The 56,611-nt window shown below is 70.0% G+C and carries 54 protein-coding genes (1 of these 54 cut by a window edge); 29 read left to right on the top strand and 25 right to left on the bottom strand.

What is annotated here, in order from left to right; genetic code table 11:
* The 5 genes from LXM50_RS06485 to LXM50_RS06465 all read right to left on the bottom strand — a co-directional run.
* On the bottom strand, window positions 1-62 hold the 5' portion of the coding sequence (locus LXM50_RS06485; RefSeq protein ID WP_233310495.1) for a DedA family protein. 613 nt of this gene lie to the left of the window's left edge; only the first 62 of its 675 coding nucleotides appear in the window; it begins with the start codon at window positions 60-62; its stop codon lies beyond the left edge, outside the window.
* A gap of 108 nt (window positions 63-170) precedes the next feature.
* Window positions 171-1,991, bottom strand: coding sequence for a Na+/H+ antiporter (locus LXM50_RS06480; RefSeq protein WP_233310494.1), 1,821 nt, complete (start codon window positions 1,989-1,991; stop codon window positions 171-173).
* A gap of 210 nt (window positions 1,992-2,201) precedes the next feature.
* Complete coding sequence (locus LXM50_RS06475) at window positions 2,202-2,831, bottom strand: TetR/AcrR family transcriptional regulator (protein ID WP_233310493.1); 630 nt, start codon at window positions 2,829-2,831, stop codon at window positions 2,202-2,204.
* A 117-nt stretch (window positions 2,832-2,948) separates the two neighbouring features.
* The gene (locus LXM50_RS06470; protein ID WP_233310492.1) at window positions 2,949-3,845 is read right to left on the bottom strand and encodes a sugar kinase; all 897 of its coding nucleotides are present in this window, start codon (window positions 3,843-3,845) and stop codon (window positions 2,949-2,951) included.
* Between the two features lie 109 nt (window positions 3,846-3,954).
* On the bottom strand, window positions 3,955-5,772 hold the full coding sequence (locus LXM50_RS06465) for an ABC-F family ATP-binding cassette domain-containing protein (protein ID WP_233310491.1): 1,818 nt from the start codon (window positions 5,770-5,772) through the stop codon (window positions 3,955-3,957).
* Between the two features lie 44 nt (window positions 5,773-5,816).
* On the opposite strand from LXM50_RS06465, the gene zapE (LXM50_RS18510) reads away from it, so the two are divergent.
* Entirely contained in the window at window positions 5,817-6,479 is a 663-nt protein-coding gene (gene zapE / locus LXM50_RS18510; RefSeq protein ID WP_267920661.1) for a cell division protein ZapE, read from the top strand.
* Window positions 6,469-6,810, top strand: a complete 342-nt coding sequence (zapE, locus tag LXM50_RS18505; protein WP_308192510.1) for an AFG1/ZapE family ATPase — start codon at window positions 6,469-6,471, stop codon at window positions 6,808-6,810. The genes zapE (LXM50_RS18510) and zapE (LXM50_RS18505) overlap by 11 nt, the downstream gene beginning before the upstream one ends.
* 24 nt (window positions 6,811-6,834) lie before the next feature.
* On the opposite strand, the gene LXM50_RS06455 is transcribed toward zapE (LXM50_RS18505), so the two are convergent.
* Complete coding sequence (locus tag LXM50_RS06455; protein WP_233310490.1) at window positions 6,835-7,602, bottom strand: biotin--[acetyl-CoA-carboxylase] ligase; 768 nt, start codon at window positions 7,600-7,602, stop codon at window positions 6,835-6,837.
* A gap of 136 nt (window positions 7,603-7,738) precedes the next feature.
* On the opposite strand from LXM50_RS06455, the gene LXM50_RS06450 reads away from it, so the two are divergent.
* Both LXM50_RS06450 and LXM50_RS06445 read left to right on the top strand, forming a co-directional pair.
* Window positions 7,739-9,328 (top strand): acyl-CoA carboxylase subunit beta, encoded by a 1,590-nt coding sequence (locus LXM50_RS06450; RefSeq protein WP_233310489.1) that lies wholly within the window; start codon window positions 7,739-7,741, stop codon window positions 9,326-9,328.
* Window positions 9,325-9,549, top strand: coding sequence for an acyl-CoA carboxylase subunit epsilon (locus LXM50_RS06445; protein WP_233310488.1), 225 nt, complete (start codon window positions 9,325-9,327; stop codon window positions 9,547-9,549). The genes LXM50_RS06450 and LXM50_RS06445 overlap by 4 nt, the downstream gene beginning before the upstream one ends.
* A 389-nt stretch (window positions 9,550-9,938) precedes the next feature.
* Here LXM50_RS06445 and LXM50_RS06440 read toward each other — a convergent pair whose 3' ends face one another.
* From LXM50_RS06440 to LXM50_RS06425, 4 genes are all read right to left on the bottom strand, one after another.
* Complete coding sequence (locus LXM50_RS06440) at window positions 9,939-10,946, bottom strand: hypothetical protein (protein WP_233310487.1); 1,008 nt, start codon at window positions 10,944-10,946, stop codon at window positions 9,939-9,941.
* The gene (locus LXM50_RS06435) at window positions 10,943-12,169 is read right to left on the bottom strand and encodes a sensor histidine kinase (RefSeq protein WP_233310486.1); all 1,227 of its coding nucleotides are present in this window, start codon (window positions 12,167-12,169) and stop codon (window positions 10,943-10,945) included. The genes LXM50_RS06440 and LXM50_RS06435 overlap by 4 nt, the downstream gene beginning before the upstream one ends.
* Before the next feature lie 59 nt (window positions 12,170-12,228).
* Window positions 12,229-12,894 carry a response regulator transcription factor gene (locus tag LXM50_RS06430; protein ID WP_233310485.1) on the bottom strand — a complete coding sequence of 222 codons (666 nt, stop codon included), beginning with the start codon at window positions 12,892-12,894 and terminating at the stop codon, window positions 12,229-12,231.
* A 69-nt stretch (window positions 12,895-12,963) separates the two neighbouring features.
* Entirely contained in the window at window positions 12,964-14,223 is a 1,260-nt protein-coding gene (locus LXM50_RS06425; RefSeq protein ID WP_233310484.1) for a class I SAM-dependent RNA methyltransferase, read from the bottom strand.
* A gap of 73 nt (window positions 14,224-14,296) precedes the next feature.
* On the opposite strand from LXM50_RS06425, the gene LXM50_RS06420 reads away from it, so the two are divergent.
* Together LXM50_RS06420 and LXM50_RS06415 are read left to right on the top strand one after the other, a co-directional pair.
* Window positions 14,297-14,956 (top strand): nucleoside triphosphate pyrophosphatase, encoded by a 660-nt coding sequence (locus LXM50_RS06420; RefSeq protein WP_233310483.1) that lies wholly within the window; start codon window positions 14,297-14,299, stop codon window positions 14,954-14,956.
* A 106-nt stretch (window positions 14,957-15,062) separates the two neighbouring features.
* Window positions 15,063-16,832, top strand: a complete 1,770-nt coding sequence (locus tag LXM50_RS06415) for a biotin carboxylase N-terminal domain-containing protein (protein WP_233310482.1) — start codon at window positions 15,063-15,065, stop codon at window positions 16,830-16,832.
* 63 nt (window positions 16,833-16,895) lie between these two features.
* Here LXM50_RS06415 and LXM50_RS06410 read toward each other — a convergent pair whose 3' ends face one another.
* The gene (locus LXM50_RS06410) at window positions 16,896-18,344 is read right to left on the bottom strand and encodes an NAD(P)H-quinone dehydrogenase (protein WP_233310481.1); all 1,449 of its coding nucleotides are present in this window, start codon (window positions 18,342-18,344) and stop codon (window positions 16,896-16,898) included.
* A 175-nt stretch (window positions 18,345-18,519) separates the two neighbouring features.
* Between LXM50_RS06410 and LXM50_RS06405 the strand changes: the two genes are divergently transcribed.
* Complete coding sequence (locus LXM50_RS06405; RefSeq protein WP_233310480.1) at window positions 18,520-19,350, top strand: purine-nucleoside phosphorylase; 831 nt, start codon at window positions 18,520-18,522, stop codon at window positions 19,348-19,350.
* Window positions 19,347-21,071, top strand: coding sequence for a phospho-sugar mutase (locus tag LXM50_RS06400; protein WP_233310479.1), 1,725 nt, complete (start codon window positions 19,347-19,349; stop codon window positions 21,069-21,071). The genes LXM50_RS06405 and LXM50_RS06400 overlap by 4 nt, the downstream gene beginning before the upstream one ends.
* Window positions 21,072-21,216: 145 nt before the next feature.
* Here the strand turns inward: LXM50_RS06400 and LXM50_RS06395 are convergent, their stop codons facing one another.
* The gene (locus LXM50_RS06395) at window positions 21,217-22,173 is read right to left on the bottom strand and encodes a hypothetical protein (protein ID WP_233310478.1); all 957 of its coding nucleotides are present in this window, start codon (window positions 22,171-22,173) and stop codon (window positions 21,217-21,219) included.
* Window positions 22,174-22,459: 286 nt separating this feature from the next.
* Between LXM50_RS06395 and LXM50_RS06390 the strand changes: the two genes are divergently transcribed.
* The 4 genes from LXM50_RS06390 (at window position 22,460) to LXM50_RS06375 (ending at window position 26,427) form a co-directional block, all read left to right on the top strand.
* Complete coding sequence (locus LXM50_RS06390; protein WP_233310477.1) at window positions 22,460-23,047, top strand: GNAT family N-acetyltransferase; 588 nt, start codon at window positions 22,460-22,462, stop codon at window positions 23,045-23,047.
* Between the two features lie 136 nt (window positions 23,048-23,183).
* Window positions 23,184-24,527, top strand: coding sequence for an NAD(P)/FAD-dependent oxidoreductase (locus LXM50_RS06385; protein WP_233310476.1), 1,344 nt, complete (start codon window positions 23,184-23,186; stop codon window positions 24,525-24,527).
* Window positions 24,524-25,477 (top strand): bile acid:sodium symporter family protein, encoded by a 954-nt coding sequence (locus LXM50_RS06380; protein WP_233310475.1) that lies wholly within the window; start codon window positions 24,524-24,526, stop codon window positions 25,475-25,477. Before LXM50_RS06385 ends, LXM50_RS06380 begins: the two co-directional genes overlap by 4 nt.
* Window positions 25,474-26,427 carry an NAD-dependent epimerase/dehydratase family protein gene (locus tag LXM50_RS06375; protein ID WP_233310474.1) on the top strand — a complete coding sequence of 318 codons (954 nt, stop codon included), beginning with the start codon at window positions 25,474-25,476 and terminating at the stop codon, window positions 26,425-26,427. The genes LXM50_RS06380 and LXM50_RS06375 overlap by 4 nt, the downstream gene beginning before the upstream one ends.
* 21 nt (window positions 26,428-26,448) lie before the next feature.
* Here the strand turns inward: LXM50_RS06375 and LXM50_RS06370 are convergent, their stop codons facing one another.
* From LXM50_RS06370 to LXM50_RS06310, 13 genes are all read right to left on the bottom strand, one after another.
* Window positions 26,449-28,116 carry a serine hydrolase gene (locus tag LXM50_RS06370; protein WP_233310473.1) on the bottom strand — a complete coding sequence of 556 codons (1,668 nt, stop codon included), beginning with the start codon at window positions 28,114-28,116 and terminating at the stop codon, window positions 26,449-26,451.
* A gap of 183 nt (window positions 28,117-28,299) precedes the next feature.
* The gene (locus LXM50_RS06365; protein ID WP_233310472.1) at window positions 28,300-28,737 is read right to left on the bottom strand and encodes a VOC family protein; all 438 of its coding nucleotides are present in this window, start codon (window positions 28,735-28,737) and stop codon (window positions 28,300-28,302) included.
* 39 nt (window positions 28,738-28,776) lie between these two features.
* The gene (locus LXM50_RS06360; protein ID WP_233310471.1) at window positions 28,777-29,097 is read right to left on the bottom strand and encodes a multidrug efflux SMR transporter; all 321 of its coding nucleotides are present in this window, start codon (window positions 29,095-29,097) and stop codon (window positions 28,777-28,779) included.
* Window positions 29,094-29,507 carry a multidrug efflux SMR transporter gene (locus tag LXM50_RS06355; RefSeq protein WP_233310470.1) on the bottom strand — a complete coding sequence of 138 codons (414 nt, stop codon included), beginning with the start codon at window positions 29,505-29,507 and terminating at the stop codon, window positions 29,094-29,096. Before LXM50_RS06355 ends, LXM50_RS06360 begins: the two co-directional genes overlap by 4 nt.
* Window positions 29,494-30,372 (bottom strand): carbohydrate kinase family protein, encoded by an 879-nt coding sequence (locus LXM50_RS06350; RefSeq protein ID WP_233310469.1) that lies wholly within the window; start codon window positions 30,370-30,372, stop codon window positions 29,494-29,496. Before LXM50_RS06350 ends, LXM50_RS06355 begins: the two co-directional genes overlap by 14 nt.
* Entirely contained in the window at window positions 30,365-31,480 is a 1,116-nt protein-coding gene (locus LXM50_RS06345; RefSeq protein WP_233310468.1) for an adenosine deaminase, read from the bottom strand. The genes LXM50_RS06350 and LXM50_RS06345 overlap by 8 nt, the downstream gene beginning before the upstream one ends.
* A 98-nt stretch (window positions 31,481-31,578) precedes the next feature.
* The gene (locus tag LXM50_RS06340; RefSeq protein WP_233310467.1) at window positions 31,579-32,871 is read right to left on the bottom strand and encodes a thymidine phosphorylase; all 1,293 of its coding nucleotides are present in this window, start codon (window positions 32,869-32,871) and stop codon (window positions 31,579-31,581) included.
* A complete protein-coding gene (locus LXM50_RS06335) occupies window positions 32,868-33,263 on the bottom strand; it encodes a cytidine deaminase (protein ID WP_233310466.1) in 396 nt (131 codons plus the stop codon). The genes LXM50_RS06340 and LXM50_RS06335 overlap by 4 nt, the downstream gene beginning before the upstream one ends.
* Before the next feature lie 10 nt (window positions 33,264-33,273).
* Window positions 33,274-34,560, bottom strand: coding sequence for an ABC transporter permease (locus tag LXM50_RS06330; protein ID WP_233310465.1), 1,287 nt, complete (start codon window positions 34,558-34,560; stop codon window positions 33,274-33,276).
* On the bottom strand, window positions 34,557-35,864 hold the full coding sequence (locus LXM50_RS06325) for an ABC transporter permease (protein ID WP_374107809.1): 1,308 nt from the start codon (window positions 35,862-35,864) through the stop codon (window positions 34,557-34,559). Before LXM50_RS06325 ends, LXM50_RS06330 begins: the two co-directional genes overlap by 4 nt.
* A complete protein-coding gene (locus tag LXM50_RS06320; RefSeq protein WP_233310464.1) occupies window positions 35,861-37,375 on the bottom strand; it encodes an ABC transporter ATP-binding protein in 1,515 nt (504 codons plus the stop codon). The genes LXM50_RS06325 and LXM50_RS06320 overlap by 4 nt, the downstream gene beginning before the upstream one ends.
* A 114-nt stretch (window positions 37,376-37,489) precedes the next feature.
* Window positions 37,490-38,602 carry a BMP family protein gene (locus tag LXM50_RS06315; protein ID WP_233310463.1) on the bottom strand — a complete coding sequence of 371 codons (1,113 nt, stop codon included), beginning with the start codon at window positions 38,600-38,602 and terminating at the stop codon, window positions 37,490-37,492.
* 211 nt (window positions 38,603-38,813) lie between these two features.
* Complete coding sequence (locus LXM50_RS06310) at window positions 38,814-39,929, bottom strand: mannose-1-phosphate guanylyltransferase (protein ID WP_233310462.1); 1,116 nt, start codon at window positions 39,927-39,929, stop codon at window positions 38,814-38,816.
* A gap of 232 nt (window positions 39,930-40,161) precedes the next feature.
* Between LXM50_RS06310 and sdhC the strand changes: the two genes are divergently transcribed.
* The 17 genes from sdhC to LXM50_RS06225 all read left to right on the top strand — a co-directional run bounded on the left by sdhC (window position 40,162) and on the right by LXM50_RS06225 (window position 56,498).
* Window positions 40,162-40,596: a succinate dehydrogenase, cytochrome b556 subunit gene (gene sdhC, locus LXM50_RS06305; RefSeq protein ID WP_308192509.1), complete on the top strand. Its 435-nt coding sequence runs from the start codon at window positions 40,162-40,164 to the stop codon at window positions 40,594-40,596.
* On the top strand, window positions 40,596-41,051 hold the full coding sequence (locus LXM50_RS06300) for a succinate dehydrogenase hydrophobic membrane anchor subunit (protein WP_233310460.1): 456 nt from the start codon (window positions 40,596-40,598) through the stop codon (window positions 41,049-41,051). Before sdhC ends, LXM50_RS06300 begins: the two co-directional genes overlap by 1 nt.
* Window positions 41,052-41,127: 76 nt before the next feature.
* Complete coding sequence (gene sdhA / locus LXM50_RS06295; protein ID WP_233310459.1) at window positions 41,128-42,954, top strand: succinate dehydrogenase flavoprotein subunit; 1,827 nt, start codon at window positions 41,128-41,130, stop codon at window positions 42,952-42,954.
* Window positions 42,954-43,727: a succinate dehydrogenase iron-sulfur subunit gene (locus tag LXM50_RS06290; protein ID WP_233310458.1), complete on the top strand. Its 774-nt coding sequence runs from the start codon at window positions 42,954-42,956 to the stop codon at window positions 43,725-43,727. Before sdhA ends, LXM50_RS06290 begins: the two co-directional genes overlap by 1 nt.
* A gap of 155 nt (window positions 43,728-43,882) precedes the next feature.
* Window positions 43,883-45,100: a YihY/virulence factor BrkB family protein gene (locus LXM50_RS06285; protein ID WP_233310457.1), complete on the top strand. Its 1,218-nt coding sequence runs from the start codon at window positions 43,883-43,885 to the stop codon at window positions 45,098-45,100.
* A 10-nt stretch (window positions 45,101-45,110) separates the two neighbouring features.
* Window positions 45,111-46,004: an exodeoxyribonuclease III gene (locus LXM50_RS06280; protein WP_233310456.1), complete on the top strand. Its 894-nt coding sequence runs from the start codon at window positions 45,111-45,113 to the stop codon at window positions 46,002-46,004.
* A gap of 69 nt (window positions 46,005-46,073) precedes the next feature.
* Window positions 46,074-47,084, top strand: coding sequence for a tryptophan--tRNA ligase (gene trpS, locus LXM50_RS06275; protein ID WP_308192508.1), 1,011 nt, complete (start codon window positions 46,074-46,076; stop codon window positions 47,082-47,084).
* 10 nt (window positions 47,085-47,094) lie between these two features.
* Window positions 47,095-47,664, top strand: coding sequence for a GNAT family N-acetyltransferase (locus LXM50_RS06270; RefSeq protein WP_233310455.1), 570 nt, complete (start codon window positions 47,095-47,097; stop codon window positions 47,662-47,664).
* Window positions 47,665-47,760: 96 nt separating this feature from the next.
* Window positions 47,761-48,636: an Fpg/Nei family DNA glycosylase gene (locus LXM50_RS06265; protein WP_233310454.1), complete on the top strand. Its 876-nt coding sequence runs from the start codon at window positions 47,761-47,763 to the stop codon at window positions 48,634-48,636.
* 287 nt (window positions 48,637-48,923) lie between these two features.
* Window positions 48,924-50,006: a bifunctional diaminohydroxyphosphoribosylaminopyrimidine deaminase/5-amino-6-(5-phosphoribosylamino)uracil reductase RibD gene (gene ribD / locus LXM50_RS06260; RefSeq protein WP_233310453.1), complete on the top strand. Its 1,083-nt coding sequence runs from the start codon at window positions 48,924-48,926 to the stop codon at window positions 50,004-50,006.
* Complete coding sequence (locus LXM50_RS06255) at window positions 50,006-50,662, top strand: riboflavin synthase (protein ID WP_233310452.1); 657 nt, start codon at window positions 50,006-50,008, stop codon at window positions 50,660-50,662. The genes ribD and LXM50_RS06255 overlap by 1 nt, the downstream gene beginning before the upstream one ends.
* Window positions 50,659-51,948: a GTP cyclohydrolase II gene (gene ribA, locus LXM50_RS06250; RefSeq protein ID WP_233310451.1), complete on the top strand. Its 1,290-nt coding sequence runs from the start codon at window positions 50,659-50,661 to the stop codon at window positions 51,946-51,948. Before LXM50_RS06255 ends, ribA begins: the two co-directional genes overlap by 4 nt.
* Window positions 51,945-52,418 (top strand): 6,7-dimethyl-8-ribityllumazine synthase, encoded by a 474-nt coding sequence (ribH, locus tag LXM50_RS06245; protein WP_233310450.1) that lies wholly within the window; start codon window positions 51,945-51,947, stop codon window positions 52,416-52,418. The genes ribA and ribH overlap by 4 nt, the downstream gene beginning before the upstream one ends.
* Window positions 52,419-52,799: 381 nt before the next feature.
* Window positions 52,800-54,230, top strand: coding sequence for an HNH endonuclease signature motif containing protein (locus tag LXM50_RS06240; protein WP_233310449.1), 1,431 nt, complete (start codon window positions 52,800-52,802; stop codon window positions 54,228-54,230).
* Between the two features lie 100 nt (window positions 54,231-54,330).
* Window positions 54,331-54,687, top strand: a complete 357-nt coding sequence (locus tag LXM50_RS06235) for a Fe-S protein (protein WP_233310448.1) — start codon at window positions 54,331-54,333, stop codon at window positions 54,685-54,687.
* Between the two features lie 151 nt (window positions 54,688-54,838).
* Window positions 54,839-55,861 carry a hypothetical protein gene (locus LXM50_RS06230; RefSeq protein ID WP_233310447.1) on the top strand — a complete coding sequence of 341 codons (1,023 nt, stop codon included), beginning with the start codon at window positions 54,839-54,841 and terminating at the stop codon, window positions 55,859-55,861.
* Between the two features lie 25 nt (window positions 55,862-55,886).
* Window positions 55,887-56,498 (top strand): RNA polymerase sigma factor, encoded by a 612-nt coding sequence (locus LXM50_RS06225; RefSeq protein WP_267920658.1) that lies wholly within the window; start codon window positions 55,887-55,889, stop codon window positions 56,496-56,498.
* Window positions 56,499-56,611 lie beyond the last annotated feature (113 nt).

Below are 56,611 nucleotides of genomic sequence, written 5' to 3'. Positions count from 1 at the left end.
AACAGCAGAATCAGCAGCGGCGCCCACGGCGTGAGGAGGAACGAGCTCAGGAGGTCGGCCATGCCCTCACGGTAGGTCGCGACCGGATCCGATCGCGTCCTTCTGCGGAGTGATCCTCGTCGCCTGTCGTACTACCGGAGTACGAGACGGCCGACGAGCAGCACCTCCCGTCAGTCGAACTCCTCGAGCCCCTGCAGACGGAGCTGCTCGAGGTCGAGCCGCGCGGAGATCCGTCTCACGACGAGGTCGTCGACCGTCCCGGAACGGCGCAGACCCAGCAGCACCTCCCGTTTGCGATCCAGCAGCGCCAGCTTGAGTCGCATGAACTCGTCGTGGCGGACCAGCGGCGAGCGCTGCATCAGGTCGACGTCCTCGGACGTCGCGATCATCTGCAGCGTCGCACCCTCGATGAGCGTGCGGTGCGGCGCGGATCCGCCGACCGGACCCGGATCACCGGCGTCGATCGGCTCGCCGCCGATGCCGTCGGACCCGATGTCGTCGGACCCGCCCGCCACCTCTTCCGGCTCCGTCCCCGCGGCGAGCGGGTCTGGCTGGCCGAGCATCTCATCCAGCGCCTTGACCTCGGCGTCCACGAGGGCCTGCTCCCGGGCGAGGGTGCGCGCGTTCGTGTACTCGAGCATCTGGTAGCCCTCGAACCGGATCCGGTCGCGCACCTCGTCGCTGACCTCGTGTCGCACCGCGAGGTCGTCCAGCGCGGAGAGCGCCGCGCCCGAGATCGTGCGTTCGGCGAGCTCGTACTCCTCCACCTCGCCCTGATCGGCCGAGATGCGCGCCCACCGCACGATCGCCGGCAGCAGAGTGCCCTGCACCAGCAGGCTCAGCAGGATGACACCGGCCGTCACGAACACGATCTCGTCGCGGCCGTCCAGCTCTCCCCCGGCGACGGCGCCCGCAGGCACCGACAGCGCGATCGCGAGCGACACCGCCCCGCGCATGCCCGCGAACGTGCTCAGCACGCGCGAGCGTGCCCGGACGCCACGGGGCGGGCGCGGTCCGGTGCGCTGGTAGAACGGCACGCTGAGCAGCTGGAACAGATAGCGCACGACCAGCAGCGCGACCCAGACCACGAGCGTGACGAGGACAAGGCGCCCGATCGCGCCGGCCGAGATCTGGTGCACGACGTACTGCACCTCGAGCCCGATGAGGACGAACAGCGCGCCGTTGAGCAGGAACACCCCGAACGGCCACGCGGACTCGGCCTGCCGCCGCGACTGCGCCGTGGTCACGGTCGGCGACACGTACGCGATGATCACCCCGGCGACGACCACGGCGAGGACCCCGGAGGCGCCGATCAGCTCCGCCAGGAGGAACGCGACGAACGGGATCAGCAGCAGCGTGGTGTTGATCACGATCGTGGATCCGATCGCTCGCAGCAGGAAGTACCCGAGCGCCGCGACCGCCACACCGGCTGCGATGCCTCCGACGTAGGAGACGACGACCGACCACGTCACGCTGAGCGGCGTGATGTGCCCGCCGACCGCGAGCGAGATCCCGATCGCGTACAGGACGAGGGCCGTGCCGTCGTTGGTGAGGCTCTCCGCTTTGAGCTTCATGAACATCCGCCGCGGCAGCAGCCGGCCGAGCGCCGCGACCGCAGTGGCGTCGGGCGGCGCGACCGCCGCGCCCAGGATCAGCGCGGTCTCCCAGGGCAGCCCGAACAGCAGGCCGATCCCCGCGACGGCGAAGGCGGAGGCCACGACGAGCAGCGTGCTCATGGGCAGGATGTAGCGGAAATCGCGCCGGATCGCGCGCAGCGACGTGGTCAGGCTCTCCCAGAACAGCATGACCGGCAGGAACAGCAGCAGCACGGTCTCCGGCGGCAGCTGGATCTCACGCAGCGCGGGGACGAAACCCAGCGCGAGGCCGAGGATGACGAGCACGAGCGGCATCGCGAGCCGCAGCCGCGGTGCGAGCAGGGCGCCCGTGAGGATCGTGAGCCCCAGCAGGACGGTGACTTCGAGACCTTCCATGTGCGGCCTCCTCTCGTCTCGCGTGCGGACCGCGAGTGCCGTCCGCCCAGAGCACAGCACCGCGTAGGACCACGGTATTCCCGGGTGGGAGTCCGTCGCCATCGATGTCCCCACATCCATGACGACGGACTGCGTCCCCCGGCGAATAGACGATCGTCTACACCCCCGTCAGCGAGCGTAACACGGGCGGACACCCGATCCGCAGCCGGCTCAGAAGCCGAGCCTCCGGAGCACGTCCAGGACGATCCCCTCCGCATCCGGCACGCCGATGCCGACGAGCGCTGCCTGCATGAAGATGAGCTCTTGACGAGGCCCGAATGTCTGGTCGAAGCGACGGGACGAGAGGAAGCCGGTCAGCACGACGAGGAGGAATTGCACGGCGTCGTCGACGGACATGACGAGGGCGTACCCCTCCTCTTCGACGGCAGCGCTCAAGGGCGCGCGGAGCATGTCCGCGACCAGCCGACGGAATGGCGCGACGCGCACGACGTCGATGGCGGGATCCTGCACCAGCAGAAGCGACGCGGAGATCAGCGGGTCGTCACGTGCGGCGGCGGCGATCCCGCCGATCGCGAGGATGCAGGCCCGGATCGGGCTTCCCGGAAACCCCTCTCCTGCCATGCGGAGGATGTCGGGAGACCGTTCCGCAGCCGCCGCGACGATGGCGTCGACGATCGAATCCTTGGTCGGGAAATGTCTGCTGAATGCGCCCTTGGTGAGTCCGATGCGCTCCGCCGTCCGAGACAGCGAGGCCCCGGAGTAACCGCGGTCGACGATCTCCTCGGCGGCTGCCGCGAGGAGCTTCATCCGCGTCGCGTCCGGCGCGGCTCCCGGTGTCATCCCCTCAGACTACTGAGCGTCGAGCGCCGGGCAACGGGGCCGGCGATCTCACGTCGCGGGCAGTTGCTGCGCCGCACACGCGGGTTCCTCGCCGCAGTGGGCCCGAACCGGTCGCCGTCAGGCGCGAGCCGGCGCACTGTCGCTCGTCGACTGGAGCACCAGATGCGCCCGCTCATGCCCGCTCCGCAGACACTCCTGCACGTTCCATCCGCGCAGCAGGCCGGCGAGGTAGCCCCCGGCGAAGGCATCGCCGGCTCCGACGGGCTCCACCACGTCGGTCGGGATCGCGGGCACGAAGGCGGGACCGTACGCGGAGAACTCGGTGGCGCCGACGTCTCCGTCCTTCACGATCAGTCGCGTCGGCGCGGGGAGCAGCGCACGCACGTCGTCCGCCGACGGGCGCCCCCAGAGCGTCTCCGCCTCGTCGCGTCCTACGAACACGATGTCGGCGCGATTCGCGAGATCGCGAAGAATCGGGGCCGCATCCTCGACCGACCACAATCCGGCACGGTGATTCACATCGAAGCTGAGCAGCGCGCCACTCGCGGCGACGCGCTCGAACACCGACTCGATCATCGCGGCGCAGTCGTCCGAGAGCGCGGGAGTGATCCCCGAGAGATGCACGACCTGGGCCTGCTCCAGCGGGATCCGCGCGACGGCGTCCGGCGTCATCCGCGAAGCGGCGGAACCCGCGCGGTAGTAGCTGACCCCGCGACCCGGGTCCTTGAAGAAGACGCCCGTGGGCGCGGTCGCATCGAACGACACCCAGCGGGTGTCGACGCCCTGCGCCGCGATCTCCTGGTGCACACGACGTCCGAGCACGTCGTCGCCGAGCGCGCTCACCCAGGCAGCTCCGCCACCGAGCGCCGCCACGTGCCCGGCCACGTTGGACTCGGCGCCCGCCGCCCGGAGCCGGATGCTCTCCGCGTCGAGGAGGGACTCCGCCCTGCTCGGAGCCACCATCGCCATGCTCTCGCCGATCGCGATCAGCGCAGGAACGTCTTCAGATGCCATTCGGGCATTCTCTCCCATTGCCCCAGAACACGCAACAGCCGTTGCATCATGTGCAACAAGCACACGAAAAGCACTCCCCATAGGGGTCGCTCGACGCGGTCCTCGGCGCTCAGCCCAGCTGCTCGGTGAGCTCGAACCAGCGCAGCTCGAGCTCTTCGACCTCGGCCTCCTGCGCCGAAATCTCCTTCATCCTGTCGCCGAGGCCCGCGTAGTCGGACTGGTCGTGGTCGGCGAGGGCGTGCCTGGCCTGGTCGATCTGCGCCGCGAGCTTCTGCATGCGGCGTTCGAGCGCCGTCAGCTCCTTCTCCGCCGCGCGGCGATCGGCGCCGCTCAGAGCCGACTCGGCCGCCGGCGCGGACGCGGATCCTGCGCTCGCCTGGTTCGGGTGGTTCTGCTCGAGCGCCCGCAGCCGCAGGTACTCGTCCACCCCGCCCGGGAGGTGGCGCAGACGCCGGTCCAGGATCGCGTACTGCTGGTCGGTCACGCGCTCCAGGAAGTAGCGGTCGTGGCTCACCACGAGCAGCGTGCCGGGCCACGAGTCGAGGAGATCCTCGATCGCCGCCAGCATGTCCGTGTCCATGTCGTTCGTGGGCTCGTCGAGGATCATCACGTTGGGCTGATCCAGCAGGACGAGCAGCAGCTGCAGGCGGCGCTGCTGGCCGCCGGAGAGATCCTTCACCGGGGTCGAGAGCTGTGCCGAGGAGAAGCCGAGGCGCTCCAGCAGCTGCCCGGGCGTCAGTTCGGCTGCCTTGGATCCGGTTCCGAACGTGTAGGTCGTGCGCAGGCGGCCGATCACGACACGCACGGGCTCATCCCACACATCCTGCAACTCGTCGAGACGCTGGGTGAGCGTGCGCACCTGCACGGTCTTGCCGTGCTTGACCCGGCCGCTCGTGGGCGACAGGGTGCCCGCCACAAGGCCGAGCAGGGTCGACTTGCCCGCGCCGTTGACGCCGAGGATCCCGGTCCGCTCCCCCGGCGCGATCCGCCACTCCACGTCGCGCAGCACCTCGCGCTCCGGTGCGGACCCGGAGGCGGGGAAGGTCACGCCGGCGTCGATGAGATCCACCACGTCCTTGCCGAGGCGCGAGACGGCGAGCGACTGCAGGCCGATCCGGTCGCGGATCTCCGGCACGTCGGAGATGAGCTCGTTCGCCGCGTCGATCCGGAATTTGGGCTTCGAGGTGCGGGCTGGGGCACCGCGGCGCAGCCAGGCGAGCTCCTTGCGGGCGAGGTTCTGCCGCTTCGCCTCGCTCGCCGCCGCCATCCGGTCGCGCTCGACGCGCTGCAGGATGTAGGCGGCGTATCCGCCCTCGAAGGGCTCGACGATCCGGTCGTGCACCTCCCAGGTCTCGGTGCACACCTCGTCCAGGAACCAGCGGTCGTGCGTGACCACCATGAGCGCGCCCTGGCTCGCCGGCCAGCGCTTCTTCAGGTGCTCCGCGAGCCAGCCGATCGCCTCGACGTCGAGGTGGTTGGTGGGCTCGTCGAGCCCGATGATGTCCCAATCGCCGGCGAGGAGTGTGGCCAGCGCCACCCGACGACGCTGGCCGCCGGAGAGATCCGCGACCGAGGCGTTCCAGTCCAGGTCGCTGACGAGACCGTCGATCACGTCGCGGACCTTCGGATCGCCGGCCCACTCGTGCTCCGGGGTGTCGCCCACGATCGCCCCGCCGACGGTGAGCGCGTCGTCGAGCACGTCGGCCTGGTCGAGCACCCCGATCGTGGTGCCGCCGCGCACGGTCACGCGCCCCGCGTCGGGATCCAGGCGGCCCGCGAGCATCGCGAGCAGGCTGGACTTGCCGTCGCCGTTGCGGCCGACGATGCCGATCCGGTCCCCTTCCTCGATGCCGAGGGTGACGGAGTCGAAGACGATCCGGGTGGGGAACTCGAGATGGAGGCCTTCGGCCCCGAGGAGATGTGCCATGTCGGATCCAGGGTAGTCGGGCCGCCCCTCGCTACGCTCGGAGGATGACCGCGCTCCCGCATGCTGTGCAGGACGGAGCCCATCCCCTGACGGCCCGCGGCGGGGATGTCATGAGGCACCTGCCCACCGAGATCCTGCTCGATGCCGCGCAGATCGAGGCCGCGGCGGCGCTCGCGGCGCCGCACCGCCACGGCACCTACCTCTGGGGCGGCGTCGGACGCGGGAAGTCGCTGCTCGCCGAGGCGTACTTCGCCACGCTGCCCACACGCCGGAAGCGCCGGGTGCATTTCCACGATTTCTTCCTCGAGCTCCAGAGCACTCTCGGAGCGCGACGGGTGCCACTCGACCGCACGTTGAACCGCCTCATCGGTGGATCCAGGGCGATCCTGTTCGATGAGTTCCACGTGCACGACGTGGCCGACGCCGTCTATCTCACGGCGATGCTGCGACACCTCGTCGAGCGGAACGTGCTGCTGATCGCGACCTCGAACGATGCCCCGGACGATCTCATGCCCGGCCTGTGGCATGAGCATTTCGTCCCCGCGATCCGGATCATCGAGCAGCACCTCGACGTCATCGAGGTCGCGGACGGCGCCGACTACCGGGGCATCGTGCCGGAGATGCGCGCCACCGCCGGCTTCTCGGCGGCGATCCTGGGCCCTCGCCCCCGCCCGCGAACCTGCTCGGGCGATCGGCGTGACGACTGAGAGCGGCATCGGCCTCACGGTACGCGAGTGGTCGACTGAGCGGATCACCGCGACCTTCGACGACCTCTGCGGTGCACCGCTCGGCACGCCCCAGTACCTCTGGCTCGCCGACCGGACCCGCGCACTGTTGCTCCTCGACGTCCCGGATCTGCGTACGGTGCACCGCGAGGCGCTGCTCCGGTTCTGCCATCTGATCGACGTGCTCTACGACCGCGACATCCGGCTCGAGGTGCGCTCGACGGCACCTCCGGTCCGCCCGCTGGACACGGCGGTGCCGGCACGGTCGCTGGAGCGTGCTCTCAGCCGCATCTCCGCGCTGGGGCGCGAGTGACCCGTTCGTCCCGTCGCAGCGCCGTCAGACCAGCCGAAGGTGCACGATGTCGCCGGCCGCGATCCGGTGCTCTGCGCCCTCGGCGTCGATGATCAGGCAGCCGTCCTCGCCGAGGCCCGTCGCCTCCCCGACCAGGTCGGCCCCACCGGGAAGCATCACCCGCACGGTGCGGCCGAGCGTGACGCAGCGCGCGGAGACCGCGTCGCGCAACCCGCTCGCGACCGCGGAGCCGTGATCCGCGAGCCCGTCGATCCACCCGTCCAGCCGGGCCAGGTACCCGGCGACGAGCAGGTCCAGATCGGCCTGCACGCCCTCCACCGCGAACGAGGTCGCCGTGTCGACCGGGAGCTGCTCCTGCGTCATCGTCGTGTTCACGCCCGACCCGACGATCACCGCATCGGATCCGATCGCCTCGGCGAGAATGCCGCAGATCTTGCGCTCCCCCACCAGCACGTCGTTGGGCCACTTCACTCCCACGACCCGCTCGGGCAGCTGCGCCGCGATCGCGTCCGCCATGGCGAGCCCCGCCGCCAGCGGGATCCACCCCCGCTCGGCCATCGGGATCGCGGGCACGCGCAGCAGCACCGACAGGGCCAGCGCCGATCCGGGTGGCGTCGTCCACACACGGTCGAGGCGCCCCCGCCCGGCGACCTGATCCTCGGTGAGGATCGCGGACAGGTGCGGCCAGCCGGCTTCGTCGTCGGCATGCGCGCGCAGATCGGCGTTCGTGGACCCGGTGGACGCGACGATCTCGAGGCGGGCGGCGGCCGCCCCGCTGTGCGGGAAGCTCATCCGGTCACCCTATCCGCGTGACCGGTTGAAGCACATCGGCGGTCGGTGACCCTGAGAGGGTCCGCACAGAGGATCCCGCCGTGCTGTTGTGCCCCTCATCCAACGGACGCGGAACCCCCGGCGCTAATGTGGAACCGTGACGGACACGCCTGACCTCTACACGACCGCCGGCAAGATCGCCGACCTCCGCGCCCGCTACGACGAGGCCGTCGTCGCGGCCGAGGCGAAGGCGAAGGAGAAGCAGCACGCCAAGGGCAAGATGACCGCCCGAGAGCGCATCGAGCTGCTGGTCGATCCGGGCAGCTTCGTCGAGTTCGACGAATACGTGCGGCACCGCACGACCGCGTTCGGCATGGACAAGAACCGGCCCTACGGAGATTCCGTGGTCACCGGCGTCGGGACCATCAACGGGCGCACCGTCGCGGTGTACTCCCAGGACTTCACCACCTTCGGCGGTTCGCTCGGCGAGGTGTCCGGAGACAAGATCATCAAGATCATGGAGTTCGCGCTGCGCAGCGGCGTGCCCATCATCGGCATCCTCGACTCGGGCGGCGCGCGCATCCAGGAAGGCGTCCTCGCGCTCAGCAAGTACGGCGAGATCTTCCGGGCCAACACCCGCTCCTCCGGTGTGATCCCGCAGATCTCGATCATCATGGGCCCGGCCGCCGGCGGCGCCGTGTACGGTCCCGCGCTGACCGACTTCGTGATCATGGTCGACAAGACCAGCCAGATGTTCGTGACCGGCCCCGACGTCATCAAGACCGTGACCGGCGAGGACGTCGGCATGGAGGAGCTCGGCGGCGCCTACACGCACAACACCCGCTCCGGTGTCGCGCACTATCTCGCCGAGGACGAGGACGACGCGATCGACTACGCGCGCACCCTGCTCGGCTTCCTGCCCGACAACAACATGGCCGAGCTGCCGACCTACGAGAGCGGCTTCGAGTTCGAGACGACCGATGCGGACCGCACGCTCAACACGCTGATCCCCGACTCCGCGAACCAGCCCTACGACATCCACACCGTCATCGAGCACGTGGTGGACGGCGGCGAGTTCCTCGAGGTGCAGCCGCTGTTCGCCCCGAACATCGTGATCGGCTTCGGCCGCGTGGAGGGCCGCTCGGTCGGCATCATCGCGAACCAGCCGTCGCAGATGGCCGGCACCCTGAACATCGAGGCCGGCGAGAAGGCCAGCCGTTTCGTGCGCTTCTGCGACGCGTTCTCGATCCCGATCGTCACCCTCGTCGACGTGCCAGGCTACCTCCCGGGCACCGACCAGGAGTGGACCGGCGTGATCCGACGCGGCGCCAAGCTCATCTACGCGTATGCCGAGGCCACCGTGCCCCTCGTCACCGTGATCCTGCGCAAGGCCTACGGCGGCGCCTACATCGTGATGGGATCCAAGCAGCTCGGCGCCGACGTGAACCTCGCGTGGCCCACCGCCGAGATCGCGGTCATGGGCGGCCAGGGTGCCGTGAACATCCTCTACCGCGGCGAGATCAAGCGCGCCGAGGAGGCCGGCGAGGATGTGGCCGCCGTGCGCACCCGCCTGGCCAACGAGTACACCTACAACGTCACCAGCCCGTTCCTCGCCGCCGAACGCGGCGAGATCGACGGCGTCATCGAGCCGGCCAACACGCGCGTCTCGATCGCCAAGGCACTGCGGGCGCTGCGCGGCAAGCGCGCCGAGCTGCCCCCGAAGAAGCACGGGAACATCCCGCTGTGAGCGCGGAGGACGCCGCAGACGCGGTCGAGATCCAGGTGCTGCGCGGTTCCGCCACCGAGGAGGAGCTCGCCGCTCTCATCGCCGTGCTGTCCGAGGCGTTCGTCGCCGAGGAGGCCGATGCCGTGGCCGCTCAGAAGCCGGTCTCGGTCTGGGGGCGCAATCAGCGCGCGCTGCGCGCCCCGCTGAGACGAGACGTCCCCTGGGGCCGTTTCTCGGGCTGAGGCCGCCGCCGATTCGCGGTGTCCCGGGGGCTCCGTGACGGGATTTTCACCTCCGTCCGGATTTGTCCCCCAAAATACCTACAGACATCCCCCTTGCAACCCGGAAGACTCTTTCTTGCAACGCTTCGCGTTCGACCGGATCTCTGCCACAGGGTAGGCAGACGATCTCCGGTCTCTGCGGGCAGTTTTCGGGTAACTGTTCCGCACCTGGCGAGGGGCGGGCGGCTTCGCCGCCCCTCGCCCTTTCTTCTCCCTGCCGTTGAAGCGGCACCTCCGCAGACGGCGGGCGACAGAACGTCGCTTTGCGAGAGCAACGCGTTCCCTCGGCAGCGCCAGGGCGCTCGGCCCTGCGTCGACTCCGGGGATCGCTGTTCCGTTCCCCGCGGGCCTCAACCCTCCCGCGTGCGCGGGATCTCGTGCCACAGCTCGACCGAGTCCTCGTCGGACGACTCCCCTGCGGCCGAGCGTCCCACCACCGTGACGGCGATCCGTGCATCCCGAGGGGCGCGGATGATCAGCCGCGCCGAGGAGGAGTCCGCCAGCACATCCGCCAGCTCCTCGCGGATCCGGCCCTTGGTGTGCTCGTCGAGACCGTCAAGCCCGCCGTCGTCGAACACGGTGACAGCGGCGCCCCGTGCCCGCGCCGTCTCGATCGCCGCGCGGGCGCGCTCGTTGAGCAGCTCGCCGCCGCGGATCTCGTCCCGCAGACGCCCCTCCGACAGGTGCGCCTCCTGCCGCTCCTCGACCGACAGATCGCCCCGGGTCGCGATCACCCGGGTCAGGATGGGACCGGCGACCGCCAGGGCGTACTGGACGCGCTCACGGCGCTCGCGCTGACGGACGATCTGCGTCGCCTGCCAGGCTGACGCGGCCTGCTGTATGCCCGCCAGGCGGTCGGTGTCGCGCACGGCGCGCCGCCAGAACGCGACCAGCAGCTGGGCGATGACCATCCACACCGTGGATCCGACCAGGCCCAGCCCCAGGGAGTCGAGGAAGCCGATCCACGCGGTCGAGGCGACGGTCAGCAGCAGCAGCACCAGCCAGCCGGCGAGGGGGCGGCGGCGCACGATGCAGACCACGCCGATCAGCCCGACCCCGCCGATGTACCAGGTCGCATAGGGCGCGCGCAGCGTGCTCACGTCCAGACCGAAGTTGCTCAGTTGCGGGATCGCCGCCGTCGCGAGCAGCGCCAGAGCCGCCGCCCAGCGCGGCATGCGCACGGTCTCGCTCGCCCCGACGACCGCGATGACGGCGAACACGGCGAGATAGATCGCCACGGCGAGCAGCACCAGCAGCGGGCGCGACGGCATCACGGTCCACGCCAGCGCTCGCGCGGCGAAGTAGCAGGCGAACACGAGCGCCAGCCCGGTCGCGACGATGCGGACGGTCAGCCTCATGTCCGTGACCAGCCCAGCGTGACGACCGTGCCGTGCCGGTCGGAGTCGATCGTGGCGACGCCGCCGACCGCGGCCATCCTGGCCAGGATCGATGCGCGGATCCCGAGCCGGTCCGCACTGACCTGCGTCGGGTCGAATCCGCTCCCGGTGTCGCTCACCTTCACGGTGAGGCCGGTGTCGCCGTGACCCTCGACCACGACGGCGAGTCCGCGTGCGGAGGCGTGCGACACCGCGTTGCCGATCGCCTGCCGCGCGGCGAGTGCCATCGCCCGCGCGACGCGGTCGGGCACGGCGCCGTGCCCGAACTGCTCGACCCCGATCGTGAGTCCCATCTGCGTCACGGCATGGCGCAGATCCTCCGCGAGCAGTTCGACCTCGACCGGCTCGTCGCTTCCCTCCTGCGCCGGAGCCTCTGCGTTCGCGAGCCGGGTGAGGGCTTCACGTGCCATGTCCATGGCGAGGGCCTTCTCGCGCTCGGTCCTCGCGCGTTCGGCGGCGATGAGGGCCGCGAGCACGCTGTCGTGCATGAGCGCCGCGACCGCGACGCGTTCGTGCTCGACCGCCTCGGCGGAGGCGGCCTCGGTGTACAGCGCGACCGCACGCCCGCGGGCGTCGTCGACGCCGTTCGCGACAGAGCGGAACATCCAGCCCAGAGCGACCAGCACCAGCCCGAGGATCAGCGTGAACGACACGTCGAACGCCGTAGCGACCCAGAAGGCCGGCGCGAAGCCTCCTTGGGCGAGACGGACGGTCCCGTAGATGAACGGACCGACGAGCGCCCACGCGACCTGCACGCGGAGCGGGAACGCGACGACCGCCGCGACGCCGGCCACATTGACGAGGAAGAAGATCCACGGCTGATCCGACGGCACGACGTTCTTGTGGGTCGCCACGAACGGCCACAGCAGGAGATCGACGATGTACGCGACGAAGAAGATCCCGGCGGTCAGACGCACACCTCGACCGAGTATGCAGCACACCAGCATGGCGACCCAGGGCACGAACACGAGCGCCATCATCAGGATGTGCGGGACGTCGACGATCTGCAGAGTGACGACGGCGTTCACCAGCGCCTGGGCGCCGAGCGCGAGGGCGCCCACACCGACGACGATCGCGATGATGCGTTCGATCCGCCGTCCGGCGAATCGCTCGAGCTCCTGCCCGACCTCCCCGGGCGTCGGGATCTTCTCCCACGCCTCCCGGAGGCCCTGATCCGCCGACACGCGCTCAGCCCCTCGGCTGCGGCGTCGACGCCGTGCTCACCGGGGCGGGTCCACCCTGTTCAGGCGACACCCTGCGGATCCTCCTGGGCGCCCTCCACGATGCCGTCCTCCATCGCGCGCCGCAGCAGGTCGACCTTGGTGGGTGCCGGGCGCCCGACCTCCACGTACTTGACGCGGATGCGGGTGATGTTCTCCTTGGCCGTCGAATAGGCCACGCCCAGGCGCTCGGCCACGACCTTCAGCGGCAGCCCCGTCGCATACAGGCGGAGCACCTCGCGTTCGCGGGTGGACAGCTGCGCATCCGCGAACGCGGTGTCGCCGTCGACCGCGTTCGCCCACTCGACGTTGTTCAGCGCCTCACCGCGCGCGACCGTGCGCACGGCGGCGATCACGTCGTCCAGCGGGGAGGACTTGCTGATCACGCCGGCGGCTCCCGCGGCGAGTGCCTCGCGCACCGACACCGGGCGGTCGGCCACACTGTGGATGACCACGCTGGAACCGTCGGCGACGAGGCGGGTGACGTTCTCGGTCACCGTCGTGCCGTCACCGAGGGTGAGATCGAGCACCACGACGTCGGCAGGGGCCACGCCCGCACGGCTTCGCGTGTCGAGGTACTCGGCCACGCCTGCGCCTGCGAAGACGACGTCGAAGGCCGCCCGCTCGAGCGCGGCGGCGAGTCCCAGACGAACGGACTCGTGGTCGTCGATCAGGGCTACGCTGCTCACGGTCTCACCCTATCCCGTGGCCCGGCGAGTGACGCTCCCGTGGCCGGCGCGATGAGACCGCGCGGCGCGTCACCGCGTCAGCAGCGCCACGGTCTCCAGGTGGTGGGAGTGCGGGAACAGGTCGAAGGCGCGCAGAGCGCGGGGCTCGAACCCGAGACCGCGGAACGTGGCGAGGTCCCGGGCGAGCGCGACCGGGTCGCAGGCGACGTAGGCGATCGCCACCGGGTCCAGCGCTGCGACGTCCTCCACGACGGCGCGACCGGCGCCGGAGCGGGGCGGATCCAGGATCACGACGCCGCCGCCGACGCCCTGCGGCCCCGCATCGCCGGCGCGCAGGAACCGGTCCACGCGCGCCGTGACCGCATGAACGCCGAGGTCGCGCAGGTTCGCGGCCGCGTGCCGGGTCGCGCGAGGAGCGGATTCGACGGTGGTGATCCGGTGCGCGCCGAGTCGTGCCAGGGTGGCCGAGAACAGGCCGACGCCGCCGTACAGGTCGAGATGAGCCACGTCGGGGTCGACATGTCCGTCGAGCAGCTCGGCCACGGCACCGTCGAGGAGCGGCGCGGCAGCCGGATGGATCTGCCAGAAGCCGTCGGCGTCGAGCGTGAAGGACCGCTCGCCCACCCGCTCGACGATCGTCTCCGGCGCCGGGCGCCTCGGTCCGCGCCGCCCCCGGCCGCCGTGCGCGACCCGCTCGGCCTCGGTGCGCAGCACGCGGCGCACCTCGCCGTCAGCGGGCTCGACGAGCTCGATCCGGCCTTCGGGCAGCCCGCTCAGATCGCGTGCCGCGGCGTCGATCGCGGGTCGGGCGAGCACGTGCTCGGCGACGGGCACCACCCGGTGGCTGCGCGCGGCGAACGGACCGATCCGTCCCTGGTCGTCGACATGCAGCGTGACGCGCGTGCGCCAGTTCTCGTCGGCTCCGGTGGCGACGACCTCGGGGGCCGCGATCCCTCCACCGGCGAACCTGTCCAGCGCCTCCTGCAGCACCTGTCGCTTCAGCACCCGCTGATGCGCGATCGCGATGTGTCCGAGATCCGCACCGCCGGGGCGCTGCTCGGGAGCTCGCGCGACATCAGCCTCCGGCCACACATGCGGGCGCCGGTGCTCGGACGGCTCGAGCACCTCGACCGTCTCGGCGCGCCAGAACGAGCGCGAGTCGGCGGCGTCGGCCGGCTCGGTCAGCCGCGCGCGCACCCTTTCGCCGGGGATCGCGTCCGAGACGAACACCACGCGCCCCTCGTGCCGGGCGATGAAGACGCCGCCGTGTGCGATGGCGGTCACGTCGAGGTCGAGAAGAGCGCCCTCGGACGCGTGGGAATCGGTCACCCCTCGATCATCCCAGACCTCGGCGCCCGGCCCGCCGCGGGATCCGGATCCGTCGCACCGCTAGCGTGGTCACATGCGCGTCTGTCTCGCCTCCACCTCACCCGCCCGGCTCGCGCTCCTGCGGCAGAGCGGCATCGAGCCCCTCTGCCTGAGCCCGGACGTGGACGAGGACGCGGTCGCCACGGCGGAGGCGGAGCGGCTCGGCCGACCGCTCGCACCCGAAGAGGTCGTGCTGCTGCTGGGACGGGCGAAGGCCGCGGAGGTCGCGAACCGGATCCACGACGTGCACCCCGATTTCGAGGGCATCGTGATCGGCGGGGACTCCATGTTCGAGCTCGACGGGGAGGTGCACGGCAAGCCGCACACGCCCGAGCGCGCGCTCGCACGCTGGCACGCCATGCGCGGCCGCACCGGGGTGCTGCACTCCGGGCACAGCGTCGTCCTGGTGCGCCCCGGCGCGCCGGCCGAGGAGGCGTACGCGGTGGCGGAGGCCGCGGTCACCTTCGCCGCCGACATCGACGACGCCGAGCTCGAGCGGTACGTCGCCACCGGCGAGCCGCTGCTCGTGGCGGGCGCCTTCACGGTCGACAGCCTGGGCGGCGCCTTCATCGAGCGGGTCGAGGGCGATCCGTCCACGGTCGTCGGGATGTCGCTGTCGACGCTGCGCCATCTCACCGGACGGCTCGGGATCCGCTGGACCGACCTGTGGAACGCCGTCCCGTCCGCGACCTGACCCCGCCCTCGGCAGAGCTGCTTCGTAGGATCCGAGACGCGTTCTGTGCCGATTCTTGTCGAGAGTCGTCAAAAATATCGGCCGCGCTGTCGATAGGCTGACATTCATGCCTGACATCGCCAAGGTGCTCGTCGCCAACCGCGGCGAGATCGCCGTCCGCATCATCCGCGCCGCGCGCGACTCCGGTCTCTCCTCCGTCGCCGTCTACGCGGATCAGGATCGTGACGCCATGCACACCCGGCTCGCCGACGAGGCCTATGCCCTCGACGGCTCCACGAGCGCCGAGACCTACCTGCAGATCGACAAGATCCTGTCGGTGGCCCGCCGCGCCGGTGCCGACGCGGTGCACCCCGGCTACGGATTCCTCGCCGAGAACGCCGAGTTCGCCCGCGCCGTGATCGGCGCAGGCATGGTGTGGATCGGCCCCTCCCCCGAGGCGATCGAGGCTCTGGGCGACAAGGTCACCGCGCGCCACGTGGCCGAGAAGGTGGGCGCTCCGCTCGCCCCCGGCACTCCCGGCCCCGTCGAGACGGCCGCCGAGGTGGTCGCGTTCGCCGAGCAGGTGGGGCTGCCCATCGCGATCAAGGCCGCCTACGGAGGCGGCGGGCGCGGCCTCAAGGTCGCCCGCGAGCTCGACGAGGTCGCCGAGCTGTTCGAGTCCGCGACCCGCGAGGCCGTCGCCGCCTTCGGCCGCGGCGAGTGCTTCGTGGAGAAGTACCTCGACAAGCCGCGTCACGTCGAGACCCAGTGCCTCGCGGACGCCGCGGGCAACGTCGTCGTCATCTCGACGCGTGACTGCTCGCTGCAGCGCCGCCACCAGAAGCTCGTCGAGGAGGCGCCCGCGCCCTTCCTCACGGATGAGCAGAACGCCCTGCTGTACTCGGCGTCCAAGGCCATCCTCAAGGAGGTCGGCTACGTCGGCGCAGGCACATGCGAGTTCCTCATCGGCGCCGACGGCACGGTGTCGTTCCTCGAGGTGAACACCCGCCTCCAGGTCGAGCACCCCGTCTCCGAGGAGGTCACCGGCATCGACCTCGTCCGCGAGCAGTTCCGCATCGCCGCCGGCGGCACCATCGACTACGACGACCCTGCCCCCCAGGGCCACTCGATCGAGTTCCGGATCAACGGCGAGGACCCCGGCCGGGGCTTCCTGCCGCAGCCGGGCCCCGTGCACGTGTTCAAGACGTTCGGCGGCCCCGGCATCCGCCTCGACTCCGGCGTCACCGCGGGCGACGTCGTCTCCGGCGCGTTCGACTCCCTGCTCGCGAAGATCATCGTGACCGGCAAGGACCGCGCCGAGGCGCTGGAGCGCTCGCGCCGCGCGCTCGACGAATTCGAGGTCTCCGGTCTGCCGACCGTGCTGCCGTTCCACCGCAAGGTCGTGAACGACCCCGCCTTCACGGCGGAGGACGGAACGTTCGGCGTGTACACGCGCTGGATCGAGACCGAGTTCGTCAACGACATCCCCGCCTGGGACGGCGAGCTCGAGGCCGCGGGCGAGCCGAAGGGCCGCCACACGGTCGTCGTCGAGGTCGCCGGCAAGCGCCTCGAGGTCAGCCTGCCCGACCGCGTCGCCGCCTCGGTGGTCGGCACCGGCGGGCGCCCCGCGGCGGTGCCGCCGTCGCGGCGCAGCCACGCCAAGACCGTGAACGCCGGCGCATCCGGCGACGCCGTGAAGTCGCCGATGCAGGCCACCGTCGTCAAGGTCGCCGTCGAGGAGGGCCAGCAGGTCGTCAAGGGCGACCTGGTGGTCGTGCTCGAGGCGATGAAGATGGAGCAGCCGCTGCAGGCGCACAAGGACGGCGTCATCGGCAACATCAACGCCGACGCCGGCGCGACGGTGTCCGCCGGGCACCAGCTCCTCACGATCAGCTGAGCGGATCCGCAGAACGAAGAAGCGGCGCTCCCCCGGAGGGGGCGCCGCTTCTTCGCGTCCGGCTCACTTCGCGATGTACACCTGGTGCATCGCGCGCGTGGCATCGGTGATGCTGCTCGTGATCGACGGGTACGCCGCGAACACGCGCGAGACCTGATCGACGTTGAGGCGCCGCTCGACGGCGATGGCGAGCGGGTAGATCAGCTCGGAGGCCCGCGGAGCGACGATCACGGCGCCGATGACCGTACCGGATCCCTTGCGCGCGATGATCTTCACGAAGCCGTCGCGGATCCCCTGCATCTTGGCGCGCGGGTTCGCGGCGAGCGGCAGCTTGTACGCGATGCCGTCCGCGACGCCGTCCTCGATGTCCTTCTCGCTGAAGCCGATCGTGGCGATCTCCGGAGCGGTGAAGATGTTCGCCGTGATCTTGAGCTTCTCGAGCGGGATCACGATATCGCCGAGGGCGTGGAACACCGCCGTGCGGCCCTGCATCGAGGCCACCGAGGCGAGCGGGAAGAAGTTGGTGCAGTCGCCGACGGCGTAGATGTTGGAGACCGAGGTGCGCGCCACCCGGTTGACCCGGATGTGGCCCGACTCGGTGAGCTCCACGCCGACGTCCTCCAGGCCGATGCCGGCGGTGTTCGGAATGGATCCGACGGCCATCAGGCAGTGGCTGCCGTCGACGGTGCGCCCGTCCGACAGCGTCACGGTGACGCCGTTCGCAGTGCGCTCGACCTTGTCCGCGCGGGACTTGGACAGCACTTGCATGCCGCCGCGCTTGAAGACCTTCTCGAGCACGTGCGCGGCGTCCTGGTCCTCGCCCGGCAGCACCTGGTCGCGACTGGAGATCAGCGTGACCTTCGCGCCCAGGTTCATGTAGGCCGATGCGAACTCGGCGCCGGTGACGCCCGACCCGACCACGATGAGGTGCTCGGGCAGCGTCTTCATGTCGTACAGCTGGGTCCAGGTGAGGATCCGTTCGCCGTCCGGTTTGGCGGAGTCGAGCTCGCGCGGGGCGGCGCCCACGGCGACGATGAGGGTGTCGGCCTCGACGCGGTCGAACTCGGTGCCGTCCACCGAGGTGGACACGACGATCGCGTTCGGACCGTCCAGGCGGCCATGGCCGGAGAGGATCGTCACGCCCGCGTCGAGCAGCGTGGTGCGCATGTCCTCGGACTGCTGCCCGGCCAGCGCCATCAGCCGCTTGTTCACCGCGGCGAGGTTGATGGCGACCTGCGGCTTGAGAGGCTTGCCCTCCGCGCCCTTCGCATAGAACTGCACCCCCAGGTCGCTGGCCTCGCTGATCGCGACAGCGGCATCGGCCGTGGCGATCAGGCTCTTGGAGGGCACCACGTCGGTGAGCACGGCGGATCCGCCCACGCCGACCCTTTCGACGAGCGTCACCTCCGCGCCGAGCTGTGCCGCGGCGAGCGCCGCCTCGTAACCGCCGGGACCGCCACCGAGCACGGCGACACGCTGAGAGCGCTCGAACATCAAGGTCATGGGATCCATTCTTCCGCATCCGCCGCGCGGCCGGGATCAGCCGGCCCGCCCGCGGGGAAGCGTTCGGTCCCTGTTCGCCGCTCGTTCCGCATCATCGGCGCGGTCGCGAGCACTCGGGAGGGCGACGGACGCTCTTCCGCGCTCGCCTCGCCCGCCCAGGGCGCGGGGCCGTATCCTCGTTCTCATGGCTGACTGGAACCACCCCCTCGACGACCCGAGTGCCGACCCCTTCGCGATCGCCGCAGAGGCCGCCTCCGACATCCACCGGCTCACGGGAGTCGAGCGTCACGACATCGCCGTCACGCTCGGATCCGGCTGGGGCAAGGCCGCCGAGCTGATCGGCGAGACGGTCGCGACCATCCCCGCCACCGAGGTCACGGGCTTCTCCAAGCCCGCGCTCGAAGGACACGTCGGCACGCTCCGCAGCATCGTCACCCCCGGCGGCAAGAACGTGCTCGTGATCGGCGCGCGCACGCACTACTACGAGGGCCATGGCGTGCGCCGGGTCGTGCACAGCGTGCGCACCGCCGCCGCCACAGGAGCCAAGACCATGGTGCTCACGAACGGCGCCGGCGGGATCCGCGAGACCTGGAAGCCGGGGCAGCCGGTGCTGATCAGCGACCACCTCAACCTCACGGCGGACTCGCCGCTCGAGGGCGCGACCTTCATCGACCTCACCGACCTGTACAGCGCGCGGCTGCGCGACCTCGCCCGCACGATCGACCCGAGCCTCGACGAGGGCGTCTACACGCAGTTCCGCGGTCCGCACTACGAGACCCCGGCCGAGGTGCAGATGGCGAAGACCATCGGCGGTCACATCGTCGGGATGTCCACCGCCCTCGAGGCGATCGCCGCACGACAGGCCGGCATGGAGATCCTCGGCTTCTCGCTCATCACGAATCTCGCCGCGGGGATCCAGAAGACCCCGCTCAGCCACGCGGAGGTGATCGAGGCGGGTCGTGAGGCCGAGCCCGTCATCTCGGATCTGCTGGCCCGCGTGATCGGGGCGCTGTGAGCGGCCAGGAGGCGGCGCTGCTCACGCAGGCGCGCGCCTGGTTGCGGCAGGATCCGGATCCGGAGACCCGCGACGAGCTCGCCGGGCTCATCACGCGCGCCGGATCCGGTGATGAGGCGGCCCTCGCCGACCTCGCCGATCGCTTCTCGGCGCGTCTCGCCTTCGGCACCGCAGGCCTCCGCGGCGAGCTCGCCGCAGGCTCGAACCGGATGAACCGCGTGCTCGTGGCGCAGGCCGCCGCCGGCTTCGCGGCCTATCTGCAGGAGAAGGCGCCCGACTCCACGCCGGCGGCCTCCAGCGCAGCGGCCGGGTCGGCACCGACCGTCGTCATCGGCTATGACGGCCGCAAGAACTCACGCGTCTTCGCGAAGGACTCGGCGGAGATCTTCGCCGGCGCGGGGCTGCGGGCCATTCTGCTGCCCCGTCTGCTGCCGACCCCGGTGCTCGCGTTCGCCGTGCGCCACCTCGGTGCCGATGCCGGCGTCATGGTGACCGCGAGCCACAACCCGCCCAACGACAACGGCTACAAGGTCTACCTCGGCGGCGCGGATCAGGGCTCGCAGATCGTCTCCCCGGCCGACGCCGAGATCGCCGCGCACATCCAGCAGGTGGCCGATCGCGGCGACGCCCTGGCCATCCCGCGCTCGGCGACCTACGAGACCGCCGGCGAGGACATCGTCGATGCCTACGTGGCCGCCACCGCCGCCGTCGCTCCCGCCCCGGTCGGCACGGCGGGGCTGCGCTGGGTCTACACCGCGATGCACGGAGTGGGCTGGGAGACTTTCTCCCGCATCATCGGCGAGGCCGGCTATCCGGCACCGTGGACGGTGAGCGAGCAGCGCGACCCCGACCCCACCTTCCGCACCGTCTCCTTCCCGAATCCGGAGGAGCCCGGCGCCATGGACCTCGCCTTCGCGAAGGCGCGCACGCTGGGTGCTGAGCTCGTGATCGCCAACGACCCCGACGCCGACCGGCTCGCCGTCGGCATCCCCGATCCGGCTGCCGAGGGCGGCTGGCGCCGGCTCACCGGCAACGAGGTCGGGCTGCTGCTGGGCTGGCGCGCGGCGCGCGCGGCCACGGCAGAGGGACCGGCTGCTCCGGGCACATCGCTGGCGTGCTCGCTCGTGTCCTCCCCGGCGCTCGGCGCGGTGGCGGAGCGCTACGGACTGGACTTCCACGAGACGCTCACCGGGTTCAAGTGGATCTCCCGCGCTCCCGGCATCGCATTCGGCTACGAGGAGGCCCTGGGCTACCTCGTGAACCCCGGGACAGTGCGCGACAAGGACGGCATCTCCGCCGCCGTGGCGCTGCTCGGCCTCGCCGCGGAGGCGCGCGGACGCGAGGCGACGCTCGCCGATCTACTGGAGGAGGTGGCCGCCGAGGTGGGCCACTTCGCGAGCGGGCAGGTGTCGATCCGCGTCGACGACATCGCTGTGATCGGCCGGATCATGGCGGCGCTGCGCCAGGATCCGCCTGCCGCGTTCGGCGAGACCGCGATCACGGCGGTGGAGGACCTCCTCACAGCCGCCGAGGGCGCCCCCGCCGGCGATGTGCTGCGCTACCGCCTCGCCGACGGCTCCCGCGTGATCGTGCGCCCGAGCGGCACCGAGCCCAAGCTCAAGGTGTACATCGACGCGCGGGCGGAATCGGGCGAGACCGCCCGCGCCGCCGTCGCCGCGCTGGACTCCGCGATCCGGGAGCTGCTGGCCCGACTCGGCTGAGTCGGACGGCCCAGCTCACTCCCCCGGTTTTGGGGCGCGCTTCGACGTTTTGGGGCGCGTCCCACCGGGATTTCCGGGCCTGAAGCGCCCCAAAACGGAGCCACACGCCCCAAACGATCGAACGCGTCACCAGTGCCCTCCCGGATCAGGCGGGACGGATGCCGAACGCAGCGAGGCGCCGTCCCAGCACGATCGCCGAATCGATGTGCGTCCAGCCCCAACGCGCGAAAGGTCGCTGCGTGGAGCCTCGGATCCAGTCCTCCCGCTGCTTCTCCCGGTCGAGGACCTCAGCACCGCTCCGGCCTGCGAGCATGCCAGCATCGGAATACTTGATCGCGCCGTCGAACTCGCCGAATGCCACGGCCGACGGGTCGTCGAGCGCGAAGTCCACGAAGTACGAGCCGTAAGGACCGGGCACCTCGACCTGCAGCCGGATCCTGCGGAAACCGAGTTCGACGAGTCGGATCCGGCTGATGCTCTCTCCTGGAAGCTGCGCACGGCCGTCGGCGAACGCCACTACCCTGTCCGCACGGTGCCGCCCCTGGGCGGATCGGTGCGCGACGCTATGAACCGCTTCGAGGAGGGCCGCCGCCGCATCCTCATCGTAGGTTCCGGACGCTGACGCGCACCGCGATCGCAGCGCCGCGTCCGCCACGACCACGGCGCTCTCGAAGGACGCGGTGCGCGCGACGTCCGCGACGGTGCGCTCGAGCGTCGTGCAGCGCAATCCTCGGACCTCGACGACCTCCTCCTCGGATATGGCCCCGCGATGCCGGACCGTCCCGACCGCGGATCCGGGACGGTCATCAGAGACCGTGAGATGCACGCGCGTCCGATCAGGGCGGAACAGGGGAAGCCCGTGCAGCGCGGCAGCGGTCTCGTGCGAGAACACAGCGTCGTCGGAGACCAGTCCGAGCGCGTGCGCGCGGGCGATGACACGTCCCTCGGGTGATGCGGTGGCCCAGTCCTGCCGGGGCGCGTAGACACCAGGCCGGATCCGTTCCAGCTCTCCGCGGTCGTCGGCTCGGTAGACGCCCGACGCCGTACGCCGGATGCGGCCGAGCTCCGACACATGATGCACCGCGGGGATGAGGAGAGCCATCGCCCTATGGTGAGGCGCGGGCCGGCTCCCGTGTCCACCACGCATGAAATACGTGCGGAATTCGACAATCACAGCCCTTGTGGAGGACGAAGTTCAGGGCGCGTTCTCCTTTTTTTGGGGCGCGCCCTGCACGAGCTTCGTGGTGTGAGGCGCCCCAAAAGACCCCAGCGCGCCCCAGACCGCGGCGCGCACCGAACGCCCCAGCGCGCCCCAAAACCCGCGGGCGACCATCCCCGGAGCCGCGGGCCGTGTCGGGACGGCGCTCCGCCCCGGATACCCTCGATCCATGGACTTCCTCGCCCCCGTCACCCTCGAGAACGACTTCGTGCGGCTGGAGCCGCTCACCCCGGAGCACGCCGAGGATCTCGCCGCCGCGACCGCGGGGCTCGAGGACCGCTGGTACACCTCGGTCCCGTCCGCCGAAGGCGTGCCCGCGGAGATCGCCCGACGCCGAGCGCTGGCCGCGGAGGGTGCGATGAACCCGTTCGCGATCGTGCGCCTCGACACGGGGCGCGCGGTCGGGATGACGACGTTCTGCGATATCGAGCAGGCGAACCGCACTGTCGAGATCGGCTACACGTGGCTGTCGCCCGAGGTCCACGGCACGGCCGTGAATCCGTCCGCCAAGCGCCTGCTGCTGGGTCACGCCTTCGAGGCGTGCGAGGCGATCCGGGTGCAGTTCTGCACGCACTTCCACAACCGGCAGTCTCGCGCCGCGATCGAGCGGCTCGGGGCGAAGCTGGACGGCATCCTGCGCAACCACCGCATCGGGGCCGACGGCGCCTTCCGCGACACCGTCGTGTACTCGATCCTCCCCCACGAGTGGCCCGCGGTCCGCAACGGCCTGGACGCCCGACTCGACCGTCGACGCTGAGCACCGGCGCCGGCCGGCACGCCCCGCCGCGGAACCGTCGCGATGTGCACCGCCGCTCTCGCCCGCGCTCTCAGCGCACCGATAGGATCGGGGCACTGCGCGCGGAGATCCCGGCCCGCGCACGGATGAGGAGAGCATGACGACGAAGTCATATGCCGTGATCGGCGCCGGCCCCTCCGGACTCGCCGTCATGCGCGCACTGCAGAAGGCGGGCGTCGACGCCACGGGCTACGAGGCCTCCCACGGTGTCGGCGGGCTCTGGGACATCACCAACCCGCGCAGCACGATGTACTCCTCCGCACACCTCATCTCCTCGCGCACCACGACGGAGTTCACCGAGTTCCCGATGGACAGCGACGTCGACTATCCCGGCCATCGCGTGCTCAAGCGCTACTTCGACGACTATGCGGATGCGTTCGGGCTGCGCGAGCGCTTCCGGTTCGACACCAGGGTGGATCGTCTCGAGCGCGATGGGGACGGGTGGATCCTGCACGCCACGGCGCGGGGCGACGACGGCCGCGAAGAGGGCTTCGTCCGGCGCCACGACGGCGTGATCCTGGCGAACGGCACGCTCGCCGAACCGAACGTCCCGGCGTTCCCCGGAGAGTTCGCGGGCGAGATCATGCACACCAGCGCCTACAAGGATCCCGCGCAGCTCGCCGGCCGTCGGGTGCTGGTGATCGGAGCCGGCAACTCCGGCTGCGACATCGCGGTGGATGCCGTGCACCACGCATCCAGCATCGACATGAGCGTACGCCGGGGCTACTACTTCGTGCCGCGCTACCTCTTCGGCCGCCCCAGCGACACCCTCAACCAGGGCCGGCCACTGCCCGCGCGGATCAAGCAGGCGATCGACTCCCGGGTGCTGCGGGCGTTCACGGGCGACCCGGTGCGCTTCGGCTTCCCCCGACCCGACTACCGCATCTACGAGTCGCACCCGATCGTGAACACCCTCGTGCTGAACCACCTCGGCCAAGGCGACCTGCGCATCCGCGCCGACATCGATCGCTTCGACGGCCGTACCGTGCGCTTCCGCGACGGCTCGAGCGGCGACTACGACCTCATCCTGCTCGCGACCGGGTACGCGCTGGACTACCCGTTCGTCGACCGGGAGCATCTGAACTGGACGGATGCCTCGCCGCGGCTGTTCCTGAACGTCTTCCCGCCGTCGTTCAACGGCCTGTACATGATGGGCATGATCGAGGCCAGCGGCATCGGCTGGCAGGGCCGCTACGAGCAGGCCGAGCTGATCGCCGCCTACCTCGCCGCGGAGACGGCGGATCCGGCTCGCGCCGCCGCGTTCCGGGCGCGGGTCGCGACGGGCTCCTGGCCGGACCTCACCGGCGGGTACCGCTATCTCGGGCTCGCACGCATGTCGTACTACGTCAACAAGGACGCGTACCGACGGGCGGTGCGCACTGAGAAGGCCGCCCTGGCCGAGGCCCCGGCGCCGACCGGATCCGGGAGGGCGAGGACATGAACGTCGACGACGTGGCGGTGCACTTCGCCCCCGGCATGCTGACGATCCTCAACGTGGTGCTCGGCCTGATCATGCTCGGGATCGCGCTGGACACCTCCCCCAAGGACTTCCGGGTCGTGCTGACGCACCCCAAGCCCTTCATCGTGGCGATCCTGGCGCAGCTGCTCGTGCTGCCGGCCGTGACGTTCGGCCTGACCCTGGTCCTGCCGGTGACGCCGTCGATGGCGCTGGGCATGATCCTCGTCGCCTGCTGCCCGCCCGGTAACATCTCGCAGGTGCTCACGCACCGCTCTGGCGGCAATACGGCCCTGTCCGTCTCGATGACCGCGGTCGGCAACCTGCTCTACATCGTGGCGATGCCGTTGAGCATCGCGTTCTGGGGCTCGGTGCATCCCACGGCGCGCCTCCTGCTGCACCAGGTCGCGCTGAACCCGTGGCAGATGCTGCTCGAGGTCGTGCTGATCATCGGCCTGCCGTTCGCTCTCGGGCTGCTGCTGCGTGCGCGCCTGCCGCGACTCGCCTCGCGCGTGCAGCCGTTCGTGCGCTGGTTCAGCCTGCTGGCGCTGGTGGGCTTCATCGTCGGCGCGCTCGCGGGCAACTGGGCGGTGTTCCTCAGCGTGATCGGATCCGTGCTGCTCGTGGTCGCGATCCATGACGCGGTCTCGCTCGCGATCGGCTACGGCACGGCTGTGCTGGGCGGGCTCGGCACCCGTGAGCGCAAGGCCATGACCTTCGAGGTGGGGATCCGCAACGCGGGTCTCGGACTCGGACTGGTGTTCACGTTCTTCGGCGGTCTCGGCGGCATGGCCGTCGTCGCCGGCTGGTGGGGCGTGTGGGACATCGTCGCAGGTCTCGGTGTCGCTACGCTCTGGGGCATGCACACCACGCGCCGCACCGGATCGCGCACGGGCGACGCCTCCCGGCGAGCCATCCCGGCAGGAGAACGATGAGACGCGTCATGGTCACCGGCGGCGCCGGCTTCCTCGGCACCAGAGTCACCCGTCTCCTCTCCGACCACCCCGATGTCGACGTCGTCATCTGCGGCGACCTCCGCGAGTCCGAGGTGCCCGGCGTCGTCTCGGTCTCGGTGGACGTGACGGATCCGCTCGGACTGCCCGAGCTGCTGCGCCGGCATCGCGTGGACACGGTCGTGCACCTGGCGGCGATCGTCAATCCGGGCCGCGATGTGCAGGGCGAGTTCCGCGTCGACGTGCAGGGATCGTCCAACGTGCTGGCCGCGTGCGTGGAGTCCGGCGTGCGGCGCCTCGTGGTCTCGAGCTCGGGAGCCGCCTACGGGTATCACGCCGACAATCCGGCGTGGATCGACGAGACCGACGCGCTGCGCGGCAACGACGAGTTCCCCTACTCGCGGCACAAGCGCATGGTCGAGGAGATGCTCGCCGCCGCTCGCACCACTCATCCGGCCCTGGAGCAGGTGATCTTCCGGATCGGCACGATCCTGGGCCCCACCGTGCGCAACCAGATCACGGCGCTGTGGGATGCGAAGCGGATCCTGCACATCGCAGGATCCGACTCCCCCTTCGTGTTCGTGTGGGTGGACGACGTCGCCGCGGCGATGGTGCGCGCAGCCCTCGGCGAGGGCCCCGCCGGCATCTACAACGTGGCCGGCGACGGGGCGCTGACCGTACCGCAGATCGCTCGGCGGCTGCACAAGCCGCTGCTGACGATCCCGGCACCGCTGCTGACGATCGCCCTCGCCATCGGCAGCGCCCTGCGTCTGACCGAGCACGGTCCGGAGAAGATCCGCTTCCTGCGCTACCGGCCGGTGCTGCGCAACGATCGCCTGAAGGACGACTTCGGCTACACGCCGCGGCTCACGTCGGCGGAGGCGTTCGAGGAGTATCTGCGCACGCACCCGGACGTCGTGGCGAACGGCTGACCGTCACGTCGCCGGCGCCGCTCATCCGGTCTTGGTGAACACTCCGAGGCCGGACGGCTGCGGCACCTGCGCGAACTTGTTGAAGTACGCCAGTGTCACGCCGTGCACGGCGCTGCCCGCACGGGTGAACACGGCCGAGGAAAGGGATCCCGGAGGCGCCCCCTCTCCCGTCGGAGCGAACGACAGCGTATCGCCGTCCCACGGGTCGATGTCGAACGTGTAACCGCCGGTGGGACCCATCGCCCCGTGCAGCGTGCCGCCGGAGGACGTGATCGTGAGGGTGCCGAGGTACGGGCTCGTGTAGGTGCCGACGTAGTCGGAATCAGGGCCCTGCGGCTTGGCACCGGCCGGCGGCTTCTCGCCGGCCAGGTCGCCGACGGGAGCGTTGTAGTGGGAGAAGACGCCGCCGTAGGCCTTCACCCAGTCCCGGGTCTGCGCGCCGTAGAGCACATCGTCGAGGAACTGCTGGTTCACCGCCTCCGGCACGCCGATGGGCGCCCCGTTGGTGAGCACGACGATGCCCAGGTCGAGGTCCGGGACCATCGCCTCGGCGGTGGCCGTACCGAGTTCGAACCCGCCGGAGTGGCTCAGCACGACTCGTCCGCCGGCGCCCGATCCGACGTTGCTGCCGAAACCGTAGTGCCCGGGCCGCTGGTCGAGCGCGCTGTTGCGCGAGCTCACGATCTGCGCCGAGAACGCCTGTGTGAGCGGCGCAGGGTCGATGAAGTCCTTGCCCGCGAGCTTGCCGTCGGCGAGCACCACCGCCATCCATTTGGCCACGTCCCCTGCCGTCGACGCCACGCCGCCGGCCGGTGCCTCCGCGTCGGGGTCGCGATCGAACAGCGGCTCGAAGTCGTCCGCCCCGATCCGCGTGTGCTGCACGGCCCGGTCGCGCGTGGCGAGGAACTCGGCGTGCGAGGAGGTGGTGGAGGTCATCCCGAGCGGGTCGAACAGCAGCTCCTTCGCCGTCTGCTCCCAGGTCTCGTGCCGCGCGGCGGCGACGGCCACCGCGCCGGTCGTGAGTCCGAAGTTCGAGTACTGGTACGTCGTGCGGAAGGGCGCGAGCGGGATCTGGTTCAGGTGAGCCAGGATGTACGCGCGATCGAAGCCGAGATCCTCGAGTTCGTCGCCGCCGCCGGTCGGGATGCCGGTGCGGTGCGCGAAGGCGTCGCCGATCGTCGCATTCGCCGTGACATACGGATCGTTGAAGGTCATCGACGGCATCAGGTCCTTGATCGGAGTGTCCCAGGTGATGCTCGGATCCTCGGTCATCGCCCGCGCGACGATCGTGCTCGAGATCGGCTTCGACATCGACGCGATCATGAACAGGGTGTTGACATCGACCGGTGCTCCTGTGCGCTTGTCGCGCACTCCGAACGCCCCCTCGTACACGGTCTTCCCCTTCGAGACCACGGCGACCGTGGCGCCGGGGACGCCGGTGCGTTTGAGCGCGTCGGCGACGTGCGCCGGGAGCTTCTTCAACGCGGCGGCGACAGCGGTCGCGCGGTCGGTGTACAGCGGAATCACGTCCTGGTTCGGCGCCGCCCCGGTCTGCACGTGCACCGGCTTCACGCCCTGCGTCGGCGCCGAGCAACCCGCCACGGTGCCGACCATCAGCAGTGCCGCCGAGGCGGCGATCAGCGGCGACCGCAGGCGCGCCGCACCGCTCCTCTTCCTTGCGGGCCCCATCTCGCTCCTCTTCTCGCGGCCCCCCTCGGTGAGGCTAGCGAGCGCGGAACCCGCGGGGCAAGGTGTGACGGTGCGCCGAGACCGATTCGTGCCCGTCGACCACCGCGGCGGCGTTCGACGACTCCGCACGCATCCCGTCTCCGGGCGTCGCATCCGCCGGATCCCGTCTCCGCCGTCGCCGCGTCAGGCCCGCTGCAGCTCCTGTGCGAACATCACCAGGATGCCGCTGGGTCCGCGGAGGTAGGTGAGCTTGTACACGTCCTGGTAGTTCGCGACGCCCCGCAGGGGGAAGCAGCCGTGCCGGGCGGCGATCGCCAGCGACTCGTCGATGTCGTCGACGGCGAACGCGATGCGGTGCATGCCGATCTCGTTCGGGAGCGTCGGCGCGGTCTCGATGGCGTCGGGGTGGATGTACTCGAACAGCTCGACGCGCCCGTGTCCGTCCGGCGTCTGCAGCACGGCGATCCTCGCGTGATTGCCATCGAGCCCGACGGCCGTGTCCGTCCACTCCCCCGACACGGTGTCGCGGCCCAGCACGGTGAGCCCGAGATCGGTGAAGAACGAGATGGTCGCTTCGAGGTCCTGGACGGCGATGCCGACGTTGTCCATGCGGATGGCCATACTCCGCACTCTACGCCGCGCGAGTCACCCGCCCCGGCATCAGTGCGAGCCGGCCTCGACCAGGATCACCCCGCCGACGATCACGGCGAGACCGATCGCGGTCATGACCGAGATGCGATCGCGGAACAGCACGCGCCCCAGCACCGCCGTGGCGGCGACGCCGAGTGCCGCCCAGACCGCGTACGCGATGCCGACCGGCATGCCCAGCGCCAGCACCGCACCCAGCAGCACGTAGGAGGCCAGGTAGCCCAGGACGATGGCCGGGATATGGCGACGGCGGCGGAAGCCCTCGGAGGCGCGCAGGCTCAGGGTGGCGGTCACCTCGGAGGCGATCGCGCCGAGCAGCAGCAGCCAGGTCATGAGGCGTCTCCCGACGCACCGCGGGCGTGCCGGGTGCCCAGTTCGGCGAGCAGCACGCCGGCGATGATCACGCCGAGGCCGACGAGGGAGAGCGGGCTCAGGGTCTCGGCGAACAGCGCGGCGGCCGCGAGCGCGGTGAGCGCCACGCCGATCGCGGACCAGATGCCGTAGGCGACGCCCACCGGCATGCCGCGGGTGAGCACGATCCCGAGCAGCCAGAACGACCCGCCGTACCCGAGCACGACCACGCACAGCCACCACCAGGATCCGCCCGTCGACACCGCTCGCAGGCTGAGCGTCGCACTGACCTCCAGCACGATCGCGAGCAGCAGGGGCGGCCAGGCGTTGGGCCGGTGACGACCGCCGGCCCCGGCATCAGGGGCCCGGCCCGCCGGGTCAGGCGAGGACATCGTCGAGCAGCGGATGCAGATGCCGGGAGCGCAGTGTCAGCGCGGCCGTCGCCGCGCCGGCCGACAGGGCGTCGCGCACCGCACGGCCCGCCAGCGTCGCGTCGAGCACGCCCGCGAAGAACGCGTCGCCGGCGCCGTTGGTGTCCACGACGTCGACCGGCACCGCCGCCACATGATGCAGCACGCCCTCGCCGTCGACCGCGATCGCGCCGTCGGCTCCGAGCGTGCAGACCGCGAGCGAGACGCCTGCATCGATACGGTCGCGCAGGAAGCCCTCGGGATCCGGCAACCGGTCGGCGTTGCAGAAGACGACGTCGGCAGCCTCGAGGAACGGCCGGTGGAACTCCGCGGCGCCGTCGTAGTCATGCAGGTCGACCCAGATCGGCGCACCGGCCGTCTGCGCCTCGTCGACCGCGGCGAGCCCCTCGGCGGAGAGATCGAGCACGATCGCGGCGGCACCGGCGAGCGCGGGCTCGTCGCCGGCGAGCGCTTCCCACCCGGGCGTGAGCTCCGGCGACGAGAGGAACACAGAGACCCGCTCGCCGGCAGCCGTCATGAGGTTCAGATGACGCTCGGAGACGATGGCCTCGCGCAGACCGCGCAACGGCACCCCGGCTCTGACCAGTGCGTCCCGGATCCGCAGTCCCGCCGCGTCGCGACCGACCCGCGCCCGCAGGGACACGGCCCGCCCGAGACCGTGCAGGCTCAGCGCCTTGCCGGCGCTCGTCCCGCCGACCGTCTGCCAATCCGCGTCCGCGAACTGCATGTGCGGCGTCGGCTCGGGCAGGCGATCCAGCAGCACGATGGTGTTCCACGACACCGCCCCGACGACGGCGACCCGCCCCGCGTCGGGGGCTTCACTCATCGAAGCCCTCGGCGATCAGCTCGACGAGCTCCTCCCGCTCCTCGACGGGGAGGAACGCGCCCGCGGCGGCGTTGAACTGGAACGACTCGAGGTCCTCGAGGTCGTAGCCGAACGCGTCCACGAGCAGCGCCATCTCGCGCGTCAGCGATGTCGCGCTCATCGTGCGGTTGTCCACGTTCACGGTCACCGCGAAACCCAGCTGGTAGAGCAGGTCGAACGGGTGGTCGGCGAACTCGGTCCCCCACGCGGCGATCGCGCCGGTCTGCAGGTTCGACGACGGCGAGAGCTCGAGCGGGATCTCCCGATCGCGCACCCAGCGCGCCAGATCGCCGAAGCGGACCTGCACCTCCTCGCCGTCGCGGTTCACGATCTCCAGATCCTCCGCGATGCGCACACCATGACCGAGCCGGAGTGCACGGCCGTCGACCAGGGCGGAGCGGATCGAGTCCGGACCCGCCGCCTCACCGGCGTGCACCGTGGTCGGGAACATCTGCCCGGCCAGGTACTCGAACGTCTCGCGATAGCGCGAGGACGGGTAGCCCGCCTCGGGCCCCGCCGTGTCGAAGCCGACCACGCCGCGATCGCGGTTGGCGACCGCGAGCTCGGCGATCTCGCGCACGCGGTCCGTCTGCCTCATGGCGGAGAGCAGCTGCCCGACCCGGATGCTCTTGCCGTGGCTCTCCGCGGCGTCCTCCGCCTCGTCGATGCCGTCCTGCACCGCGTCGACCGCCTGCTGCAGGCTGAGCCCGCCCGTGAGGTGCAACTCGGGCGCCCAACGCACCTCGCCGTACACGACGCCGTCGCGCACCAGGTCTTCGACGAACTCCCGCGAGATGCGGCGCAGGTTCTCCGCGCTCTGCATGACGGAGAGCGACACGTCGAAGGTCTTCAGATAGTCGACCAGGGATCCGGCCGACGCCTGGGTGCGGAACCACATCGCGAGCCCGGTCGGGTCGGTGTGCGGCAGCTCGATCCCGGCCGCATCGGCGAGCTCGATGATCGTGGCGGGACGAACCCCGCCGTCGAGGTGATCGTGCAGGGAGACCTTGGGAAGACTCCGGAGGGACAGGCCCTCGACCTCCAGGTCGCCGTTCGCGTCGATGGGCATGACAGATCCTTCCTCAGCGGTCGATCGATGGGAATCGTCAGGGATGTTCCGAGAGGAACCGGACAGGGCGCCGCGCGCACACCGCGCCCGGAATCAGCCTAGGCGGTGATGCGCTCGCGCACGAGGGGCGCGCGCTCGGTCTGCGCGGCACCGATCTCCCATGCTCCGTCCACCGCGTCCAGAGCACGGTCGAACCGCGCCGCGTCGTCGGCGGACAGCGTGAACACCGGATCCCCCGCACGCACGGCGTCACCGGGCTTCACGTGCAGGTCGATGCCCGCGGCGAACACCACCGCGTCCTCGGCGCGGGCGCGGCCCGCCCCCAGCCGCCACGCGCCGATGCCGAAGGGCAGCGCGTCCATGCGCGTCACGAACCCGTCCGAGGGCGCCGTCACGGTGTGCGTCTCCCGGGCGGAAGGCAGTGCTGCGTCCGGATCGCCGTCCTGCGCTCGGATCATCGCCTTCCACGAGTCCATCGCGCGTCCGTCATCCAGCGCCCTCTCCACGTCGGCGTCGGGCTGACCGCTCAGCGCCAGCATCTCGCGGGCGAGGGCGAGGGTGAGCTCGCGCACGTCGGCGGGTCCGCCGCCGGCGAGCACCTCGACCGACTCGCGCACCTCGTTCGCATTGCCGATCGCCAGGCCCAGCGGCACGTTCATGTCGGTCAGCAGCGCGGTCGTCTGAACACCGGAATCGGTGCCGAGCGCCACCATGGTGCGCGCGAGTTCGCGCGCGCGGTCGATGTCCTGCATGAAGGCTCCGGAACCGAACTTGACGTCCAGCACCAGCGCGTCGGTGCCCTCGGCGATCTTCTTGGACATGATGCTCGACGCGATCAGCGGGATCGCCTCGACGGTGCCGGTGACGTCGCGCAGGGCGTAGAGCTTCTTGTCCGCCGGGGCGAGACCGGATCCGGCCGCGCAGATCACGGCACCGACGTCGCCCTGCAGCTGCGCGAACATCTCCTCGTTGCTGAGCGCGGCGCGCCAGCCGGGGATCGACTCGAGCTTGTCGAGCGTGCCGCCGGTGTGGCCGAGGCCGCGGCCGCTGAGCTGCGGAACGGCCACGCCGAAGCTGGCCACGAGCGGCGCCAGCGGCAGCGTGATCTTGTCGCCCACGCCGCCGGTGGAGTGCTTGTCGACGGTCCTCTTGCCGAGGGCCCCGAAGCTCATGCGCTCCCCCGAGGCGATCATGGCGTCGGTGAGCACGCGGATCTCGTCGCGCTCCATGCCGCGCTGGAAGATCGCCATCGCAAAGGAGGCCATCTGCGGATCCGTGACATAGCCGCGCGTGTAGGCGTCGACCATCCATCGCAGCGCGGGCTCGGGAACGGTCCCGCCGTCGCGCTTGGCGCGGATCACGTCGACGGCATCAAAGGGCTCAACACTCAACGGACGTTCTCCAGATCTCTCGGCCCGAACGCGTCGGGCAGCACTTCGTCGATGGTCCTGATGCCGGACACGGTCTCCAACAGCATCCCCGGCGCGGAGTGCTCGTACAGCAGCTGCCGACAGCGACCGCAGGGCATGATCGTGTCGCCCTCGCCGTTCACGCAGAGGAAGGCGATGAGCCGCCCGCCGCCGGACATGAACAGATCACCCACCATCGCGCATTCCGCGCACAGGGTGACGCCGTAGGAGGCGTTCTCGACATTGCAGCCCGAGACGATCCTGCCGTCGTCCACGAGTGCGGCGGCGCCCACCCGGTAGTGCGAGTACGGCGCGTAGGCCTTCCGCTGGGCGTCATCGGCGACGCGGCGCAGCTCGTCCCAGTCGATGTCCATGAACGCCCTCCTAGGACTTGATGTACGGCTTGCCGTCGGCCGCCGGCGCCTTGATCTGACCGACGAAGCCGACCACGGCCAGGATCGTCACCACGTACGGCAGCATCAGCATGAACTCGCCGGGGATCGGCGTGCGCAGCACGGCGAGCAGATTCTGCAGGTTGGTCGCGAAGCCGAACAGCAGCGCCGCGAGGGCCGCGCGCACCGGATCCCAGCGCCCGAAGATCACCGCGGCCAGCGCGATGAAGCCGAGTCCCGCGGTCATGTCCTTGGTGAACTGCGGTACCGAGACCAGCGTGAAGTAGGCGCCGCCGATACCGGCGATCGCACCGGCGAGCTGCAGGTTCCAGAACCGCGTCGGGTTGACCTTGATGCCGACGGTGTCCGCGGCGTGGGGGTGCTCGCCGACCGCGCGCACACGCAGCCCCCAGCGCGTGCGGTACATCGCCCAGGCGACGAGCGCGACGACGACGTACATCAGATAGACGAGGAAGGTCTGGTTGAACAGGGCGGGGCCGATCACCGGGATGTCACCGAGGATCGGGATCTTGATGAGCGAGAACCGGGTGGGGCTGTTCAGCGTCTGGGCGTTCGGCGCGAGCACGCCCTGGTACAGGAAGCCGGTCAGGCCGGAGGCGAACACGTTCAGCACCACGCCGACGATGACCTGGTCGACGAGGTACTTGATCGCGAACGCGCCCAGCACGAGCGAGATCAGGACGCCGCCCAGCATGGCGCCGATGAGCCCGACGAACGGGTTGTGCGTGAGGGAGCCGAGGATCGTCGCCGTGAACGCGCCGAGCAGGAACTGCCCCTCGATCGCGACGTTGACGACGCCGGCGCGCTCGCCGATCACACCCGCGAGAGCACCGAAGACGAGCGGCACCGCGAGCGAGATGGATCCGCCGAGCAGTCCGGTGAGGGTGATCGCGCCCGCCGCACCCGCGCCCGCCCAGGTGAGGAACGCCGTCATCGCGAGCACCGCGTACACGATCGGCACCCACAGCGGGACCTTCCGGTACTGCAGCGCGGCGATCAGAGCCAGCACGCCGAGCCCGACCGCGATCACCCAGGTGATCCAGAGCACCGGACCCGCGGGCACCGCGATGTCGCCGAGGCGGATCACCGCGCTCGCCTCGGACAGGCGGAACGTGGTGGTCCCGTAGCGGGGGACGAGCAGGAACAGCAGCCCCAGCAGCGCCACGATCGCGAGCAGCGTGATCGGGACCTTCAGAGAGCGCACCTTGACGACGGTCGGTGCGTCGAGCACAGGTGCCGAGGTGAGGGAGGTGCTCATGCGGCCGCCGCCTTCGTGTCGGAGGAATCGGTGTTCTTCGACGCCCGGCGCGCGATCCGCGCCTTGGAGCGCTGCGAGCGCTCGGAATCGTCCTTGGGCAGGAAGAAGATGGTGCGGATCAGCGGGGGCGCCGCGATGAACAGCACGATGAGCGACTGCACCACGAGCACGATGTCGACGGGGATGGACTGGAGCGCCTGCATCGGGAACGAACCCGCCTTCAGCGCGCCGAACAGCAGGCCCGCCCAGAACGTGCCCCATGCGCGGCTGCGGCCGAGCAGGGCGACGGTGATGGCCGTGAACCCGATGCCCGCGTCGATGCCGCCGTCGAAGCCGCTCGTGATCGTGCTCTGGATCTGGAACATGCCGGCCAGACCCGCGAGACCGCCGGAGAACAGCATCGCGTAGATGTAGATGCGCGGAACGCTGATGCCTGCGGCACGGGCCGCGTTGGGGTTCTCCCCCACGGCGCGCATGCGGAAGCCGAGACCGGAGCGCTCGACGAGCCACCACACGAACAGCGTGGCGAGGATGACGATCGGGAAGCCCCAGTCGATCAGGTCGAGCCCGGGGAGCTTGGGCAGCACCGCGCTCGGCGGCGTGGGCCGGGTGATCGGCTGGATCTGGCCGGGGCGCTGCAGCAGCTGCGGGACCTGCACCATCCACGTCACGAAGTAGAACGCGACGTAGTTGAGCATGATCGTGAGGATGACCTCGTGCGCGCCGGTGCGGGCCTTGAGCAGGCCCACGAGCCCGCCCCAGAGCGCGCCGGCCGCGACGCCGACGATCAGGGTGAGCGGGATCTGGATGATCGCCGGCAGGTTCAGCTGGAAGGTGACCAGCGCCGCCGCCGCACAGGCGATGAGCATCTGGCCGCGGGCGCCGATGTTGAACAGGCCGACGCGGAAGGCGACCGCGATGCCGAGGCCCGCCGCGATGAGCGGCGCAGCGAAGCCGATCGTGTTGCCGAGCGGCTTCACGGCCGACCAGAAGTCCGATGCTCCGAAGTCGATGATCGATCCGTTGAACAACGCGGAGTACGCGCCGATCACCGCGCTCCAGGCAGCGCCCAGCGTGTCCGCGGGGCGCGCGAAGAAGTACCCGGATGCGGTCTGCACGTCGGGATTGGTGACGGCGATCAGGACGCCGCCGACGATCAGCGCGAGCAGGATCGCCAGCACCGTGGTCACCGCGCTGCCCCGCAGGATCTCGCGGAGCACCCGGTTCGAGACCGGGATCTCCTGGATGTTGCGCGTCATCGGCGGCTCGGGCGCGGGCGCCTGAGGTTCGGTCGCGGTGCTCATGCGGCTGCCTCCGTCGGGTTCTCGCCGGCCATCATCAGGCCGAGCACGTCGCGCGGGGTGTCCCCCGGCACGATGCCGACGATGCGGCCGCGGTACATGACCGCGATGCGGTCGGCGAGGGCGGTGACCTCGTCCAGCTCGGTCGACACCACGATCACGGGGATGCCCGAGTCGCGGGTGGCGACGATGCGCTTGTGGATGAATTCAATGGATCCGACGTCCACGCCGCGGGTCGGCTGCGATGCGAGCAGCAGCTTGAGCTCGCGGTTGAGCTCGCGGGCGATCACGACCTTCTGCTGGTTGCCGCCGGAGAGGGAGCCGGCCGCCTGGCCCGGCCCCTGCGTGCGGATGTCGAACTCGGAGATCCGGGCCTTCGCGAAGGTGTCGAGCACGCCGCGCAGGATTGTTCCGAAGCGGGTGAACTTCGGGTCGTCCGAGCGGTCGAGGATGAGGTTCTCCGCGACGGAGAAGGCGCCCACGAGACCGTCCTCGTTGCGGTCCTCCGGGACGAAACCGACACCGGCGTCGAGCACCTGGTGCACGTTGCGGCCGATGAGCTCGACCCCGTTCAGCGAGATGGATCCGGTCGAGCGCGCACCGAGCCCCATGATCGCCTCGGCCAGCTCGGTCTGTCCGTTGCCCTGCACGCCGGCGATCGCGAGCACTTCGCCCGGGCGCACCTCGAAGTCGATGTCGTCGACGACCACGACCCCGTCCGGGGCGATCACGCGCAGATCCTTCACGCGCAGTCCGCCCTCGCCGATCTTCGGCGGATCCTTGTGCACCGTGAGCTCGACGGCGCGTCCCACCATCATCGAGGCGAGCTCCGTGTTGGAGGACTTGGGATCAGCCTCCCCCACCACTTTGCCGAGCCGGATCACGGTGATCTTGTCGGCGATCGCGCGGACTTCGCGGAGCTTGTGCGTGATGAACACGATCGCCGTGCCCTCGTCGCGCAGCTGCTTCATGATCTCCATGAGCTCGTCGGTCTCCTGGGGCGTGAGCACCGCGGTCGGCTCGTCGAACACGAGCACCTTCGCGTCGCGGCTCAGCGCCTTGATGATCTCGACGCGCTGCTGCACACCGACCGGCAGGTCGCCCACGATCGCGTCGGGATCCACCTCGAACCCGAACCGCGAGGCGACCTCGCGCACGTGATCACGGGCCGCCGCGATGTCCAGCACGCCGAGCGCCTTGGACTGCTCGTGCCCGAGCATGACGTTCTCTGCGACGGTGAACACCGGGATGAGCATGAAGTGCTGGTGCACCATGCCGATGCCGGCCGCCATCGCGTCGCCGGGGCCGCGGAAGTGCTGCGGCACGCCGTCGAGCAGGATCTCGCCCTCGTCGGCCTGATACAGGCCGTAGAGGACGTTCATCAGGGTCGACTTGCCGGCCCCGTTCTCGCCCAGCAGGGCGTGGATCTCGCCGGGTTCGACGACCACGTCGATGTGATCGTTGGCGACCAGGGATCCGAAGCGCTTGGTGATGCCGCGGAGCTCGAGCTTCATAACTGTGACCCTATCCGGGAAGGGGGGACTCAAGAAGAGCGCGGGGCGCCGGATCCCGCCATCGGAGCCTTGCGGCTGCGACGGCGGAATCGGAGCGCCCCGCGTCAGAGGGGACTACTTCGGGGAGGCGGCCGATTCGACCTTGATGTCGCCCTTGATGATCTTGTCCTGCAGCGCCTTCAGCTCGTCCGTCAGCCCCTTCGGGAGCTTCGACTCGAAGTCGTGGAACGAGGACAGGCCGACGCCGTTGTTCTGGAGCGTGCCGACGTACGGGGTCGGGTCGAAGCTGCCCTTGGCGGCGTCGAGGACCGTGGTGTTGACCGCGTCATCGATGCGCTTCATGACCGAGACCAGGATCTGGTCGGCGACCGACGGGTCGGCCACGGCGAGGTCGGAGTCGACGCCGAGCATGACCGTCTTCTTGCCGCTGTCCTTGATCGCGGCGCTGGCCGAGAGGTAGATCGGACCGCCGACCGGGAAGATCACGTCGACGCCCTGGCCCAGGATCGAGTTCGCGGTCTGCTTGGCGGTGTCGTTCGCGGCGAAGGCGCCGGTGAACGAGCCGTCCTGCGCGGCCTTGTCCCAGCCGACCGAGGCGACGTTTCCGCCCTTGTCCTCGTCGTACTTCTTGACGCCGTCGACGAAGCCGTCCATGAAGATCGTCACCGGCGGAATCTTCATTCCGCCGAAGGTGCCGACCTTGTTGGCGCCCTCCTGCGCCGACCATGCCGCCGCGGCGTAGCCGCCGAGGTACGCCGCCTGGGCGGTGTCGAAGAGGATCGGCTTGATGTTCGGCGCGTCCGGCTTGCCGTCGTTGTTGGTGTCGGCCAGCGAGTCGATGATGCCGAAGTTGATCTTCGGGTTCGCCTGCGCGGCGGTGGAGATCGCGGCGTCGAGCTTGAAGCCGACGCCGATGATCATGGTGCACTTGCCGGAGATCAGCGAGTCGATGTTGCTCTTGTAGTCGTTGTCCGACTTCGACTCGACCTCGAGGGCCTTCACGCCGAGGGTCTTGGCCGCCTTGTCCATGCCGATCTTGGCCGACTCGTTGAAGGACTTGTCGTTGAAGCCGCCGCTGTCGGAGACGAGGCAGGGCTTGAAGTTCGCGTCGGCCGGCTTGGCACCGCCGCTCGAGCTCGCCGGAGCAGGAGCGGATCCGCAACCTGCGAGGGCGACGATGACACCGGCGGCGATGGTCGCGCCGATCAGCTTCTTGGTGATGGTCACACGGGCCTCCAGAAAACGAGCCCGCGGCCATCGCGGGTCACTTGAAAGTTACCGACTATGACGAAGATCGGGCATCCTCGTCCGTGTCGCTGGAGTCAATGGTTACAAACATGAGATCACATGCGCTCGTCCATGCTCATATGAGCAGAGCACCCCAGCCATCCCCGCTTTCGTGCAGGAGCGTGCGCATCTGCGGATGATCGCGGAGGCCTCAGAGCACGTCGCCGCGCCCGGTGAGCTTGAGCGACTCCACCACGCCCTTCACCCGCTGCGCGTGCTCGATGGTCGTCACGAGCAGCGCGTCCGGAGTGTCCACCACGACGATGTCCTGCACGCCGACCAGGCTGATCACCCGCGACGTCTGGCTGACCAGGATCCCGCTCGCCGCGTCCGACAGCACCCGCGCGGACGGACCGAGCACGGCGAGGTCGTTCTTGCGCCCGTTCAGGATGAGCTTCGTGAGCGACGCGAAGTCCCCCACGTCGTCCCAGTCGAAGTGGCCCGGCACCACCGCGAGCCGGCCGCGCTCCGCCGCCGGTTCGGCGACCGCGTAGTCGATGGCGATCTTCGGCAGCGCCGGCCACACGCGGTCCACCACGGGTCCGCGGCGCTCCCTGTCGTCCCAGGCCTCGGCGAGCTCCATGAGACCGGCATGGAGGGCCGGCTGGTGCAGCTCGATCTCCGCCAGCAGCACGTCGGCGCGGGTGATGAACATGCCGGCGTTCCACAGATAACTGCGATCAGCGACGTACGCCCGGGCGGTGGCGAGGTCCGGCTTCTCGACGAACCGCTCGACGAGGGCGGCCTCGCGCGCACCCTCGACCACGAGCTCGCCGCCCTGTTTGATGTAGCCGAAACCGACCGCTGGCTCGGTCGGGGTGATCCCGATCGTGACGATGTACCCCTGTCGGGCGACCTCGACCGCGTCGCGCACCGCGAACTCGAACACCCGGGTACCGCGGATGACGTGATCGGCGCTGAACGAGCCGATGATCACGTCAGGGTCGCGTCGGTGCAGGATCGCCGCGGCGAGCCCGATCGCCGCAGCGGACTCGCGCGGCTCGGACTCCAGGAACACGTTCTTGTCGCCGATGCCCGGAAGCTGCGCCTCGACCGCGGCACGGTGCGCGCGCCCGGTCACCACGGCGATCCGGTCGGGACCGGTCAGCGGCTCCAGGCGGTCCCAGGTGTCGCGCAGCAGCGACTGGCCGGATCCGGTCAGGTCGTGCAGGAACTTCGGCGCGTCTGCGCGGGACAGCGGCCACAGCCGGCTCCCGATGCCTCCGGCGGGGATGACGGCGTAGAAGTCAGGGATCGGCTCGCGCATGGGATCCAGCGTAGCGATGGCGCCGTCGAGGCCCCCGGAACATGCCCACGGCGACATGCAAGCGGCCTGCCACCGCGACGCGCACGATCGCATCCGTGCATGGTTCCGATCGCAGAACCGCATGATCGCTAAGGGTCGCCTTCGTCGCTCCCAGCCATCTGACAGGAATAGGATGAGGGGGATCGGACGCCTGCGCGCCGCGATCCTTCGCTATCGATCAGGGAGGACGACTGTGTCCGCAAGCACTCGCTTGACACCTTCGATTGCGGAAACCACGTCCAAGACGCCGCGCGGCACCCTCTACCGGGGTCGCGAAGGCATGTGGTCGTGGGTTCTGCATCGCATCACCGGAATCGCCATCTTCTTCTTCCTCCTGGTGCACGTGCTCGACACGTCGCTCATCCGGGTCTCGCCGGAGGCGTACAACGCGGTCCTCGGGACGTACAAGAACCCGATCATGGGGCTCGGCGAGACGGTGCTCGTCGCCGCCATCGTGTTCCACGCGCTGAACGGGCTGCGGATCATCCTCATCGACGTGTGGTCGAAGGGCGCGCAGTACCAGAAGCAGATGTTCTGGGTCGTGATCGGCCTCTGGCTGGTGCTGCTGGCCGGCTTCGTGCCGCGCCACCTGATCAACGTGTTCTCTCACGTGGGAGGTGCGAGCTGATGGCCGCGGACGTCTTCACCACGCAGCACATGGCGGCCCCGCGCCGCAACAAGGGCGTCAACCTCGAGAAGTGGGGTTGGATCTACATGCGCGTGTCGGGCGTCGTGCTCGTCGTGCTGATCTTCGGCCACCTCTTCGTCAATCTCATGCTCGGCGAGGGCATCCACGCGCTGGACTTCGCGTTCGTCTCGGGCAAGTACGCCACGCCGTTCTGGCAGTGGTGGGACGTGCTGATGCTGTGGCTCGCCCTCATCCACGGCGCCAACGGCATGCGCACCGTCGTGAACGACTACGTCGGCCACGCGGGCGTCCGCAAGACGCTGCTGGTCGTGCTCGGCCTCGCCGCCGCGCTGCTCATCGTGCTCGGCACCCTCGTCGTGTTCACCTTCGACCCCTGCAACGGCGTGTTCGAGAGCGGCGCCATGTGGGACACCTGCAAGGCGCTGGGCACCTAGCCCGCGATCGGCGACCACCGACGAGACAAGCTCCCCCGCGGCAGCGACGACAAAGCTCAGAGAATAGGCAGAACCAGTGACCACTGAGACCCAGGATTCCGTCGTCAAGAACGGCGTGCACCACCATCAGTTCGACATCGTGATCGTCGGCGCCGGCGGCGCCGGCATGCGCGCGGCGATCGAGGCCGGCCCCGGCGCCAAGACCGCGGTGATCTCGAAGCTCTACCCCACCCGCTCCCACACGGGCGCGGCGCAGGGCGGCATGGCCGCGGCGCTCGCGAACGTCGAGGAGGACAGCTGGGAGTGGCACACCTTCGACACCGTCAAGGGCGGCGACTACCTCGTCGACCAGGACGCGGCCGAGATCCTCGCCAAGGAGGCCATCGACGCGGTCATCGACCTCGAGAACATGGGCCTGCCGTTCAACCGCACGCCCGAGGGCAAGATCGACCAGCGCCGCTTCGGCGGTCATACGGCCGAGCACGGCAAGACCCCCGTGCGCCGCGCCTGCTACGCCGCGGACCGCACCGGCCACATGATCCTGCAGACGCTGTTCCAGAACTGCGTGAAGCTCGGCATCAACTTCTTCAACGAGTTCTACGTGCTCGACCTCATCACGGTGAAGGATGACGCCGGCAAGACCGGCATCGCCGGCGTGGTCGCGTACGACCTCTCCACCGGCGAGCTGCACGTGTTCCACGCGAAGGCCGTGATCTTCGCGACCGGCGGCTTCGGCAAGATCTTCAAGACCACCTCGAACGCGCACACCCTGACCGGAGACGGCGTCGGGATCGTGTGGCGCAAGGGCCTGCCGCTGGAGGACCTGGAGTTCTTCCAGTTCCACCCGACCGGCCTGGCAGGTCTCGGGATCCTTCTCACCGAGGGTGCGCGCGGTGAGGGCGCGATCCTGCGCAACGCCTCGGGCGAGCGCTTCATGGAGCGCTACGCCCCCACGATCAAGGACCTGGCACCCCGCGACATCGTCGCCCGGTGCATGGTGCAGGAGGTCGCGGAGGGCCGCGGCGCCGGACCGCACAAGGACTACGTGCTGCTGGACTGCACGCACCTCGGTGCCGAGGTCCTGGAGACCAAGCTCCCCGACATCACCGAGTTCGCGCGCACCTACCTCGGTGTCGACCCGGTCGTCGAGCCCGTCCCGGTGATGCCGACCGCGCATTACGCCATGGGAGGCATCCCGACCAACAACAACGGCGAGGTGCTCGCCGACAACGACACGATCGTCCCCGGCCTGTACGCGGCCGGAGAGTGCGCCTGCGTGTCGGTGCACGGCGCCAACCGCCTCGGCACCAACTCGCTGCTGGACATCAACGTGTTCGGCAAGCGCAGCGGTCGCAACGCCGTCGAGTACGTCAAGACGGCCGACTTCCTGCCCCTCCCCGAGGCGCCCGAGACCGCGGTCAAGGAGATGCTCGAGGGTCTGCGCAACAACGCCGGCACCGAGCGCATCGCGGTGCTCCGCAAGAAGCTCCAGGAGGAGATGGACAAGGGCGCGCAGGTGTTCCGCACGCACGAGTCCCTGCAGCACGTGCTCGGAGTGATCGCCGAGCTCCGTGAGCGCTACAAGAACGTGCATGTCGACGACAAGGGCAACCGGTTCAACACCGACCTGCTGGAGGCCGTCGAGCTCGGCTTCCTCCTCGACATCGCCGAGGTCGTCGTCTACGCCGCGCAGAACCGCGAGGAGAGCCGCGGCGGCCACATGCGCGACGACTTCCCGAAGCGCGACGACGAGAAGTACATGCAGCACACGATGGCCTACCTGACCGGCGATCCGCACTCGTCGACGCCGAGCGACCACATCAAGCTCGACTGGAAGCCGGTCGTGTTCACGAAGAACGAGCAGGGCGAGTTGAACTACCCGCCGATGGAGAGGAAGTACTGATGTCCACCGCCGTCGCCCAGGAAGTCGCCGCAGAGGCCGTCGTCGAAGACACCGGCGTGCAGTCCTTCCTCGTCACGTTCAACATCCGCCGCTTCGACCCCGAGGTGGACAGCGAGCCGCACTGGGTCGACTACGACGTGGAGCTGTACTCCACGGACCGCGTGCTCGACGCGCTGCACAAGATCAAGTGGGAGGTCGACGGATCCCTCACGTTCCGCCGCTCCTGCGCGCACGGCATCTGCGGATCCGACGCGATGCGCATCAACGGCCGCAACCGGCTCGCCTGCAAGACGCTGATCAAGGACCTGGACATCTCCAAGCCGATCTACGTCGAGGCGATCAAGGGCCTGCCGCTGGAGAAGGATCTCGTCGTCGACATGGATCCGTTCTTCGCCGCGTACCGCGAGGTGAAGCCGTTCCTGCTCGCGACCAGCGAACCGGAGAAGGGCAAGGAGCGCGTGCAGACGATCGCCGACCGCGCGATCTTCGACGACACCACCAAGTGCATCCTGTGCGCCGCGTGCACCTCGTCGTGCCCCGTGTTCTGGACCGACGGTCAGTACTTCGGTCCGGCCGCCATCGTGAACGCGCACCGCTTCATCTTCGACTCCCGCGACGACGCCGCCGATGTGCGCCTGGACATCCTCAATGACAAGGAGGGCGTGTGGCGCTGCCGCACGACCTTCAACTGCACCGAGGCATGCCCCCGCGGCATCGAGGTCACCAAGGCGATCGCCGAGGTCAAGCAGGCGGTCCTGCGCGGCCGCCCCTGAGCCCGCATTCCCTTCCACGACGGCCGCCCGCATCCGCGAGGCGGCCGTCGTCGTGTCGGCGGACGCATCCATGCCTTCGGGGAACGGTGTTCGTCGCCGAAACCCTCGAGCGGGAGCAGACATCGCTCCGTGAACGCAGTCGATAGGGTGAGAGCGTGGTGGATTCCGGGCCCGATCTGCGCGCGCGTCTCGAAGCGCCGATCGGCCGAGCCGCCGAGATCACCCGGCGCACGATGCGCGCCTTCCCGATCCGGGTGTGGCGGCACTTCCTGCAGAACAACGGCTTCCTGCTGGCCGCCAGTCTGAGCTATCAGTCGCTGTTCACGATGTTCGCGGTGCTGTACACCGCGTTCGCGATCGTGGGACTCTGGCTCGGCGCCAGCGATGAGGCCATCGCGCGCATGATCGATCTGATCAACGGCGCGATCCCTCACCTCATCAGCGAGAACGGCCTCGCCACCCCTGACGCGGTCGCCGACATCGCCACCGAGAACGCGAGCGTGCTGCTCGCGACCGGTGGGGCAGCCCTGATCGTCGCGCTGTGGACCGCGATCGGATTCGTCACCTTCGCCCGCCGGGCGGTGCGCGACATCTTCGGGCTGCCGTTCGACCGACGCAACTACGTGCTGCTGAAGGCGCGAGACCTGGTCGCGGCACTGCTGTTCGGCCTGGCCCAGGTGCTCGCGGCCGCGCTCGGCGTGATCGGCACCGGCGCGCTGAGGCGGATCCTGCAGCTCCTCGGCGCGGGCGATGCGTCGATATGGGTGAACGTGGTCAGCCAGGCGGGTTCGCTGCTGCTGTCCTTCGGCGTGAACGCCGCGGCACTCGCGATGCTGGTGCGCTTCCTCACCGGAACCAGGCTGCCGTGGCGCACGATCTGGCCGGGCGCGATCCTGGGCGGTGCGGCGCTGGCGGTGCTGCAGGCCGGCGCCGGGCTCCTCTTCCTCTACTCCCCCACGAACCCGCTGCTGGCCACGTTCTCGGTCATCGTCGGCTTCCTGCTGTGGTTCCGCCTCGTCGCCATCGTGATCCTCGTCGCCGCCGCCTGGATCGCGGTGTCTGCATCGGACCGTGATCAGGCGCTGGTGCCGGAGGACGAGTTCGCGCTCCGCGTCGCGGAGCTGGCGGATGCGCAGGCCGACGCCGCGATCCGCGTGCGCGAGGCGACAGCGGTGCTGCACGCCGCCCCGTGGTACCGGCGCCGAGGCGCTGCCCGCGCGCTGCAGGACGCCGAGGACGATCTGGCGCTCGCCACCCGCCGTCACGCCGAGGCCGAGGCGGAGCGCGCCGCGAACGCGGAGACCCTGGTGGTACGGCGCCTGCGCGCGCTCACCGCAACCGGACCGGAACCCGATGTCGGGGGCGCTCGTTAGGCTGGGGACCATGCCCCACCTGCGTATCGCCACGGTCAACGTCAACGGGATCCGCGCCGCGGTCCGCAACGGAATGCATGGCTGGCTCGACGACGCCGGTGTCGATGTGCTCACGCTGCAGGAGGTGCGTGCTCAGGACGAGCATCTGGAGCAGGCGTTCCCGGGCTGGTCCATCCTGCATGACGAGGCGACAGCGAAGGGCCGCGCCGGCGTCGCCGTACTCAGCCGGGTCCCGGCGACCGCATCGCGCACCGCTCTCGGACCGGACGAGTTCGACTCGAAGGGACGCTGGCTCGAGGCCGACTTCGACCTCGACGGCACTCCGCTCACCGTGGTGAGCGCCTACGTGCACAGCGGCGAGGCGGACACCCCCAAGCAGGATGAGAAGTGGAAGTTCCTCGACGCGATGACCACGCGCATGGGCGAACTCGGCGCCGACGGCGCGCTTGCGCTGGTCACGGGCGATCTCAACGTCGGGCATCGGCCGCTCGACATCCTGAACTGGAAGGGCAACGTCAAGAAGTCCGGCTATCTCGCGCGTGAGAGGGCCTACTTCGACCGCTTCCTCGGCGCCGCGGGTGAGCCCGTCGTCGGCCAGGAGGGCATCGGCCGGGGGATGGTCGGGCAGCTCAGCGACACCCGCCCGTACGCGGCGGAGGGCGACGGCAGGGGTCTCGGCTGGGTCGATGTGGGACGCGTGGCGGCCGGCGAGGTCGCCGGCCCGTACACCTGGTGGACGATGCGCGGCCAGGCCTTCGACAACGACTCCGGCTGGCGCATCGACTACCACCTCGCGACCGCATCGCTCGCGGAACGCGCGACGAACTACCGCGTCGCCCGGGCCGCCACGTACGCGGAGCGCTGGAGCGACCACACCCCGGTGATCGTCGACTACACCTACTGAGGTGTCGCGGGGCCGTCGGGCGCCGGATGCGCGCTCGGGCGCTCCGGCCCGTCCCCATAGGATTGGTCTGTGACGAAGCCCCGCCTCTACTCAGGAATGCAGCCCTCCGCCGACTCCCTCCAGGCCGGCAACTACATCGGGGCGCTGCTGCAGTGGCGGGATCTGCAGAACTCCTACGACGCGTTCTTCTCCGTCGTCGACCTGCACGCGATCACCGTGGCGCAGGATCCGGCCGAGCTGCGCGAGAAGACCCGTCGCACCGCCGCGCAGTACATCGCGGCCGGCATCGAGCCCTCGCAGTCCACGCTGTACGTGCAGTCGCACGTGCGCGCGCATGCGGAGCTCGCCTGGATCCTCAGCACCATCACCGGCTTCGGCGAGGCCGGCCGGATGACGCAGTTCAAGGACAAGTCCTCCCGCTTCGGTGCGGACGCCACCTCGGTCGGTCTGTTCACCTACCCGGTGCTGATGGCCGCCGACATCCTGCTGTACCAGACCGACGTCGTCCCGGTCGGCGACGACCAGAAGCAGCACGTGGAGCTCACCCGTGACCTCGCGGAACGGTTCAACGCACGGTTCGGCGAGACGTTCGTCGTGCCGATCCCGGTGATCCAGAAGGACACCGCGCGCATCTACGACCTGCAGAACCCGACGTCGAAGATGTCGAAGTCCGCCGAGACGGATGCCGGCGTGCTGTGGCTGCTGGACGACCCGGCGAAGTCGGCGAAGAAGATCATGCGCGCCGTGACGGACAACGAGGGATCCGTCCGGTACGACCGCGAGAACAAGCCCGGCGTGTCCAACCTGCTGACGATCTACGCGGCCCTCACCGGTCGCCAGATCGCGGCGATCGAGGACGAGTACGCGGGCCGCGGCTATGGAGACTTCAAGAAGGGTCTCGCCGAGGTCGTCGTGAACGAGTTCGGCCCGGTGCGCGACCGCGCGAACGAGCTGCTCGCCGATCCGGCGGAGCTGGACCGGATCCTCGCCGCCAACGCCGCCCGTGCCGACGAGGTCGCCGACCGGACCCTTGCCGAGGTGTACGACAAGGTCGGCCTGCTCCGACGTATCGCGCTCTAGGGTCGACGAGATGCGACCCGCGCTTCTCCGCACGGAGCGACTGGTCCTCCGCGCGCCGGCGCCCGCCGACGCGGACGCGATCACGGCGGCGTGCCAGGATCCGGAGATCCCGCGCTGGACGACGGTTCCGAGCCCCTATGCGCGTGAGGATGCGGAGGACTTCATCCGGCTCACCGGCGAGTGGTGGGAGGACGGATCCGAGACCGTGTGGGCGATGTTCGCGGGCGACGTCCTGGTCGGCGCGATCGGGCTGCACCACATCGCCGAGCACCGGACCGGTGGGGACGCCGAGCTCGGGTACTGGATCGCCGCTCCGGCTCGCGGTCACGGTTATCTCACCGAGGCGGCCCGTGCCGTGATCGAATGGGGCTTCACCGAACTCGGCCTCGCGCGCCTCACCTGGCGTGCCGTGGTGGGCAACGTCCCGTCCGCACGGAGCGCTCGTGCCCTCGGCTTCCGGTTCGAGGGCACGCAGCGTCAGTTCCTGACCAGCCCCCGCGGGCGCGACGACGGCTGGATCGCAGGGCTACTGCGCGCGGACGACCGCACTCCGGTCGCCTGGCCGATCGACCTCGGCTGACACCCGCCCTCCCTCGACGGGCAGGTGCACGGCCACCGCGCGCCCTGTCTCGCACGCGGTGCCCCGGATGTCGCACGCGGGTGGCAGGATGAAGCCATGCCGGAGATGCCTGAGGTGCAGGGGCTGGTCGACTTCCTGGCCGGACGAGCGGTCGGGCTCACCATCACGCGCGCGTCGGTGTCGGCGATCGCGGCGCTCAAGACGTTCGATCCCCCGGTGACGGCGCTGGCGGGGAGCAGCGTGACCGCGTCGACCAGGCACGGCAAGTTCCTGGATCTGACGTTGAAGAGCACCGCCGAGCCGCAGCTGCATCTCGTGTTCCATCTCGCGAAGGCTGGATGGCTGCGCTGGTACGACGCCCTGCCCACCACGCTGATCCGCCCCGGCAAGTCGCCGATCGCCCTGCGGATCGCGTTCGATGACGGCAGCGGCTTCGACCTCACCGAGGCCGGCACCAAGAAGTCCCTCGCGGTGTACGTCGTCCGCGATCCGGCCGACGTGCCGGGCGTCGCGCGTCTGGGGCCGGATCCTCTCGACCCGTCGTTCACGCGCGATGTGTTCGCGGCGCTGCTCGACGGCCGGCGCACCCAGATCAAGGGTCTGCTGCGCGACCAGGCGGTGATCGGCGGCATCGGCAACGCGTACTCCGATGAGATCCTGCACACGGCGCGGATGTCGCCGTACGCACCCGCAGGCGGCCTCGACGAGGACGAGGTCACCGGGCTGTACGACGCGATGCAGTCGACGCTGCGCGAAGCGGTCGCGGAGGCGAGCGGCAAGCCCCCGGCCGACCTGAAGGACGCGAAACGACGGGGGATGCAGGTGCACGCCCGCCGGGGCGAACCCTGCCCGGTGTGCGGGGACACGGTGCGCAGTGTGTTCTTCGCCGACCGCTCGTTGGAGTACTGCCCCACCTGCCAGACCGGCGGCAAGGTGCTCGCCGACCGCCGGCTGTCGCGGCTGCTGAAGTGACCCCCTCCGCGACATGGGGCGTCACAGATGCATCCGCCGGAATGAAACCGGCATCCGCGCGTTGACTAAGCTGAGAGCAATACAACGTGCTCCGGGGTCGGTGAGAATCCGAACCGGCGGTGACAGTCCGCGAACCGAGGATCCGACAGGGATCCGAGGCCGATCCGGTGGGATTCCGGGACCGACGGTGATGCGAGCGAAGGTTCGCGAGTCCGGATGAGAGGCAGCACGCACGATCGACGTGCGCCCCGACCCCCGGTGATCCGGACCAGGATGAGGAAGGCGACATGACGGCGACAGCGGTGGAGCGGGCGGCGATGACGCACGCACTCGACATCGCGCGCCGCGGTCCCCGCGGGTTGAACCCGCAGGTCGGCGCCATGATCCTCTCCCCCTCCGGCGACGTGCTGGCCGAGGGCTGGCACCGGGGCGCCGGCACTCCGCACGCCGAGGTCGACGCCCTCTCCAAGCTCACGGCCGCCGAGCTGAGCGGCGCCACCGCCGTGGTGACGCTCGAGCCGTGCAACCACACGGGCCGCACCGGACCGTGCGCCCAGGCCCTCATCGACGCCGGCGTGGCCCGCGTGGTGTACGCCCTCGACGACCCGGGCGCGCGATCCGGCGGGGGCGCGGAGCGCATGCGCGCCGCCGGCCTCGACGTCGTCGCCGGTGAGCAGGCCGATGCTGCGGAGGCTCTGATCCGGGACTGGCTCACGGTGCAGCGCCTCGGTCGGCCGCACGTGACGGTGAAGTGGGCGCAGAGCCTGGACGGCCGCGCCGCAGCGGCGGACGGATCCAGCCAGTGGATCACCGGCCCCGCCGCCCGCGCCGACGTGCACCGCCGTCGCGCCGCGGCCGACGCGATCGTCGTCGGCACCGGCACCGTGCTGGCCGACGATCCCGCCCTCACCGCCCGCGACGGGGATGACCTGCTCCCCCACCAGCCCGTCCCCGTGGTGATCGGCGCCAGAGAGACCCCCGCGGAGGCCGCGGTGCGCCGCCACCCGCACGCGCCGCTGTTCTACGCCGGGCACGACCTCGCCGCGATCCTCGCGGATCTTCGCGACCGCGGCATCCAGCGCGTGTTCGTCGAAGGCGGCCCGACCCTCGCCAGCGCATTCCTCGCCGATGGGCTGATGGACGAAGTCCTCGCGTACGTGGCCCCGGTGCTGCTCGGGGGGCCGAAGCTCGCCCTCGGCGACATCGGCGTCGACACGATCGGTCGGGCACAGCGCCTGGTCGTGGACCAGTGGCTGCCGCTCGGCCCGGATCTGCTGGCGATCGCCCGCCCTGCCGGCACCGCCGACGATACGGCTGCGCTCGCCCTCCCCGCAGACGAATACCCCTCCCGGAACGAAGGAGCAGTCTGATGTTCACCGGAATCATCGAGGAGATCGGCGAGATCACCGCGATCACCCCCGCAGGCGACGGCTGGCGCCTCACCGTGCGCGCACCGAAGGCAGCGTCCGACGCGGTGCACGGCGAGTCCATCGCGGTCAGCGGCGTGTGCCTGACGGTCGTCGGCTCGACCGCTGACACGTTCGACACCGACGTCATGAAGCAGACGCTCGACGTCGCCGCGATCGGAGGCGCGAAGATCGGCACACGGGTGAACATCGAGAAGGCGATGCCGGTCGGTGCGCGTCTGGGCGGTCACATCGTTCAGGGCCACGTCGACGGCGTCGGCGAGGTGCTCGAAGTGCGCCCCGGAGCGCAGTGGAGCGTGCTGCGCATCTCCCTGCCGCACGACCTCGCCCCGCTCGTCGTGGACAAGGGATCCATCTCGGTCGACGGCACCTCGCTCACCGTCAGCGACGTGAGCGAGCCCGCCGCCCCGGCTCCGTGGTTCGAGGTTTCCCTGATCCCCGAGACGCTCGTCGCGACCACGCTCGGATCCCGCGCCGCGGGCGACCGGGTGAACCTGGAGACCGACATCCTCGCCCGGCACGTCGAGCGACTGCTCGCGTTCCGTGCCGCAGACACCGGCGCCGACCGCGCCGCCACACCGGAAGGAGGCTCACGATGAGCCTTTCCACGATCGCCGAGGCGCTGGACTCGCTCCGCGCCGGCCGCCCCGTTCTCGTCGCGGACGACGAGAACCGCGAGAACGAGGGCGACGTCATCCTGTCCGCCGAGCTCGCGACCCCCGAGTGGGTCGCGTGGACCGTGCGCTGGACCTCCGGGTACCTGTGCGCGCCCATGCCCGCCGACATCGCCGACGCGCTGAACCTGCCGCCGATGGTCGAGGCCAACGAAGACGCCCGCAGCACGGCGTACACGATCAGCGTCGACGCTGCCTCCGGCGTCACCACGGGCATCAGCGCCGCCGATCGCGCCCGCACCCTGAACGTGCTGGCGGACGCGGCCGCCACCCCGACCGACCTCATCCGCCCCGGGCACGTGCTGCCCCTGCGTGCGGTCGACGGCGGCGTGCGCCAGCGCGGCGGGCACACCGAGGCCGCTGTCGAGCTCATGCGCCTGGCAGGTCTGCGTCCGGTCGGCGCGATCGCAGAGGTCGTCGCCGAGGATGGCAGCATGATGCGTCTGCCGGGCCTGATGGAGCTCGGCGAGCGCGACGGGATCCCGGTGATCACCATCGAGCAGCTGATCGCGCACCTCAACGAGACGGACCCCCGGGACGAGGCCGACTGCGTCGCGAACAACACCCGCCGCCGGGTGAGCCTGCGCGCCGATGCCACGGTGCCCACCACGCACGGCGTGTTCCGCTTCCTCGCCTACAAGGACCGCGTCACCGGCACCGACCACATCGCGGTCGTCTCGGGCGAGCCCACGGAGACGGCGCTGGTGCGGGTGCACTCCGAGTGCCTGACCGGCGAGGCCTTCGGATCCCTCAAGTGCGAGTGCGGGCCCCAGCTGGAGGCAGCCCTCGACGCGATCGAGCAGGACGGCGGCATCGTCATCTACATGCGCGGTCACGAGGGGCGCGGCATCGGCCTGATCAACAAGCTGCGCGCCTACGCCCTGCAGGAGGAGGGCCTCGACACCGTCGACGCCAACCTCGCCCTCGGTCTTCCCGCCGATGCGCGCGACTACGCGGCGGCGGCCGGGATCCTGACCGACCTCGGCGTGAAGAAGGTGCGCCTTCTGACGAACAACACCGACAAGGTCGCGCAGCTGCGCGAGCTCGGGCTGGATGTCATCGAGCAGGTCCCGCTGATCGTCGGCGTCGGGCCCAACAACCACCAGTATCTTGAGACCAAGCGCGACCGCATGGGCCACATCATCGGCGAGTCCGATCTCGCCGCTGCCCTGGCCGCGAACGGCGCGGAGAACGGAAGGAACGACGTATGAGCGGCGCAGGAGCACCGGAGACCGGCGGAATCGACGCGAGCGGTCTGAACGTGGTGATCGTCGCCGGCACCTGGCACGAGACGATCACGGACGGCCTCATCGCAGGTGCGCAGCGTGTGCTCGAGGAGACCGGGGCGAACCACCGCCTGGTGCGGGTCCCCGGATCCTTCGAGCTCGCGGTGGCCGCTCAGGCGGCCTTCGCGGGCGGTGCGGACGCGGTGGTCGCGCTCGGCGTGATCATCCGCGGCAGCACCCCGCACTTCGAGTACGTCTCCGCGGCCACCACGGACGGCCTCACCCGGGTCGCGCTCGACGCAGGCAAGCCCGTCGGATTCGGCGTGCTCACCCTGGACGACGAGAAGCAGGGGCTCGACCGCGCCGGCCTCGAAGGCTCCAAGGAGGACAAGGGTGCCGAGGCGGCCGACGCCGCCCTGCGCACCGCTCAGGTGATCCGGTCGCTACGCGGCTGAGCCGTCGGTCCTGAGCGCGCTCTTGAGCGATCCAGCGCCCTTCATCTCGTCGCTGGGCTCCTCCAAGGGCCAGCAGCTCAGAGACCAGCATTGGATCGGTCCCTGAGCGAGCGCAGCGAGACCAAGGGCGAAGCGCTTCGGGCACGACGATATCGATCGGTGCAGTGATGTGCGGCACGATCTGTGCCGTGCGGACCTCCAGACTGCCGTCGTCTGCACGACGTGTTGACGTGCAGTGCCGCGCGCTCAGCACAGGCCCCTGTGCTCAGTCGGCTGCTCTCGCGGGACAAGTCCGGGTCGTGACCATACCGTGACATTTCTCGCCTCTGATCTGGTCATTTTCGAGTCCGGAATGTCGGTAGCCCCGAGTTGAATGAGGGTATGGCGAACGTGACCGGCACGGTGGCGGATCCCGGGGCGGACCCGGTGGATCCGGCCGTCGTGCTCGCCGCGCTCGCGTCGATGCTGGAGGACACCGAAGCGTCGATCGTGCGACTGCAGGCGGTGCGGGAAGCGCAGTTCGCGGTCGCGCAGCGGTTCGCTGAAGGTCTGGCAGCCGACGCGGGATCCGTGCGGGGTGAGTCGGTCGATCTCGCCGCGCGCAGCGTCGCGGCGGAGCTGGCGGGGGTGCTGCGCATGTCCGATCGGGTCGTGCAGGGCCGGATGGCCCGGGCGGCGGAGCTGATGACCCGGTACCCGGTCACGATGCAGGCGTTCACGGACGCGCGAATCAACGCCGCCCATGTCCGGCTCATCCAAGACGCGGGGGCGCGTCTCGATGACGAAGTGCGGGCCGAGTTCGAACAGGCGGCGGTCGCCGCGTGCGAGGGCGAGACCCCGCACCGGGCCAAGCGGGTCGTGGACCGCATCGCCGAGCGACTCGCGCCGCGGTCGCTCACAGAACGGCACCAGGACGCGCAAGAACAGCGTCGGGTGTGGCGGGAAGACCTCGGCGATGGTCAGAAGGCCTTGGGGTTGATCCATTCCGCCGCGGTGATCGACGGGATCTACGACCGCCTCACCCAGCAGGCCCGGATGATCAAGACCACGAATGCGGCGGTCGCGAAAGACGCCGCCGCGGGACTCACCCCGGACCCGGAGAGTCTCGGCGATCCGACGGATGACCGCACCATCGACCAGCTTCGCGCGGACCTGTGCGCCGACACTCTCCTCACCGGTGCGCCGTCCGGGCACGACACGGTCGCGGGGTTGCTGTCCGCGATCCAGGCGCGGGTCGAAGTCACCGTCCCGGCATTCACGGCCATGGCCGCAGACACCGGCACCAGCGGCAGATCCGGTTCACCGACAGGCGCGAGCCCTGCATTCGGTGTCCGCACCGAGCAGCCCGGGGAACTCGCCGGCGGACAACCCATCGACACGCACACCGCCCGGATCCTCGCCGGTGATGCGGTCGCGTGGGAACGGGTCCTCACCCACCCGATCACCGGAGCGATCCTCGCGGTCGACCGCTACCGCCCCAACGCGGATCTGCGTCGCCTGTTGCATGCGAGGGATTCTCGATGCAGGTTCTTCACCTGCGGGCTCCCGCCGATCACGCAGGATCTCGACCACACGATAGACGCCGCGTTCGGCGGAGCCACCGAAGAGGGCAACCTCGGCGGGCTGTGTCGCCGACATCATGTGTTGAAGCATCAGACCGCCTGGACCGTGAAACAACGCGGCGCCGGGATCCTCGAATGGACGAGCCCGGCCGGAGCGACCTACATCGACCAGCCACCCGCACCCGTCACCTTCACCACCGACGAACCAAACCCGGATCCACCACCCGCCCGAGAACCAGCGCCGTTCTGACCCCTGCGCCGCTCCTCCTCGCGCGCAGGGCCCACCGCCCACGCTCACGCTGAGGCGCGCCTACCTGGCGCGGGAACGCGCCCGGGCCTAGCCTGAGGGCATGGAAACCCTGCGCCACATCGTGCTGTTCATCCACCTGCTCGGCTTCGCGACGCTTTTCGGCGCCTGGGCCGTGCAGGCCTTCGGCGGCAAGAAGCAGATGACCAGCCTGATGAACACCGGCCTCGCGATCGCCGGTGTCGCGGGCCTGGTCCTCGCCGCACCGTGGGGCCTGCCCGACGGCGTGAGCATGAACTACGCGAAGATCGGCACCAAGCTCGTCATCCTGCTGATCATCGGCGCGCTGATCGGCATCGGCTCCGCACGGCAGAAGCGCGGCGCCGCGGTTCCGCCGGTGATGTTCTGGGGCGTCGGCGTGCTGACCGCGGTGAACGCGGGCATCGCCGCGATCTGGTGATGCGCACCTAAGCGCACTTCGACGAAGAACGCGGGATCCGGTCTTCCGGTCCCGCGTTCGTCATGTTCCCCGAAACCCGGATGTCAGGATCCGGGCCGCAGCGCAACCTCTACGGTGAGAGTCGAGAACGGCTCGGGAAGAGAGGCTCCGCATGACCCGCACCGCGACGAAGCACCACCGCCGCACGTTCACCGTCCTCGCCGTCGCCGCCCTGATCGCGCCGATCGCGGGGTGCGCGACGCCGCCCGCGAGCGCAATCGGCCAGAAGCCCGCGAGCACGGCGGGAGTGGTATCCGATCTGCCGGAGAAGGACATCACGCGCTGGGTGATGCCGTTGGACGAGTATTCCGCCGCATCGCTCGTGCGCCTCGTGAACTACGCGGAGAACCGGCGCATGGAGACCTGCCTGAGCAAGGACGGTTTCTCCTGGCCGATCCCGGTCGAGCCCACGGACGATGCCAGCTATCTCGCCTTCCCGAAGAACATGTCGGCGTTCCCCGAGCTCACCGTCGAGATCGCGAGGCAGTACGGCTACACCGCGAATTACATGCCGGGCCCTGAGCCGGACCCGCGGAGCTTCGAGCGACTCAATCGGATCGGAGCATCCACGCCCGGGCTCGACACCACGCTACTGGCTTGCCGCGACGAGAGCCGCAAGACGTTCGACGGCGGAAAGGCCGGCGACATTTTCAACACGACCGGCATGTGGATGTACGAGGAGACAGAGAAGGTCCCTCAAGATCTGGTCGTGAAGAAGGCGGCCGCGACGTGGAAGCGGTGCATCACGGCAGCGGGCTACGACGTCTCGATCTCTGCGCCCGTCGGCGATGAGGGCGAGCAGATGCCGACGCAGAAGCTCGGCATCGAGCTCGGATTCTATGCACCTCCGCCGACCAAGTTCCCCACGGGCGGCGGCACCTACGGCGACACCGAGGTCGACCCCGACACCGCCGGCCCACGCAAGTCGACGCCGGCAGAGATCGAGCTCGCGGTCGCCGATGCGACCTGCCGCGACTCCAGCGGATGGACGAAGGCCTACTACGACGCCCAGTGGAACGCCGAGGTCAGGGTCGTGCTGAAGCACGCCGACCAGTTGAAGAAGATGAAGGCCGACATCGAGTCGCTCACGGCTCAGGCCCGGCAAATCATCGCCGACAACCCGCCGTTGCACTGATCCGGCACCGACGGGAACCCCGATCATGCACGCGAATCCTCCCGGCGCCCCACCTCCGGGCATTCCGGCAGACACGCGCAGAGCAGCCTTCGAGGCGCTCTTCGCCGAGCACCACACGGCGGTGCTGCGCTACGTCGAACGACGCGTCGACGACCGCGAGCACGCCAGGGAGCTGGCGATGGACTGTTTCGAGATCGCGTGGCGGCGGTTCGACGAGCGCGAGCCGTACCGGCGCCCCTGGCTGTTGCAGACCGCGCGCAACCTCGTCGGCGACGCCTACCGCAAGCGCAACCGGGAGCGCGAAGGGCTGCGGGACCTGGCCACCAGCGCCCGGCAGAACGACGACGCCGCGCACGTCGAACTGCGTCATGCTCTCTCGCTGTTGCGCCATGCCGACCGCGAGGTGATCGAACTGCACTACTGGGACGGCCTGAGCGCCGACGAGATCGCCGAGGTCGTGGGCTGCCGCACCGCTGCCGCCTGGAAACGGCTGAGCCGGGCGCGCACCGCCCTGCGCCTGCTGCTGCAGGAGCCTGCGGCCGATGCTCCACCCCGTCCGGATCCGGATCCCGAATCCGACAGAAATCCATCCGCACCGACGCCCAGGAAAGGGGTGATGACGTATGCCGCTGACTGATGATCTTCTCGACACGCTGATCCGTGAGGCGGATCCGGCGACGACGCCGAGCGACCGCGAGCCGACCGCCGCGGACTGGGCGCGCCTGCACCGGATGCTGGACGAGGCGGCCG

Source organism: Microbacterium sp. Au-Mic1, assembly GCF_021341785.1.
GTDB lineage: Bacteria > Actinomycetota > Actinomycetes > Actinomycetales > Microbacteriaceae > Microbacterium.
The sequence above is the reverse complement of the archived record's forward strand: the minus strand, read 5'-3'. Positions and strand labels throughout refer to the sequence as shown.

What these genes read in the sequence shown, in the direction of transcription:
- LXM50_RS06310 (WP_233310462.1), bottom strand. Translation starts at nt 39,929, where the DNA reads ATGCGCGAGCCGATCCCTGACTTCTACGCCGTCATCCCCGCCGGAGGC.
- LXM50_RS06300 (WP_233310460.1), top strand. Translation starts at nt 40,596, where the DNA reads ATGGCCGCGGACGTCTTCACCACGCAGCACATGGCGGCCCCGCGCCGC.
- LXM50_RS06265 (WP_233310454.1), top strand. Translation starts at nt 47,761, where the DNA reads ATGCCGGAGATGCCTGAGGTGCAGGGGCTGGTCGACTTCCTGGCCGGA.
- LXM50_RS06375 (WP_233310474.1), top strand. Translation starts at nt 25,474, where the DNA reads ATGAGACGCGTCATGGTCACCGGCGGCGCCGGCTTCCTCGGCACCAGA.
- LXM50_RS06470 (WP_233310492.1), bottom strand. Translation starts at nt 3,845, where the DNA reads ATGGCATCTGAAGACGTTCCTGCGCTGATCGCGATCGGCGAGAGCATG.
- LXM50_RS06350 (WP_233310469.1), bottom strand. Translation starts at nt 30,372, where the DNA reads ATGAGTGAAGCCCCCGACGCGGGGCGGGTCGCCGTCGTCGGGGCGGTG.
- LXM50_RS06320 (WP_233310464.1), bottom strand. Translation starts at nt 37,375, where the DNA reads ATGAAGCTCGAGCTCCGCGGCATCACCAAGCGCTTCGGATCCCTGGTC.
- LXM50_RS06380 (WP_233310475.1), top strand. Translation starts at nt 24,524, where the DNA reads ATGAACGTCGACGACGTGGCGGTGCACTTCGCCCCCGGCATGCTGACG.
- LXM50_RS06365 (WP_233310472.1), bottom strand. Translation starts at nt 28,737, where the DNA reads ATGGCCATCCGCATGGACAACGTCGGCATCGCCGTCCAGGACCTCGAA.
- LXM50_RS06455 (WP_233310490.1), bottom strand. Translation starts at nt 7,602, where the DNA reads ATGAGCTTCCCGCACAGCGGGGCGGCCGCCGCCCGCCTCGAGATCGTC.
- LXM50_RS06330 (WP_233310465.1), bottom strand. Translation starts at nt 34,560, where the DNA reads ATGAGCACCTCCCTCACCTCGGCACCTGTGCTCGACGCACCGACCGTC.
- LXM50_RS06415 (WP_233310482.1), top strand. Translation starts at nt 15,063, where the DNA reads ATGCCTGACATCGCCAAGGTGCTCGTCGCCAACCGCGGCGAGATCGCC.
- LXM50_RS06440 (WP_233310487.1), bottom strand. Translation starts at nt 10,946, where the DNA reads ATGAGGCTGACCGTCCGCATCGTCGCGACCGGGCTGGCGCTCGTGTTC.
- LXM50_RS06410 (WP_233310481.1), bottom strand. Translation starts at nt 18,344, where the DNA reads ATGGATCCCATGACCTTGATGTTCGAGCGCTCTCAGCGTGTCGCCGTG.
- LXM50_RS06270 (WP_233310455.1), top strand. Translation starts at nt 47,095, where the DNA reads ATGCGACCCGCGCTTCTCCGCACGGAGCGACTGGTCCTCCGCGCGCCG.
- LXM50_RS06335 (WP_233310466.1), bottom strand. Translation starts at nt 33,263, where the DNA reads ATGGACATCGACTGGGACGAGCTGCGCCGCGTCGCCGATGACGCCCAG.
- LXM50_RS06325 (WP_374107809.1), bottom strand. Translation starts at nt 35,864, where the DNA reads ATGAGCACCGCGACCGAACCTCAGGCGCCCGCGCCCGAGCCGCCGATG.
- LXM50_RS06420 (WP_233310483.1), top strand. Translation starts at nt 14,297, where the DNA reads ATGCGCGTCTGTCTCGCCTCCACCTCACCCGCCCGGCTCGCGCTCCTG.
- LXM50_RS06370 (WP_233310473.1), bottom strand. Translation starts at nt 28,116, where the DNA reads ATGGGGCCCGCAAGGAAGAGGAGCGGTGCGGCGCGCCTGCGGTCGCCG.
- zapE (WP_267920661.1), top strand. Translation starts at nt 5,817, where the DNA reads ATGACCGCGCTCCCGCATGCTGTGCAGGACGGAGCCCATCCCCTGACG.
- LXM50_RS06280 (WP_233310456.1), top strand. Translation starts at nt 45,111, where the DNA reads ATGCCCCACCTGCGTATCGCCACGGTCAACGTCAACGGGATCCGCGCC.
- LXM50_RS06240 (WP_233310449.1), top strand. Translation starts at nt 52,800, where the DNA reads ATGGCGAACGTGACCGGCACGGTGGCGGATCCCGGGGCGGACCCGGTG.
- LXM50_RS06480 (WP_233310494.1), bottom strand. Translation starts at nt 1,991, where the DNA reads ATGGAAGGTCTCGAAGTCACCGTCCTGCTGGGGCTCACGATCCTCACG.
- LXM50_RS06475 (WP_233310493.1), bottom strand. Translation starts at nt 2,831, where the DNA reads ATGACACCGGGAGCCGCGCCGGACGCGACGCGGATGAAGCTCCTCGCG.
- LXM50_RS06360 (WP_233310471.1), bottom strand. Translation starts at nt 29,097, where the DNA reads ATGACCTGGCTGCTGCTGCTCGGCGCGATCGCCTCCGAGGTGACCGCC.
- LXM50_RS06235 (WP_233310448.1), top strand. Translation starts at nt 54,331, where the DNA reads ATGGAAACCCTGCGCCACATCGTGCTGTTCATCCACCTGCTCGGCTTC.
- LXM50_RS06390 (WP_233310477.1), top strand. Translation starts at nt 22,460, where the DNA reads ATGGACTTCCTCGCCCCCGTCACCCTCGAGAACGACTTCGTGCGGCTG.
- ribH (WP_233310450.1), top strand. Translation starts at nt 51,945, where the DNA reads ATGAGCGGCGCAGGAGCACCGGAGACCGGCGGAATCGACGCGAGCGGT.
- LXM50_RS06385 (WP_233310476.1), top strand. Translation starts at nt 23,184, where the DNA reads ATGACGACGAAGTCATATGCCGTGATCGGCGCCGGCCCCTCCGGACTC.
- LXM50_RS06255 (WP_233310452.1), top strand. Translation starts at nt 50,006, where the DNA reads ATGTTCACCGGAATCATCGAGGAGATCGGCGAGATCACCGCGATCACC.
- LXM50_RS06465 (WP_233310491.1), bottom strand. Translation starts at nt 5,772, where the DNA reads ATGGCACATCTCCTCGGGGCCGAAGGCCTCCATCTCGAGTTCCCCACC.
- ribA (WP_233310451.1), top strand. Translation starts at nt 50,659, where the DNA reads ATGAGCCTTTCCACGATCGCCGAGGCGCTGGACTCGCTCCGCGCCGGC.
- ribD (WP_233310453.1), top strand. Translation starts at nt 48,924, where the DNA reads ATGACGGCGACAGCGGTGGAGCGGGCGGCGATGACGCACGCACTCGAC.
- LXM50_RS06345 (WP_233310468.1), bottom strand. Translation starts at nt 31,480, where the DNA reads ATGCCCATCGACGCGAACGGCGACCTGGAGGTCGAGGGCCTGTCCCTC.
- LXM50_RS06290 (WP_233310458.1), top strand. Translation starts at nt 42,954, where the DNA reads ATGTCCACCGCCGTCGCCCAGGAAGTCGCCGCAGAGGCCGTCGTCGAA.
- LXM50_RS06355 (WP_233310470.1), bottom strand. Translation starts at nt 29,507, where the DNA reads ATGTCCTCGCCTGACCCGGCGGGCCGGGCCCCTGATGCCGGGGCCGGC.
- LXM50_RS06225 (WP_267920658.1), top strand. Translation starts at nt 55,887, where the DNA reads ATGCACGCGAATCCTCCCGGCGCCCCACCTCCGGGCATTCCGGCAGAC.
- LXM50_RS06405 (WP_233310480.1), top strand. Translation starts at nt 18,520, where the DNA reads ATGGCTGACTGGAACCACCCCCTCGACGACCCGAGTGCCGACCCCTTC.
- LXM50_RS06230 (WP_233310447.1), top strand. Translation starts at nt 54,839, where the DNA reads ATGACCCGCACCGCGACGAAGCACCACCGCCGCACGTTCACCGTCCTC.
- LXM50_RS06395 (WP_233310478.1), bottom strand. Translation starts at nt 22,173, where the DNA reads ATGGCTCTCCTCATCCCCGCGGTGCATCATGTGTCGGAGCTCGGCCGC.